Below are 56,441 nucleotides of genomic sequence, written 5' to 3' on the forward strand. Positions count from 1 at the left end.
CTGTATAAATGCAAAATAATAAAGCAACTATCAAAGCATGGGCCATGTTCGACTGGTCCAATTCTGCCTATAACCTGGTCATAACTTCTACTATTTTCCCGGCTTATTATACAATTATTACCACTACACAGGAGCATGGTGATAAGGTTAGCTTTTTCGGAAGGATTTTTACCAATACAGCACTTTCAAATTATGCACTTTCGGTAGCCTATCTGGTCATGGCATTGCTATTGCCTGTGCTTTCTTCGATCGCTGATTTCAGAGGGAATAAAAAGATCTTTATGAAGGTTTTCACCTATTTGGGAAGTATTTCCTGTGCCGGGTTATTCTTTTTTAAGCTGGAAACTCTTGAGTTCGGAATCATTTGTTTTGTACTTGCTGCCATTGGATATATCGGCGGAGTAATGTTTAATAATTCCTATCTTCCTGAAATCGCTACACCCGATCAGCAGGACAGAGTCAGTGCCAAAGGATTTGCATACGGATATATTGGCAGTGTTCTTCTACAGATCATCTGTTTTATTTTTGTGCTTAAGCCTGAATTTTTCGGGATAACTGATGCTTCATTCCCTGCACGGCTTTCTTTTTTACTGGTTGGAATCTGGTGGATTTCATTCGCACAGATCCCGTTCAGTAAATTACCTTCAGGAAGTCCGAATTACAATAAGCTGAACAAAGCCGTGGTCAAAAATGGTTTTCAGGAACTGGTTAAGGTATGGCATCAGCTTAAAGAAATGGCATTGCTGAAACGCTTTCTTCTGGCCTTCTTTTTTTACTCTATGGGTGTTCAAACCATTATGCTTGTGGCAGCCGGATTTGGTGAAAAGGTATTGAAGCTGGGGACATCTAAGTTGATTGCCATTATTTTAATTATTCAGCTTGTAGCCATACTTGGCGCATTAATTATGTCTTTTTTTGCCAAGAAATACGGCAATATCCAGGTGATCATAGCCGTCCTCATGGTATGGATCGGAGTTTGTATAGCGGCTTATTTTATTCAGAATGAGTTTCAATTTTATGCAATTGCAGCCGTAGTAGGGTTGATTATGGGAGGTATACAATCTATTTCAAGATCTACCTATTCTAAATTTTTGCCCGAAAACACCCCTGATACTGCCTCTTTCTTTAGTTTTTATGATGTAACTGAAAAGATCGCAATCGTAATCGGCTTATTTAGTTTCGCTTATATTGAGGAGTTTACAGGCAGTATGCGAAATTCGGCAATCAGTCTGGCCGGGTTTTTTATGATTGGGCTTCTGGTTTTAATTTCTATGCTTATGAATAAGACAGAAAGTTCAGCTTATGTGCGTTCAGAGTAGTTTTTTTTTCTGAATTTAGCAAGCAAATGTAATCCGCACTAAATTGTATGAATGTAGAATTATTTATCCCCTGCTTTATAGATCAGTTATACCCTCAGACAGCTTTCAATACCGTTAAGATTCTTGAAAGGGCAGGTTGCAGCGTGAAGTATAATTCTGAACAGACTTGCTGTGGTCAGCCGGCATACAATGCCGGATTTTGGGAAGAAGCTAAAGTTGTGGGAGGCAAATTTCTAAATGATTTTTCTGAGAGTTCTTATATCGTTTCTCCTTCAGCTTCCTGTACCGGAATGGTAAAAAATTCTTATAATGATCTTTTTACCAATACGGCTGTACATAATAAATGCAGAAACATTCAGAACAATATTTATGAATTGAGTGATTTTCTGATCAATATCTTGAAAAAAGACTATTTCGGCGCTGAACTCGAGGGGAGAGCGGTTTATCATGATTCTTGCTCCGGACTCCGGGAATGCAATATTAAAGAAGAGCCACGACAATTATTAAGTAAAGTACACGGCCTGGATCTGGTGGAAATGAAAGATACCGATGTATGCTGCGGTTTTGGTGGAACCTTTGCCGTTAAATTTGATTCAATTTCCAGTGCCATGGCCGAACAGAAGATCAACAATGCGCTTGAAATGGGAGCAGATTATATTATTTCTACTGATGCATCCTGTCTGATCAATCTTCAGGCATACATTGATCAGCATAAGCTGAACATTAAAACCATGCACATTGCTGATGTACTTGCCAGTAACTGGGGTAACGTATAAATGTTTTAATTCAGGGTTTTATCCAATTAAAAAAGCAATTCCGTTGCTAACCGGATCGCACAGGTCTTTCACTTTTTTTTCTCTGAATAATTGCTCTATCAGATCCCGGGCTACTTTATACTCATCATGAATAGGGCAGGGATGTGCTGCAGAACATTTGCTTAAACCAAGACCACATCCCCTGAAAATTTGATCACCCTCAATTGATTCGATAATATCGCTTACCGGATGATCCATTTGTGACTTTGTAATAAAAAATCCTCCTGATGGACCTTTACTGCTGTTGATCTGACCTTTTCTTACTAAAGATTGAAGGATTTTACCTACAGTATGCTCACTGGCCTGAATATTAGAAGCAATTTCCTTCATACCTGCTTTATCCCGACTTTCGCCTTTAGATGCAAGGTAGATGACAGCCTTTATTGCAGTTTTACAAGTATAACTAAGCATATTTATCTGTTTAAAAATTCCTGTCCTTCTTCTGAAATCCGATCGGATGTCCATGCCGGGTCAAAGACAAGATTCAGGCTTACTTTATAATCTTTAAAAGCATGACTAACTGATTGTAGTACTCCTTCGGTAATACTCTCACCCATCGGACAGAATTGTGTTGTCAGAGTCATGGTTACAATAATAGTTTTATCAGATTCATTAAAATCAATCCGGTAGATCAGACCAAGATCTACCACATTTAGTCCGATTTCAGGATCATAAACATGATAAAGTCCGGCAAGTGCCGCAGTACAATAAAGGTCATTATTACTTAAAACTTCCATTATTTTCCGGTTTTATGTAATACGACTTTGATAACATTCCAAACATAAACAATTGCCGACATAAGCAAAGATACTGCTCCGCTTTTCAGAAGTATATCATTTAATGAAGTGATGCCGGCAATAAAGATAAAAAAGCCTGTCAGGTAAAGAATTGCCATGATGTTAAACAATTTTTCACTGAAAAGGTCCTTTGGTGCAGGCGTTTTTATGTCTGCATTTGTTCTGTATTTCTTGTTCCATATAATAAATGGCAGGGTTTTGAATGTCATCCCAAGAATTATTGCTGTAATCCATCCAAAAAAAATACTGAATCCATAAAGCAAAACAATGTTTGATCCGGATTTTTCAGTGATGAAAACTATAACAATCAGCAAACTGATCAATGGTAAAAATAACATCCCCACTGAAAGGAGTGATATTTTCATTTGCTCATCAACATGTTTTCGAATGCGCTCTTTATAGGCCTGATAGCAATATCCTGCAAATAAAAGCAGGGCTGCAAGAATCAATAAAAAGGGACCATAGTAATATTCTTCACTGGTCTGCAATGTCTTTAAAACTATGAAGCTTAATAAACCTGTATTAACCAGTCCGAATATCCACCACAGTATTCCGGGATTCGAATATTTAGAGATCAGAAACATTGGGATCAGTCTGGTAGAAACTCCCAGTACCATTAATAAAAACCATCCTGCTAATCCGATATGTGCATGAAGCGACAAATATTCAATTGAGTTTTGAGGCAACCATGATCGACTGAAGTTAAATACCAGCATTAGTCCAAAAAATGTGGTAATAAATAACCACAATGATGCTGCTGCCATAAATAGGGCATGAACATTATACTTTTTACTACCCTCTATACTGGCAATGACATTCAGAAAAAAGCATATTACTGAGGCATTGATCAGTATGGCGCCGGCCTGCATTAATAAGCCTGTATTAAATAAGTAAAATGATATAACCAGCAGGGGAATGCCTGTTGCTGCAAAAATGAATGATAAAATTGCTAATGGGTAACTGTCGAGTTTACCTTCTATGAGTACAGGAAGCAGCTGATGACTTGCCCCCAGTATGATCATTGTGCCCCATCCCAAAGCCATCAGATGAGTAATAGCCAGAGTTTTTGGATGAAAATAATGCTCCTGTATGATTCCTGTATTCAGTAAGAGGAGAATACAGGAAATTAAAAATGAAAAAGCAGCGAAAATATAAAACGGAAGTACCGCTTTATACGAAGTGGTCTGTTGTAATTCTGAATCTGTACCGGATAAAAGCATATCAGCTTCTGAAGATGATTAAATTAACCTCAGATTCACTTATTTCTTTAATAAGGTAATGGAATCCACGGTCTTTGAGTTCGTTCAACAGGAAAACAGGTATTCGCTTATGATGTACGTATAAAGCTTTTCCTGCTGGCATTTTGTCCAGGTTTTCAAGTATAGCTACCATCGGACCGGGCATTTCCAGATTCCTTACATCAATATGTTCCAGTTTATTCTCATAGCTCTTAAAAATGTTGTCCCAGTTTGCCATCTCTTTATTCGAAGTTTCAGGTTTAAATTCAGCAGCTTTTCCCTTGTAAAAATAGGTTTCGATCAGATCAGGGCTGATGTGATCAACATAGGTGTTGAACCCCTGGTTCTTAAGTAAAGCAATCAGCGGACTGGGTTCAAAAGTATTAATGATCTTTAATACCTGGCCATGCTTCAGTTCTTTAATATGCTGCTGAATAAGTTTCAATGGATCATTACCTTCAGCAAGCATAGGGCGAACATCCAGGTTTACGATGTGCGCATTTTCAATGTCTGAAACAAACTGTTTAAGTGACTTGTCATTTAATTGAATTTCATCTTCACACTCAGCTAAATCGTCGGCTTCAAAGCCAAGAGGGCTCAGAACATTGAAAAAGTCCTCCGGCTTACATCCTCCAATCTTTGAAGCCATGGCAATACTTGTTCTACCTGCCATTAGCTTTCTCAGAAAAGGATTACGTAATTTCTTAAAATCAGGGCTTAAATTGATTATTGATTCAAGCGCATCCGGATTGTGCTTCAATAAAGCCGCAATTTTAGTTTGTGAATTAATAAGCATGTATTTAAATTTTGATGAAATAGTTTACAATCGAAAGCATAACATTAATCTGATTAATTGTTCTTAAGCCTTTTCCAGTTCAATTGCTTTTGGAAACAGAATATTATTCTCCAGATGAATGTGCAGGTGTAAATCATCTTCAAACTCCTGAAGCATTTTGTAGAGCAATTTATAACTTCCGCATGCATCAGCAGGCAGATAATAATTATTGCTTAATTCCCGTATTTTATCAAAAGCTCTTCCAACAAAGTCGTGCTCGCTTTCGAGGTCTTCAATAAGCTTCTCAAAATCTTTTTCCTGTTTAACTAAAGGCATACTGCTGTTCCGGGCCTCAACAACCTTTTTGATATAGCTGAACAGTACTTTTTCTTCCTGCTCCAGATGCCCGGTTAATTCGCGGCTTATTTCTTTAATCAATTCATCAATCTGATGTAATTCCTGATGTAGATTTCCGTGTACCTGAGCAACCTTTGTCCCATAGTTATTTAATTCTGGCAAATACTTTCTTACATAAGCATGATGTGTGTTTATAATATAATCTGCAAGGAAATCTAAATCCCAGTCTGAATAGGAGAGACCACTTACTTTTTCCTGAGTTTCAACAGATCTGAGTTCTGTCTGTATTTTTGCAGCATCGATATTTTTTTCATTGCAAACCTCAGCTAATGTTTTTTTCCCGCCACAGCAGAAATCTATCCCGTATTTTTTGAATACCTCAACCTTGCGTAAATCCCTTACTGCAATTTCACCTATTGTTTTCTGTTCATCGCCAACCCGTTTGATGATTTTTATATCCCACCATTCCGGACCTTCTTGCAGGTATTCCCAGGTAAAAATATCTCCTCTTTCGCCCAATAACTGATAATATACTGGTTTAGGATCATGATCATTATGAATGATCAGGCTTTCGCCTTCGTTTAATTCATCAAACACCCTGAAAATTGTAGGGTGTTTTAAACGCGGTTCTATTAAAGGAACATTAATGTAATTGCTTTCGATAGTTTCCATAAATTCTTTTGATTTGACAAACAAATATAATCAATAAAAGTATTTAAGTACTTCTATGCTTGTAAAATTACAATTCTGTGTTAATCATGAGAATATGCAGGATAAATCGTTAAAATGTCGTATTATTGCACCTGAATAGAAGATCACTTTGTAGGTGATCGCTTGAATTTATTTTAAATAACTTATAAATCATTTTGTAGATGATCAAGATTACTCTTCCTGATGGAACTGTTCGTGAATATGAACAGGGGATTACAGCCCATCAGATAGCGCTTTCAATTTCAGAAGGCCTGGCACGTAATGTGCTTGCAGCCAGGGTTAACGGAGAGGTATGGGATTCATCCCGTCCGATTAATTCTGATTCAAGTGTTACTTTACTGACATGGAATGATCAGGAAGGAAAATCTACTTTCTGGCATTCATCAGCACACCTGATGGCAGAGGCTCTGGAAGCTCTTTATCCGGGTACAAAATTTGGTATTGGTCCGGCAATTGAGACAGGATTCTATTATGACGTGGATTTTGGTGACCGTGAATTTTCTTCTGATGACTTTAAGCAGATTGAAGACAAAATTCTGGAACTGGCAAAAACCAGGTCGGAATTTTCCAGAAAAGCAGTTTCAAAAACCGATGCCATTGAATATTTTACAGAGAAGGATGATGAATATAAGCTTGATCTGATTAAAGATCTTGCTGATGGTTCAATCACATTCTATACCCAGGGTAATTTCACTGATCTGTGCCGTGGTCCGCACATCCCTAATACCGGATTCATAAAAGCCGTAAAGCTGATGAATGTTGCCGGAGCTTACTGGAGAGGAGATGAAAACAGGAAACAGCTGACCCGTATTTATGGCGTTACTTATCCAAAGCAAAGTGAGCTGGCCGATTATCTTCACATGATTGAAGAAGCCAAGAAGCGTGATCACCGCAAGTTGGGTAAAGAACTCGAATTATTTACTTTCTCTGAGAAGGTTGGAATGGGTTTACCTTTATGGCTGCCTAAAGGTGCGGCTCTCAGAGAAAAACTGGTTAATTTCCTGCAGCGTGCTCAGGTTAAATCAGGATATGAGCAGGTAATTACTCCGCATATCGGGCATAAAAACCTGTATATCACTTCCGGACATTACGAAAAATATGGTGCTGATTCATTTCAGCCTATAAAAACACCTCAGGAAGGAGAGGAGTTCTTCTTAAAACCAATGAACTGCCCGCACCATTGTGAAATTTACAAAACCAAACCACGTTCATATAAAGACCTTCCGGTAAGATATGCAGAATTTGGAACGGTTTACCGCTATGAGCAAAGTGGCGAGCTTCACGGCTTAACCCGTGTTCGTGGTTTTACTCAGGATGATGCCCATTTATTCTGCCGTCCGGATCAGGTGAAGGAAGAGTTTAAAAAAGTAATTGATCTGGTATTATATGTATTTAAGGCATTAGGTTTCAACGATTATACAGCTCAGGTTTCTCTCCGCGATCCGGAGAACAAAGCCAAGTACATCGGCAGCGACGAAAACTGGCAGCTTGCAGAATCAGCAATTATTGAAGCCGCCGAAGAGAAGGGCTTAATCACTGTAGTTGAACTCGGAGAAGCCGCTTTTTATGGTCCGAAGCTCGATTTCATGGTTAAGGATGCGCTGGGAAGGAAATGGCAGCTGGGAACTATTCAGGTAGATTATAACCTTCCTGAAAGATTCGAACTCGAATATACCGGCAGCGATAATCAGAAACACCGTCCGGTAATGATACACCGTGCACCATTTGGATCGCTGGAGCGTTTTGTAGCAGTTTTGATCGAACATTGTGCAGGAGAATTTCCACTTTGGCTAATTCCTGAACAGTTTATAGTTTTGCCGATCTCTGAAAAATATGAGGATTATGCAAAAAAAGTTTTAGAATCGCTTAATAATTCCGATATTCGCGGCCTGATAGACTCCCGTGACGAGAAGATTGGCCGCAAAATACGCGATGCCGAAGTGAAGAAAATACCTTATATGCTCATCATTGGTGAGAAGGAAATGAATGAGGGAATAGTGTCTGTAAGAAGACACGGACAGGGGGATGTTGGTAGTATGAGTATTGAAGAGTTTAGTAATCAGCTAATTAAAGAAATAACCATTTAAGTAAACATAATTTGGCATTAGGAAGACCAGGCTTTAACAGAGGACCACGCCCTCCGTTCAAAAAGAAAGAAGCAGAACACAAGATCAATGATTTGATCAGAGCGCCTGAAGTGCGCTTGACTGGTGATAATGTGGTAACAGGTATTTATCCCTTTAGAGAAGCTTTAGCTTTAGCTGAAGAACAGGGACTTGACCTGGTAGAGATTTCCCCAAATGCAGTTCCGCCCGTTTGTAAGATTGTTGACTACAACAAATTTATTTACGAGCAGAAGAAAAAAATGAAGGAAATTAAGTCCAATGCAAAACAAACGGTTATCAAAGAGATCCGTTTTGGACCTAATACCAACGATCATGATTTTCAGTTTAAATTGAAACATGCGATCGGGTTCCTTGAAAATGGAGAAAAAGTACGTGCCTATGTTCATTTCAAAGGCCGTGCAATTGTATACAAAGAGCAGGGTGAGATTCTTTTATTAAAGTTTGCTCAGGCTCTGGAAGATGTGGGTAAAGTTGAACAGCTTCCAAAACTTGAAGGGAAACGGATGTTTTTAACTGTTGCTCCTAAAGCAGGTAAAAAATAATTCAGTTTGTCTGTTACGATGTGCCGTCATTGACAAATCGAATAATAGACAAATAGACAAATCGAATAATTGACAAATAAATAAATAGAGTTATGCCAAAAATGAAAACGTGTTCCAGTGCTAAAAAGCGCTTCAAGCTTACTGGAACAGGTAAAATCAACAGAAAAAACGCTTTCAAAAGCCACATCTTAACCAAGATGAGCAACAAACGTAAGCGTGCCCTGGGTCAGACTAGTTTAGTATCTGACGCAGATTTAGGCAACGTTAAACGTATGCTTTGCATCGGGAAGTAATTAACAAATTAATTTAACCAGGTATCAGGTCTTAAAGTTTCAGATAAGAAACACCGCTTACCAAAAAACAACACAACATGCCACGTTCGGTTAACGCAGTAGCGTCAAGAAGAAGAAGAAAAAAGGTCTTAGATTTAGCCAAAGGCTATTGGGGATCGAGAAGCAAGGTTTTTACCGTTGCTAAGAATACAGTCGAAAAAGGTTTGCAATATGCATACCGCGACCGTAAAAATAAGAAAAGAGAATTCAGAGCTTTATGGATCCAGCGTATTAATGCTGGTGCCCGTCAGCATGGATTATCTTACTCAGCTTTAATGGGTAAATTAACTGCTAAAGGCAATCAGTTAAACCGTAAGGTTCTTGCTGATCTTGCAATGAATCACCCTGAAGCATTTAAAGCTGTTGTTGATTCAGTAAAATAGATTCACATTAAGTAGTAATATGAAAAGGGGCAATAGCCCCTTTTTTTTGTGCCTGACTTTAGATCTCAAAGCGATGAATTTTAATTAGTTCTCGTCTATTTGGATAGATAGATTCGCGTAAAACAGATTTGCTGAATCCTAAGGGGGACATTTCTTAATGGAGATGCACTGAGCTTTAAGTGAATAAAAATTTGAATAGATTTATTCAAAATCTCATTATAATTTAAAATATGTGTTATGGACTTCGGTCGTTTAGCTGCTCATGAATTTCCATCGGTAGATTTTACTTTACCTCCGGATTCAGCTCTGATTACAAAAGTTTTAAAAGTTGAAGGTAAACCCGCTAAGCCGGATCTGTATGTAGGATGTGCAAAATGGGGCAGAAAGGAGTGGGTTGGGATGATCTATCCTCCTAAAACTAAGGAGGCTGACTTTTTAGCGCATTATGTAAAGCATTTCAACAGCATTGAATTGAATGCTCTTTTCTATGGTATGCCTAAAAAGGAACAATTAAATTCCTGGATGGAAAAGGCGGAAGCGTCGCGTACAGATTTTAAGTTCTTTCCTAAGTTTTCGCAAAGCATAAGTCATATTAAAAGATTGAAAGATGCCGAAGAATTAACCTCACAGTATTTGACAGGTATATCAGCATTGGGAAATACCCTCGGTCCGGCATTCCTGCAATTGAGCGATAATTTCGGTCCAAAAAATTTTGATATTCTTAAAAACTATCTCGAAGAACTTCCTGCAGATTACGATGTTTTTGTAGAGTTGCGACACAAAGACTGGTTCTCTGATACGAATGCAAGAACTGAGCTTTTTGATATGATGCATTCATTAAACAAGGGATCGGTCATAACAGATGCAAGCGGTAGAAGAGATTGCGTTCATATGGAACTAAGCACTCCAGATGCATTTATACGATTTGTTGGAAATGGTTTACATCCTACAGATTTTAGCCGTATAGATGCCTGGGCTGATCGTTTAGCTGATTGGAAAAATCAGGGCCTAAATAAGATATATTTCTTTCTTCATCAGCATGATGAAAAAGATACCCCAATACTGGCAGATTATACAATCAAAAAATTCAATGAAACGCTTGGAACCAATCTTCCGGGTCCGGTCTTTATAAAGCCCGACAAAGGCTTGTTCTAACAAAAAAAACGCCATTGATCTTTGACCAATGACGTTTTTTATCTCTTATTCTGAATTTCTTAGTTCTCTTCAAGAACTTTAGTAACCAGTGAAGCTGCTTCTTTAAGCAGGATTGCTGAGTAAACCTTTAATCCTGATTCATCGATCAGTTTCTTGGCTTCAATGGCATTTGTGCCCTGTAAACGTACAATGATAGGCACCGGAATGTTTCCGATCTCTTTATATGCATCAATAACACCCTGAGCAACACGGTCGCAACGAACAATACCACCAAAGATATTGATCAGAATTGCTTTTACATTAGGATCAGAAAGGATGATGTTGAAACCTGCTTTTACAGTTTCTGCATTAGCTGTTCCACCCACATCAAGGAAGTTTGCCGGCTCGCCGCCTGCAAGTTTGATGATATCCATTGTAGCCATAGCCAGTCCCGCACCATTAACCATACAACCAACGTTTCCGTCGAGTTTTACATAGTTCAGGTTCGACTTGCTTGCTTCAACCTCTGTTGGATCTTCTTCAGTGATATCACGCATCGCAGCATAATCAGGATGACGGAATAAACCATTATCATCCAGATTAACTTTTGCGTCAACTGCAAGGATCTTGTTATCTGAAGTTTTTAATACCGGGTTAATCTCAAACATGGAAGAATCTGTACCTTCATATGCTTTGTACAGGGCTGCAATGAATTTGGTCATATCTTTGAAAGCTTCACCGCTTAATCCCAGATTAAATGCAATCTTTCTGGTTTGGAAGCCCTGAAGGCCAACTTTTGGATCAATCTCTTCTTTAAAGATCAAATGCGGAGTGTGTTCAGCAACCTCTTCAATATCCATACCTCCTTCTGTAGAATACATGATGATGTTACGTCCTTTTGAACGATCGAGAAGAACACTTACATAAAACTCCTTAGTTTCGCTTTCGCCAGGATAGTAAACATCCTGAGCAACAAGAACTTTATTTACTTTTTTACCTTCAGGTCCGGTTTGTGGGGTTACCAATTGCATTCCAATGATTTGGCTTGCTCTTTCTTTAACCTCATCCAGATTTTTTGCCAGTTTTACACCGCCGCCCTTACCGCGTCCGCCTGCATGGATCTGAGCTTTGATAACTACCCAGTCTGAATTGTAATCTGCCTTAAGCTTTTTTGCCGCTTCAATTGCCTGCTCAGGAGTGTCGGCTACGATGCCTTCCTGAACTCTTACGCCGAAGCTTTTTAATATTGCTTTTCCCTGATATTCGTGAATGTTCATTTACTTATTATTTGTGGTAAAACTACCTTTTTTTTGTAAACCTGAAAAGAGGAAATGTCGTTTTTTTTAAATTAGCACCGATTTTATTTAAGCCCGGCGGTACTATGCCAAACAATTTGCACTTTTGCATATTCACAATGTCTAAATAAATGCTTCAGGCCAGGGGAATTCAAAAATCATACGGTAATTTACATATACTTAAAGGTGTTGATCTGGATGTAAGTAAAGGTGAAATCATTACCATTGTAGGTGCATCAGGCGCCGGTAAAAGCACCCTGCTGCATATTATCGGAACACTCGATAGTCCGGATAGCGGTTCGGTGATCCTGAACAATATTGAAGTAAATAAATTAACATCCAAAAGGTTAAGTGCCTTCAGGAATGAGCATATCGGTTTTATTTTTCAATTTCATCATCTGCTGCCTGAGTTTACGGCTCTTGAAAATATTTGTATTCCGGCCTTTATTGCTAAAAAGAGTAAAAAAGAGGCTGAACATAGAGCGTCCGAATTGCTGGAGCTTTTAGGCTTAACTGAAAGAGCAGGACATAAGCCCGGTGAATTGTCGGGCGGAGAACAGCAAAGGGTAGCTGTTGCAAGGGCTATGGTCAATAATCCATCAATCATCATGGCAGATGAACCTTCAGGTAATCTTGACTCTGCTAATGCTGAGAGCCTGCATCGCTTGTTTGTAGAACTTCGGGATACGATGGATCAAACATTTGTAATCGTAACCCATAATGAAAGTCTGGCAAATATGGCAAACCGAACGGTCTTAATGAAAGACGGACAGATTATAAATTACTAAAATGGCTATACTGATTACATCTGCTGCAGAATCAGCAGCATTCAGACTGGAGAGAATACTCTGCAAATCAGATGTTATATTTGCTGATCAGCAGCCTTTACCTCTGCTTCCGGGTAGGCTATTTTTACAAATACCTTCACCCGATTCAGGCACCTTTACACACGAAATACTAAAGATTTGTATGGATTATGGGGTAAATGAGATTTATCCGCTGAAAGATGGAGAAATCAGGGAATTGTCAAATGCCCGTCAATTGTTTGAAGAATACGGAATAAAATTGATGATTCCTCCTTCGGAATAAATGGATTCGGTATTGATATTCTCTTAATTCTGCATTCAACTGCCCTTGTTTTGTAAAATGGAATAGTCTTTGCTGTACTATTTATTTACTGATTGCATAATGCCTGGCAAAGGCGAAAAAAATTTATGATTTTAATCGATCTCCTTAACTCAAAATATAAGTCATTTCATGTCTGAGATTTTTAAATATGCTGATATAGACACAAAAAAGAAAGCTTTTGTTTTCGAACTCGACGATGTTTTATTTCCTGAAAAGGATTATATCCTCCAGGTTTATTATTTGTTTTCCAATTTCATTGAGTTCACAGAGGGATTTCCGCCAGCCGTAGATATGACAGAGTTTATGAAAAATACCTATTCACATCATGGTGATGACGGAATTTTTGATCGGGTGAAGGAAGCATTCGGAATTGATGAAAAGTACCGTGAAAACCTTGAAAGACTTTATTATACTGCCGTTCTTCCTTTAAAACTGTTATTATTTGATGATGTTTTAAAATTTTTGCAGGATATAGTGATAGACCGAAAACTGATTTTTATTCTAACGAATGGTAAACCTGAGGTACAGATCAATAAGATCAGGCAGACTGAATGGAATGGACTGGAGCAATATCTTAAGGTTTATTATGCAGGGGAACTAAACCTGAAACCGGAACCTGATGCTTTATCGTATATTATGAAGGAATATAATCTTCATAGAGACGAAGTGCTGATTGTTGGAGCCAATGAAACGGATAGTGAATTCGCTGTTTCTTGTGGTGTAGATTTTTTACATGTGAGCGAAATTATGTAAATTAAATATGCATTTATTGTAAATAATATTAATTACAAAGTTAATTATATGCTTAATAAGATAAAATTCAGAAATGCTGTTCTGATCTTGTTTACAGTTCTGTCTCTTGCCGTTTCCTGTAAAAAGGATCCTAAAGCAAGCAGCATCGGACCGGTAACAACAACACCTGTTGTTACCGGCAGCAGAGTGGAGTTAACAAAGGATTCTATTTACCTGTATTCCAGGGAAACCTATTACTGGAATGATCAGATGCCTTCTTATGAAACCTTTAAACCAAGGAATTATGCTACTAATCTGGCATTACTTGATGCGATAAGAGCGCTTCCGGGAACCGGTAAGCCGCTGATACCTTCTGCTTCTGATAATGTGCCAAGAGAAAAATATTCTTTTCTTGATGATGGCTCACTTGCAGCAGAGTTGGGTGGTGTAAGTGGTGATTTTGGATTTTCTGTCTTTTACAATAATTCTGATGATTTGCGTATTAAATATGTTTCTCCGGGTTCTCCGGCAGCTTCTGCGGGTTTAAAAAGAGGATATAAAATAATAAAAATAAACAACAGAACAGATTTAAGCAGTACAGTTGATGCTAATATTAGTTTTGTAAGTAATGCTGTATTTGGAAGCGGTTCATCTGTTTCATTAACGGTAGTAAAACCCGATGCCACTGAGCAGTCGCTGAGCATATCAAGAGGAAATTATTCAAATAGTCCGATTTTTTTGTCCAAAATTTTTGAACGGGGAGGTAAGAAGATAGGATATATAGTTTACAATAGTTTCACAACGAATTCAAAAGATGCTTTGACAACGGTTATTACAGATCTGTACAGTAAAGGAGCTACAGAGCTTATCGTTGACTTAAGATATAACGGCGGAGGTTCTGTTTCAACTGCGGATGTATTGATTAATCTGATTTCACCAATCAGTATAGTACCCAATCAGCAGGTAATGTACACCACCTTCTGGACTAAAACGATGCAGGATGGCAATGCAAAAATACTGGCTCATCAGCCTTTATTGGATGCAAATGGCAAGCTTCAGACTTTTACTGGCGGAGTAAACGGGAAATATGCAACCTATGCCGATATCAATTATAAGCCTACTTATGATGCCGGAAATGTTGAGCTTTTTGAAAAGAAGGGTACTGCAGATTTTAAGAAAATATATTTCCTGGTTTTAAAAGGTACAGCATCAGCCAGCGAATTGGTTATTAATAGTTTGAAAGGAGTTATGTCTTCTTCGGATATTAAACTGATTGGTCAGCAGACCTATGGAAAGCCGGTAGGTTTTTTTGGTATAGCGATCGATAATCTTGACCTGTATGTTCCTCAGTTTGAGACAAAAAATCAAAAAAACGAAGGCGGATATTATAATGGTATGGCGGTTGATTACCCAGTTAACGATGATGTGACCAAAGATTTTGGCGATCCTTCTGAAAAGCTTCTGGCTGCAGCACTGAATTACTCTGAAAAAGGGACTTTTGCTGTTTCCAATATTCCCAATACCATCAGCAGTATCAGTGGTATGTCAGTAAGCGAAACTATCCGTTTGAATGAGGTTTTGGATAAAACCGTGTTTAAGGGGATGCTTCTTGATAAGCCGATGAGATTAAAGAAGAAAGAATAGTTTTTATTTTGTCATAAATAAGAACACCGGGAGATCCGGTGTTCTTTATTTCAAAATTATCTACTAATTTAGTAGATAATTAATTTTTCTATTATCTAATTATATATACTATGAGTTTAAGACTGGGCGATTTAGCCCCAAATTTTAAAGCAAAGACATCTCAGGGAGAGATCAGTTTTTATGATTACCTGGGCGACAGCTGGGCTGTATTGTTTTCACATCCGGCTGATTATACACCTGTTTGTACTACAGAACTGGGTAAGACTGCATCACTGAAAAATGAATTTGATAAGAGAAATGTAAAAGTTCTGGCATTAAGTGTTGATTCTGTAGAATCGCATAAAGGCTGGATCAATGATATCAATGAAACACAGAATGTGGAAGTAAATTTTCCGATCATTGCTGATGAGAACCGTGAAATTGCAGAAATGTATGGTATGATGCATCCAAATGCATCTGAGACATTTACAGTGCGTTCATTGTTTATTATAGACCCTGATAAAAAGATTAAATTAATGATCACTTATCCTGCCTCTACCGGACGTAATTTCCAGGAAATATTAAGGGTGATTGATTCCTTGCAGTTAACTGCTAATTATAGTGTAGCAACTCCTGCCGACTGGAAAGAGGGAGAGGATGTTGTGGTAGTTCCTGCAATTAAGACGGAAGATATCCCTGCAAAGTTCCCTAAAGGGCATCGTGTGATTAAACCATATCTGCGAATGACACCCCAGCCAAACAAATAGGATTTTTTTGCAGTGATTGATAAATGAATTCATTTTTTTTATATTTAGTTATTAATCATCGTTGAAATGCTCTTAAACCAGACAGATCAATGAGGGCAAATTTTTAAGAATATTTTTATGAAAACTGGAAAAGTAAAATGGTTTAATACCCAAAAAGGTTACGGATTTATCATTCAGGAAGATGGTAAAGAGATTTTTGTTCATTTTAAAGACATAGATGGAGGAGCAAATGCGATCCGTGAAAATGATGAGGTTGAATTTGAAGTTGAAGAGGGAAGAAAAGGGCTTCAGGCTGTTCGGGTGAAAAAGATATAAATTATAAATTTCATAAATTATTAAAAGATCCGGGTCAATAGCCCGGATCTTTTGTTTTAAATTAAATTATGTTGTTCTGATTTAATATGCGCGTGCACTGAATTACAATTCTGTTATTATCCGGACCGGTACAAAAAAGAATATATTCATCGCCTCCATCATTGATTTTTAATTTTTTCTTCAGTTCTTCGGGATTAGAGGGGAAATTCCGGGTAATAATATTGGCTTTTCGGATTGAATTTTCTTTGATGAACCTGCCATACTCCCAGACATTTTTCAGTTTAAATATCCTGCCCGGAAATGATCTGTTTAATTCGGCAGAGGTATATAAATGGGTATGCTGATGGATTTTAAACAAAGCAAAATCACGTGTAATCAGCTTGAAACATCCGGCTTTAAGCAGGGCTACATCTGGTTCATAGACATATTCCAGAGGCCTGGAATATTGTCTGATCTCATAATTTTTTTCATCACTGATTCTGAATGAATAGGTACTACCTTCATAAGTCGCCGGAAAAGAGCAGGTAATTATCGGGTCAGCTGAGGTTTCACCATTATTAATTAAAAAGAGTAATTCCTTACACTCATTTCTAATGCTGATCACGTGTACACTACTAACAGCCTTTAATTCATGTATGCCAGATTGAATATCCAGCAGGGGAGCGGTTTTGATCATCAATAGACGGCAACGCTCTGATAATAATTGCAGATTACTGATAACATCAGGTTCACAATCTTTAAGTAGAAATACTTTTTTATTTGCGATTCTGCGCGAGGGATCAATATAAATCGTATCGAATTGGTGTTTATTTGTTCTTAGATAAGCTATACCATCTGTATTGAGATAATTAATCTTTACACCAAGTTTTTTAGAATTATGTTTTGATATTTCCGATAATTCGGGGTTTATTTCGCAATGGCTCACATTCCCGGCCTTTAGTGCAAAATAATAAGAATCAACTCCAAACCCTCCGGTCAGATCAATGATATCTTCGCCATTAATTAAATCAGCTTTGTAAGCAGCAGCCAGTTCTGATGAGCATTGTTCAATGGCCAGCTTCGGTGGATAGTAAATTCCTTTGGTTTTAAACCAGGTAGGCAGTTTGTTTTCACAGCGCTTTTTACTATCAATTTGTACTGCCAGCTCTGTTGAACTAACTGATGCAAAAGGACTTTTCCTGAGACTCAGTTTAGGTATATCAGTATCTAAATTATCATTGATAAAGTTCTGTATTTCAGTATTTAGAATAGATTTATTCAAAGTCTTACTGTAGTATGAATTGTGCTTTATTCTTACTGAACTGTTCCATCAATACTGATTTTCCTGAAATGTAAGAGTCAATATCCCGGGGGTTGAAATGCAGAATCGTCAATAAAGACAAGCCCTGAATATCAGAAAATTCGAACATCTCACTTAACTGATCAGTCAATTTTTTCAATTTAATCTCATCCTTATCCAGGCTGAGTGAAACACTTAAAGCAGACAATTGTATCATATTTTGCTTAATATGAGCATCTGCAAGTCCTTTTAATAAAATACTTAACAAAGTTTCATCCATGTAAGAGAAGTCCTTCGTCGATACGGTAAGTAAAGTTTGATTTTTTTTAACAATAATTGCCGGGATATCAGTATTTAATTCTGTAGTTCCATCTATTCTTGTTCCTGATTCATCCGGACTGAGAAAGGGCTTTACATATAATGGAATATCCGAATTCTGTAATGGTTTGACTGTTTTGGGGTGGATGATATTGGCACCATAATATGCCAGCTCGAGTGCCTCTGAATATGGTAATCTCTCATATTTTTGTGCATTTCCGAATAATGCAGGATCTGCATTCATAATGCCCGGAACATCTTTCCAGACGGTTAGTGATTCAGCGCCAAGACATGAAGCAAATACAGCTGCTGAATAATCAGAGCCTTCCCTTCCAAGTGTGGTGGTAAAGTTTTCTGATGTTCCACCAATAAAGCCCTGAGAAATAATGATATTTTGTCCGGGTATATCTTTTAACCTTGAAATCGATGTTTTTGTTTTAGCCCAGTCGATTGCACCTTCCTTGTAAGTGTTATCAGTATGAATGTAGCTTCTTGCATCGATCCATTTATTATCCAGGCCACATTCTTTAAGATAGGCTGAAATAATTTTGCTCGAAAGCAATTCACCAACAGAAACAATCTGATCATAGCTGAAATCATGGTCCGGATGTGGTTCATCATCCAGCATCCATTCAATTTCAATGAAAGTATTGGCAATTTCATCAAAAACAGGATGGTGTTCAGTGCCGAAAAGCTCCTTCATTACACCTTCATGGTAATTTTTTATTCCGCTTAGCAGCTGAAATGTATCATCATGTGCATTGTTGTAAGCATTACTGAGTGCTTCAAGGGCGTCGGTTGTTTTGCCCATAGCTGATACCACGATCAGGATCTGATCATCCTTGCCCTGCTTAATAATCTTAACAAGCTGCTTAATGTTTGCTGCACTGGATACAGAAAAACCACCAAATTTAAATACCTTCATCTATGCGCTGTTCTTTATTATAATGCCTTTAACTGATCTTCAGAAAGGGAAACATTGATCCAACCGGCATCAAAATCTGAACCGTATTTTTTATAAAAATTTATTGCGGGTTCATTCCAGTCAAGTACCTGCCAGGTCATGCCTCTGAAGCCCTTTTCGAGTGATTCCTCTATTAATCTGTCAAAAATTAGCTTTCCGATTCCCTTTCCGCGCATTTCCTCAGTAACCAGAAGATCTTCAAGGTACATCCGGCATCCCTTCCATGTTGAGTAGCGGATATAGTATAATCCAAACCCCTGTACTTTGCCTTCTGCTTCTGCTACGAATGCTTTCCATACAGGTTTATCGCCGAACCCGGCATCTTCAAATTCTTTTAGAGTCACGGTCACTTCGTCCGGAGCTTTTTCATAAACGGCAAGTTCCTGTATTAACTCCAGTAACCTTAGACAATCTGATTTTATTGCCGTTCTTATTGTTATGTCCATTCTATTGTAAAAATATGGGGATTGTTATTTTGATTTAGCAGTCCTGGTACCAAATATGGTGCTACCCAGTCTGATCATTGTGCTTCCTTTATCAATAGCCAGTTTATAATCACCCGACATGCCCATTGAGATCTCCTTAAAGGCAGGATCTTTTCTGAAGAAGGTATCTTTTAATCCCTGGAAAAACATTTTCAGTTCATAAAACTCTTCGGCTGTAACTTTTGGATTATCGGTCAGGGTAGCAATTCCCATGACCCCACAAATACGAATGTTTTTCAGTTCTGCAAATTCTTCCGATCGCAGTAATTCAATAGCCTCAGAAAGGTCCATGCCGAATTTAGTATCTTCATCAGCGATCTCAAGTTGTAAAAGGCAATCAATTACACGATTATGCTTTAAAGCCTGTTTATTGATCTCCTGAAGAAGTTTCAAACTATCAACTGAATGAATCATACTGATAAAGCCGGCAATGTATTTTACTTTATTGGTCTGCAGGTGACCGATAAGATGCCACTCAATATCTTCGGGTAGCTTTTCCTGCTTTTCAACAAGCTCCTGCACCATGTTTTCGCCAAATACCCTTTGTCCGGCATCATATGCTTCCTGAATACTTTCAAGAGGTTTGGTTTTGGAAACTGCGATCAGCTTAACACCGCCATTACCAATCTCTTTCTTTATCGCTGATATATTAGCTGCAATGCTCATTTATCTGTATTTTTGAATCAAAATTTGAAAGTTTAAACCTACGGGATACTCCAGTAATATGCAACAGAATAATCATAATCAGCATGGGATCTTTTCTTTCATTAAAACCAGGGCAATTAAACTTACGATGGTCTTTTTACTGGTGATTACGGCTTGTTCTGAAAATAACAAACCTGCCAATATTCTTGAAGAACAAAAAATGGTCAGTATTATGACAGATCTTCACATCATGGACGGATATATGTCGTCGCTGATGTATAACGACTCTGTCAGGATAAAGGGTAAGAATTTTTATGCGACTATTTATGATAAGCATAAAGTTACTCCGGCTGAATATGAGAAAAGTCTGAAATATTATAGTATGAATCCGGTGCTTCTGGATAGTATGTATTCAAAGGTTGAACTGATATTGGCGGCTAAAGAGCACAAATTAAATAAGGAATTGATCAGCAAACCCAATAAGCCTTTAAAGGAATAATGATATACCCTGACAATGCAGCTGAAAAGCTGGGTTTTCTTGAAATTAAGGAACTGATAAAATCTTACTGTCTGAGTAGTATGGGACAGCAGATGGTTGATAAGATTCAGGTAATGAGCAATTATGATCATATCAATAAGTTTCTGCGTCAGACCAAGGAATTCAAAAGTATTCTTCAGAACGATTCACCTTTAGCTATTCAGAACTTTTTTGATATAAAGGGAATGGTTGAAAAGGCCCGTGTAGAGGGAACTTATCTGACTGAAGATGAATTTTTCAAAGTTTCCTTATCATTAAGCACTGTTTTCTCTGTTATTCAATATTTTACAGAAAGGGAAGGGTTATATCCGAATCTGGAGGCCTTATTTGAGCATCTTCCTATTGAAAAGTCCATTATACGGAAGATCGAAAATATTATTGATCCAAAGGGAAAGATAAAGCATAATGCCTCTCATGAGCTGATGAACATTACTTCCGGTATTGCAAAAGCTGAGCAGGAGGCCAGGAAAAAGATCGATCAGATTTTTAAAAGTGCGCAAGGTAATGGCTGGACTGCCGATGGGAGTTTGACAATACGCGACGGACGACTCTGTATCCCTGTTCTGGCTGAGAACAAAAGAAAGATTAAGGGTTTTGTCCATGATGAATCAGCTTCAGGGCAAACTGTATATCTTGAGCCTGACGAAGTTTTTCATTTGAACAACACTATTCGCGACCTTGAATTTGAGAAGAGGCGAGAGATCATCAAACTGCTTGTTGCCCTGACAACCGAATTAAGACCATATGTGCCTTTATTGCTTTCCTATCACAGTTTATTGACCAAGCTTGATTTTGTTAGGGCTAAGGCACTGTTTGCGATCAGTATTGAAGCTGAAATGCCCGTTTTAATCAGGGAATCAGAGATTGAACTGATTAATGCACGGCATCCGATCTTATTTTTAAATTTCAAAAAGGAACAGCAAACTGTAGTGCCTCTGAATATTAAAATTGATGATGAGCAGCGGATAATTGTGGTTTCCGGGCCCAATGCCGGGGGAAAATCGGTTTGTATGAAGACCGTCGGACTTCTGCAGATTATGGTCCAGTCAGGTTTACTCATACCTGCTGATGAGCATTCCAGTGTAGGGATATTTAAACAGCTTTTTGCAGATATCGGAGATGACCAGTCTATTGAGAGTGATTTGAGTACATATAGTGCCCATTTATCTAAGATGAAGCACTTTATTGAATTTTCTAATGCCAAAACCCTGATTCTTATTGATGAGTTTGGTACAGGTACAGATCCGCAGTTTGGCGGGCCTATTGCTGAAGCCGTACTTGAAACTTTAAACAGAAAAATGGTGAGAGGTGTAATTACCACGCATTATTCAAATCTGAAAACATTTGCAAATTCTACACCGGGTCTTGAAAATGCATCTATGCTGTTCAATAATGAAAAAATGCAGCCTTTGTATATTCTTTCATTAGGTAAGCCTGGTAGCTCTTATGCTTTTGAAATAGCACAAAAAATAGGGTTAAGCAGGGAAGTACTGGAGTCTGCCAAAAAGAAGGTAGGTAATTACCAGAAGAAAGTAGACACACTGCTGGTTGATCTTGAACGTGATAAAAAAGAACTGATTGATGCACGTATTTCTGTCGATAAAAAGGAGCAGCGGGTAAAATCCTTACTTGCTGAAAATGAGAAATTGAAGGCATATCTTGAAGAAAATAAAAAGTCTATTCTGAAAGATGCCAAGCTTGAAGCTCAGAATATTATTAAAAATGCCAATAAATTAATTGAGAATACGATCTCAGGGATCAGGGAAAGCAAGGCAGATAAGGTTAAAACGCAAAATCTCAGGTCTAATTTGCAGCAGGAACTGAAAAAGCATGAAATTCAGGAAAAGAAAGCTCCCAAACTCAGCGATAGTGCTGAATTGAAGGTAGGCGACTGGGTTAAATTTATAGACTCGGAAACGGTAGCTCAGGTAATGGAAATTGCCAGAGATAATGTTATACTGGCAATGGGCGATTTACGTTCTGTTGCTAAGTTGAATCGTCTTGAAAAGGTTTCCAATAAATCGGTACCAAAAGAGATCCGTAAATCACATACAACAGACCTGACCGAAAGCTTTTCAAGCTTCAGTACCGAGCTTGACCTGCGTGGGAAAAGAGGAGATGAAGCTTTGTATGAAATTGAGAGATATCTTGACAGAGCAGTAATGCTTGGCTTGACCACCCTCAAAATTATTCATGGAAGAGGGGATGGAATTCTTCGTAAACTAATCAGGGAGTATTTACGTAAATATCCCCAGGTAAGTAAGATGGAGGATGAACATGCCGACAGGGGAGGTGATGGGATAACTTATGTTTATCTGAAATAAACCTTGTTTCAAAATAACTCCTGGTTATGAAAAAGAAACATCTGATAATTTTCCTGACTTTGATATTTATTGTTTTTGGCTGTAAGAAGTCAGCCAGAAAGACACCTGAAGCAGCTGTGCCGGCAGTTAATATTGATATTCAGATTTTAACGCAAAACTTAAGTTTTCCATGGGAGCTGATTTGGGGATCTGACAATATGATCTGGATGACTGAACGCGGAGGGAAAATAAGCAGGATTAATCCGGTTAGTGGAGTACCCACTTTGTTATATACGATCCCTGATGTAAAATCCTTAGGAGAGGGTGGCCTGCTTGGTATGGTTCTGCATCCATCTTTTAGTACAGATCCCTATGTATTTGTTGCTTATAATTACGATAAGGCAGGCTCTTATACAGAAAAAATTGTTAGATATACCTATAATGGTGCCTCATTGGCAAATCCAATAGTTATTCTCGACAATATTCCTGCATCAAGTATCCATAATGGGTGTCGTCTTCTGATCAGCCCAGACTTAAAGCTATTTATCAGTACCGGAGATGCTGCTAATCAATTGTCAGCACAAAATATTAATTTATTAAGCGGTAAGATCTTAAGATTGAACCTGGACGGCACAATTCCTTCAGATAATCCCATCAGCAATAGTCCGGTATGGTCATTTGGTCACAGGAATCCTCAGGGTCTGGTTTTTATTAATTCAATTCTTTTTAGTTCTGAGCATGGTCCTAATGTGGACGACGAAATTAATATCATTCAAAAAAACAGAAATTTTGGATGGCCAAATGTCAATGGATTCTGTAATGAAAGTGCTGAACAAACATTCTGTGCCAACAATAATGTTGTTGAACCTATAAAAAGCTGGACACCTACCATTGCTGTTTCAGGAATTGATTATTATAATCATAATGCCATCCCGCAGTGGAAAAATTCCATATTGCTGACAACTTTAAAGGATCAGACATTGTACCACTTAAAGTTAAATACTTCAGCAGATAAGATCGATGAAGTTAAAGAAATATTCAGAGGAAGTTATGGTCGCCTGAGGGACGTATGTGTTGCACCTGATGGGAAAGTCTATGTAGCCACAAGTAACGGATCTAATGATAAAATACTTGTTATCAGGCAGAATTAATTTGAAGTAATTTTACTTAATTGGCAATCTCAATTTGAAAAATCACACATGATCAATAAAGTTGTTTCTGGTGCCGATGAGGCCATTAAGGATATTGAAAGCGGAATGACCCTGATGTTAGGAGGTTTTGGTTTATGCGGTATTCCGGAAAATTGTATAGCCGCCCTGGTCAGGAAAGGTGTAGATAGACTTACCTGTATTTCAAACAATGCCGGAGTTGATGATTTCGGAATCGGTTTGATGTTGAAACAAAGGCAGGTAAAGAAGATGATTTCTTCATACGTTGGAGAAAATGCTGAATTTGAAAGGCAATTATTGAGTAATGAACTTGAAGTTGAACTTATACCTCAGGGTACGCTTGCAACGCGTTGTATGGCAGCTGGTTACGGTATGCCTGCAATATTTACACCTGCAGGGGTAGGTACAGAAGTGGCTGAAGGTAAAGAAGTCAGGAATTTTAACGGTAAAGACTATCTGATGGAGATGGCTTTTAAAGCTGATTTTGCGATTGTAAAAGCATGGAAAGGTGATACTGCCGGTAATCTGATATACCGTTCAACTGCAAGAAATTTCAATCCTGTGATGGCAATGGCCGGAAAGATTACAATTGCTGAAGTAGAGCATCTTGTAGAACCCGGAGAACTTGATCCGGATCAGATTCATACTCCGGGTATTTATGTCCACAGGATATTTGAGGGCTCTGATTATGAAAAAAGGATTGAGCAGAGAACGGTAAGGACAAAATAATTTGAAGATTGGAGGATTTGAAAATTTGATGATGTAATGAGAGATGATAAAGAAAATTTAATTGTCAAACTGACATTTGATTTTGCACTTCAAATTTTAAAATGCACAAGGGAATTACAAAGGTCACATGATTACTCATTAGCAGATCAATTGTTGAGATCGGGTATTTCAATAGGAGCAAATGTTAGAGAGGCTCAAAATGCTGAGAGTAAAGCTGACTTTATTCATAAAATGAAGATTGCTGCCAAGGAAGCAGATGAAGTTGAATATTATCTTCAGCTAATACACCAATCTGATGATCTGCCAATAATAGAATTACCACTTGAACAAATTCAATCTATCATCAATCTATCATCAAAAATCATATCATCCTCACAATCTGTATAATGCTCATCCCATTTTCAAATCACCAAATTATCAAATTTTCAAATCAAACAACATGCTTGATAAAACCGGAATTGCAAAACGCATAGCAAAAGAGATTAAAGATGGTTACTATGTTAATCTGGGTATAGGGATTCCGACTCTGGTGGCTAACTATATTCCGGAGGGTATAAATGTAGTACTGCAGTCTGAAAACGGCCTGCTGGGAATGGGCCCCTTTCCTTTTGATGGTGAAGAGGATCCTGATTTAATCAATGCAGGTAAACAGACAATTACGACTCTTCCGGGATCTGCAATTTTTGATTCTGCAATGAGTTTTGGAATGATTCGCTCACAAAAGGTAGACCTGACTATTCTTGGAGCTATGGAAGTATCCGAAAATGGGGATATAGCGAACTGGAAGATTCCCGGTAAAATGGTGAAAGGGATGGGTGGGGCAATGGATCTGGTGGCATCAGCTAAGAATATTATTGTTGCCATGCAGCATGTGAATAAAGCGGGTGAAAGTAAATTACTCACTCAATGCTCACTACCACTAACAGGAGTGAGGTGTGTGAAGAAAATCGTTACAGAGCTGGCTGTATTAGAGATTGCCGAAAACGGTGGATTCAGGTTGCTGGAACGTGCACCGGGAGTAAGTGTTGAGGAAATAAAGAATGCCACCTCCGGAAAACTGATCATAGAGGGTGAAATACCTGAAATGACTATCTGAAATTAGGCTTTCAGAGCTGTTTCTTTGAGTTTTTTAGAAATTTGTTTTGTCACCTCAATGATATCTTCGGCAACATGACTGTTATTTGTAATGATTATATCGCATTCATCTTTATAAGGCAGCAGAAAGTCTTTATAGGCCGGAACAACATGATTGTGCCATTTGTAAAGAACATCTTGTTCAGGATAACCTCTTTCAAGAAGGTCTCTTTTTAATCTTCTCTGTAATGCAATTTCCTCTTCAGTATCAATAAATATCTTCAGATCAAGCAGATTAGCAATTTCCTTAAAATGAAGAATAAATAAACCCTCAACCATTATAATTTGTGCCGGCTTTATTTGGAGAAGTCTGGGTTCAGTATTGTTATTATTGAATGTATATTCTTTGTGATATATAGTTTCTCCATCGATCAGTTTTTTAATATCGTGGATAAACAAGTCGATGTCAATTGTACTGGGAAGATCAAAATTGTAAAGTTTGTTTTCTTCAGCTGTCATGGTATGACCAACCCTGAAGTAATAGTCATCCTGTGAAACCAGACAAACCTCTTCAGGTTTGAAGTGATTTAAGAAACATTTTAAAAAGAAGGTTTTTCCTGATCCACTGCCACCGGCAACGCCAATCACAAAAGGCCTTTTATTCATTTGGAACACCGTAGACTAAATTTACCTGAAATCTTTTATCTAATGCTCCGATTAAATCTGCAGCTGCTTTTGTAACTACAATTATTGCATCCTTATTTGATTCATTTGGTGTGAATTTACCAACAACCTTGGCGAAAGTACTTTTACCGGTCATTGGATTGGTTATTTTCACAACCGTGCCTATAGGTGCAGTTTGATGAAGAGCCAGCATTTTAGTTGCGTCAATATTATCATCTGCAATGTAAACAGCCACACCCCGTTCATTAACCTCTCTTAAACCGTACCTTGCAGGAGGAAGTTTTAAACGCTCACTGGCATTTTTACTACTGTCAATTTGTAAAGTTGATACTCTTTTCTCAGCAATAGGTGTATCAATTGGTGCAGCCGGAGGGGGAGCCATTTGTTGTTCGGGTGCAGATGTTCCATAAGGTACCTTAATGATCTGTCCGACAGCCAGATTGTTGCTTTTAAGGTTATTCAGGGTTTTAATATCCTCGACAGTAGTATTGAATTTTCTGGCAATAGCAAGAAGGTATTCTCTCGGCCCAACTTTATAGTCAACAACTGCGACTTTTGCAGTTTGGTTTAAGGCCGGTTTTACATTTTGCGGCTCATTAAAGGGGCGATCGGTGGGTACTCTGATGATGGTCCCAATTTGTAATGCTTTGTTATTATTAAACTGTATAACCGATTGGGGGCTTACATAATATTTTCTGGCAATTGAATAATAAGTCTCTTTTGGCTCAACCTTATGAACGATATTTTTATTCCCGTTAAGGTTCTCAACACTGATTGAATCTATCGCAGCACTGGTTGTTAATGTTAACAGAGAAAAACAAATTGTGTATAAAAATTGTTTCAGCATTAATCCGTGTTTAAAAAATTGTGCAATTATACTAAATATGAAATGATTTCGCTCTTATTTCTGATGTAGAACAAGTGCTTATTACAGATAAAGAACGATTCAGGTTGCAGTTTTTGTATACCGGATATCAATATATCATCAATAAAAACCTTATCTCCCTGATAGACAAGCAATCTTTGTTCTAAGCTTCCTGATGCTTTTTGATGAAAACTGACCATTTCCAGGTCATGGTACTTAAGTGCAGATATATTGCCATTGATCATTTGTTCATCGATCCAATCAGGAAGTTTATATGAACTTAAAATTTCAGGAAAAATTAATCGGTTCTCAGTATCCCTGATCTCGTTGGCTTCTGTTAAGATTTCCCCTGTTCCGGGATCGATTCTGTAATATTTTCTTGGTTGAATCTTTGAATCAAACACCATAAGACCCTGATCATCTGCATAATTTAGTGATAAATTGTATCGCTGCCAGTTTACAGAGCCATCATTTATATGAAGCGAAATAATTCCTTTGCTTTCCGGAATTAAGGATTGATCAAATGCAGTGATGATTAAATTACTGGTGGCTGCAAATGCCAGACTCAGATTCCAATCTTCCTCCATTTTTATTTCCCTGAATAAAAAATCACCTGATTCAAGACTCAGGGCAGAAAAGGTAACCAGTTTAGTTTCAGAATTACGGGATTCTATTGCGATATAAGTAAGATCTGAATTAATCAGGACTTTCCAGATGAAGCCATTGATTTTTTGAGAAAAGAGATGTGAGGGGACTGATTCAGTCATAATCTTGATCAACAAAAATAAAGCAATTGATTTAATCAGGAATAAAATATTCATTATTCCTGATTAAATCATGAAATTAATGTCAGAAAGAATCTAGAATCTCTTGCCGACAGTTAAAAAGATATTATTTCTGTTGTTTTTGATTAAAGCTGCAGGAGTAACACCCGGATTTAAAGTATAAGGTTTAATATCTGAATTATAAACCATGTTCTGATAGGCCATATCAACATAATAACTATTGAATCTGTAACCTAAACCTCCGCTGTAAACGGTTGTTTTAAACCTTTCTTTGTCAAGATTCTTGTAAGGACTGCCCTGAATTCCATATCCGGCTCTCAGCATAAATTTTTCAATTTTATACTCAGTCCCAATCCGATAATTAATGGCACTCTTATAATTGTTTAATACAGCTCTGTTATTATCAAGGATAACATCACCAGGGTTATTGTCTGCCGAAGAAAAGCTAATGCCTGAATAATCCAGATAATCAATATCTGCAGAGATAAATCCCTGTTTGTTGAAAAATATACCCATACCTCCACTGAACTTTAGTGGGGTACGTAATTTATAACTGAAATCATAATATTCTTCCTGATTCAGAAATTGGGAATCCACCCGGTTCTTTCCGTATTTCGTATCCAATACTTCTGAATAGGTGTCATCAATGGTATACCAGGTCGGACTTTCAATGGCGGCACCAATGCGTATTGCCGGAATTGGTCTGTAAATAACACCCAATTTTGCGTTAACTCCCGAACCTTTTGTAATTTGAGACTGACGATATGAAAGGTCATAATCATTATTTTCAGTCACATTAAAACCTCTTTCTTTATAGTTTGCAGCAGAGGTGTAATTAATATTAGAGATCCCGATAGAAGCCCCGATATAGAATTGATTGCTATAGTTTGCGCCAAATGCAAAATTGAACTCAGACTGCGATCCTGATCTGATATCATTTTTAGTTTGAACGTTATTTACATCCGTTTCAGGAAAATAATCGCCATTAGCACTATCATAAGCTATCAGATAGTTATCATAAGCCATTCTTTCGAGAGTTCCGGCAGGTAAAGTGCTTGGAGCTCCATAGTTCACTGTGGCAAGTTGAGAGTAATAATCTGCAATAGAATTAGTAGGATTAGTTCCGGTAAACAGAATATTGTCTGTATATGCTTTTGTTCTGTTATAGCCAAGACCAAAATTAAAGCTGATCCAGCCTTCATCCAATTTGGCTCCTTTAGGCTTTGAAACTTTTGAGTGCCATACCACTGCGGCATGTCCCAGGCTCATTTGGTCTTTCTTCCCTGACGTTAGCTGACCAAGATACTCTGCCTCTGAATTATAACTGTTGAATTCTGGTGTAAAACTAAATTCTGAACGGGTAAACAAGCCTAAACCTGCGGGATTTGCACCAATTGAGCTTAAATCTCCTCCAATGCCCGTCTGAGCTCCAATAGCTTTAAATCTTGCATTTGCACCTGATTGCGATTGTGAAAACCGTAATGCATCACCCGAATACTGGGCATGTAACTCTCCTGTAGCAGCCACTATGGCCACCATAGATAATAATACTCTGAATCTCATAAGGATCTGTCTTTCTAATTGCCTCTTGAAGGTCTGCCTCCACCACCGCTGTTACTTCCTCCATTATTAGATGGAGCCGATGAACCACGGGAACCTGAACCGGTATCCTGCCTTGGTGCACTGTAAATCCGTTCAGGTTGTACAACCCTTTGCGGTGGCGCCTGATTTACTCTTTCCGGTCTTGCAACAGGTTGTGGCCTGGAGGTTGATGTTTTGTTTCCTGTTGGGTTATTACGAATTTCATCTCCATAACGATCAGCACGCCCTCTGGACTGAATGATATTGCCATTGTTATCTTTTATAATCACTCCACCAGGATTACCAATTACAGAACCCCTGTCGATTGAAAGATTATCAATAGTTCTGTCGGGTCTTGCTCTGTAATTTGGACTTGTAAATGCGGGGCTACTGTATATTCCTGAATAATAACCACGATTATAGTATCCGCTACCCATTCCATAAGGATTCCATGAATTATAGTAGGAATATGGCCCCCAGAATGAGGATCCATAATTATATCCATAAGATCTCCACGGGTTATAATAATATCCAGATCCGAATGTAAGGCCCATGCTTATGGCAGGACTGCCATAATAGCTGTATGGATAATAAGAATTATTGAAAAAAGGATCATAATAGTTATAACCATAAAGGTTGTTGTAATAGCTTGAATAAGGCGAATAGTTTCTGAAACGATAAAAACGGGAAGTATAATCAGTCATATACCCCGAATTATTGTATCTGTCGCCATATAATTCATCTTCAGTAACATAATCCTGATCTTTCACATCAGTTTCCCTTGCATAAACAGGGGTGACCTCTTCTTTTGCCCGGGCAACTGAATAATAAACATCATCGTCATCTCCAGTAATCTGAGCTGTTTTGGTACTCATACATGAAGAAAGACTTATTCCTATAAATACTATAGTGTACAGTGCCGAAAAATAAATGATTCTCTTAATCATGGCCGTATTATTTTAATGATAACGCTTAATATACAGACGAGATTATATCAGGAATGGTTGCATCTCAAAATATTATAATACATCGTCTAGTTTTATAACTTTGTCAAAAGTTTAAATTATATAAATATACGTAATTTTTTGACACATAAGTACAATGAGCAAGGGTTTAACCAGTAGAGAAGAGGATTATTCACAGTGGTATAATGAGTTAGTTGCGAAAGCAGATATGGCCGAGCATTCTGCGGTTCGGGGTTGTATGGTCATAAAACCCTATGGCTATGCGATTTGGGAAAATATGCAGGCAGCTCTGGATAAAATGTTTAAAGAAACCGGTCATAGTAATGCTTATTTCCCATTATTCATCCCTAAGTCATTTTTTTCAAAGGAGGCCTCGCACGTAGAGGGTTTTGCAACGGAATGTGCTGTTGTAACGCATTACCGTCTTAAAAATGACGGAAGCGGAAATATTATTGTAGATGAAGATGCGAAGCTTGAGGAAGAATTGATCGTAAGGCCAACTTCTGAAACGATTATATGGAATACCTACAGAGGCTGGATACAATCTTACCGTGATCTTCCTATCCTGGTTAATCAATGGGCTAATGTTGTAAGGTGGGAGATGAGAACCCGCTTGTTCCTAAGAACTGCCGAATTCCTTTGGCAGGAAGGACATACAGCACATGCAACAGCTCAGGAAGCTATTGAGGAAACAGAAAGAATGCTGGAGGTATATGCTGATTTTGCAGAAAACTGGATGGCTGTACCTGTAGTCAGAGGCAAAAAGACTGCAAATGAACGTTTTGCCGGTGCATTAGATACTTATTGTATTGAGGCATTAATGCAGGATGGCAAGGCTCTTCAGGCTGGAACTTCACATTTTCTGGGACAAAACTTTGCGAAAGCTTTTGATGTTAAATTTACCAGTAAAGAAGGTAAGCTTGATTATGTTTGGGCAACATCCTGGGGGGTATCTACCCGTTTGATAGGAGCCCTGATTATGGCACATTCTGACGACTCCGGTTTAGTGCTTCCGCCAAAACTCGCTCCGATACAGGTTGTTATTGTTCCTATTTACAGATCGGACGAAGAACTTGAGAAAATCTCTGAAATAGCTAAAACGCTTTCCAGAGAACTCAAAGAGAAAAATATCTCAGTAAAATTTGATGATCGTGATACACTTCGTCCGGGATTCAAATTCGCCGAATATGAAATGAAAGGTGTTCCTGTTCGTTTAGCAATAGGTGGACGTGATCTGGAGAACGGGACCGCCGAAATTGCAAGACGTGATACTAAAGAAAAACAAACAGTTTCCAGAGAAGGTTTAGTTTCCTACATAGAAAATCTTCTTCAGGATATTCAGCAAAATATATACAATAAGGCTTTAAGTTTCAGAGAGGAAAATACCCGGGAAGCAAATTCTTATGAAGAATTTAAAGAACTTCTGGATACTAAAGCCGGATTTATTTCAGCCCATTGGGACGGTACTCCTGAAACTGAAAAGCTTATAAAAGACGAAACTAAAGCAACCATACGTTGTATTCCTTTGAATAATAAATTGGAAAATGGAATCTGTATGGTAACAGGTAAACCCTCCGCACAGCGGGTATTATTTGCCAGAGCATATTAAAAATTAAAAAATGAAGGAAGAAGTTGAATCATACGAGCATATTCTGAAGCTTTTGGCGAATAAAGCTTCTGTGAAGCAACAGATTTTTCAGACCACATCATCTGTTTTTTACCAGTTTAAATCGGTTCTGCAGCAAATAGGTGCGGATATGCATTCTGATTTTGCAGATAAGGACCAGAATGTTGAAATAAGCTATTCTGAAAGAGGTGATTTTGAAGCCCAGCTTAAGTTTTCAGGAGATGTATTGGTCTTATCCATGCATAGCAATGTTTTTAGTTTTCCGCCTGAACATGAAATTAATAAGTTAAAATATGTGATCGAAGATCCATCAAGAAAATATTGCGGGATCATTCATATTCATAACTTTCTGGCAGATTCATTGAAATATAACAGAGGGACAGATATAGGCGATCTGATCGGAAGGATATTTATTAACAGGGAAGAGCATTTCTTTGTGGATGGACAAAGTCAGCTGGGATTTCTGTTTCCCTCATTCTGGAAAGGTAAATTAAAAAAAGATCAGATCAGGAAGATTCTGGAACTTGCAATAATCTATTGCATGGATTTCGACCTGTTAACTCCTCCTTTTGAAACTGTGAAACAGATCACCCTGGAAGAGAAACAATTTATGGGCTCAAATTCAGGATATCCAACAGGAAAACGTATGGGATATAAATTTAAAACTGAGCTTGATGATAAATTCAGACCGATCAGCCAGAAAAAATGATCAGGGAGTTAAACACATTCTATCTGTAGTGTTGCTTCGGGTTTTTCAATAACTAATTTAAATTATAAGATCATGAAATTCGGAACTAAAGCAATACATGCAGGTCAGGAACCCGATCCAGCTACCGGGGCAATAATGACCCCGATTTATCAGACTTCTACTTACTGGCAAAAATCTCCGGGTGATAATAAGGGATTTGAATACTCAAGAGGTACTAATCCAACCCGTAAGGCATTGGAGTCATGTTTGGCAGCGCTTGAAAATGCAAAACATGGTCTGGCTTTTTCCAGCGGAATGGGAGCAACGGATGCAGTAATGAAATTATTGAGTCCGGGTGATGAGGTGATTACCGGCGATGATCTGTATGGGGGTTCTTACCGCATATTTACCAAAATATTTTCCAATTATGGCATTAAGTTTCATTTTATAGACCTGAACGATGCTCAGAATGTCAAAAAATATGTAAATGAGAACACTAAACTGATCTGGATCGAAACGCCTACCAATCCAACTATGCAGATTGTTGATATTGAGTCTGTTGCTGCTATTGCAAAAGCCAATAACATCCTGCTGGCGGTTGACAATACTTTTGCATCACCTTACCTTCAAAATCCGATTGATCTGGGGGCTGATATCGTGATGCATTCTGTAACCAAATACCTTGGCGGACATTCTGATGTGGTTATGGGGGCTCTTATGCTCAATGATGACGAACTTTACAAACGACTTTGGTTCATTTACAATGCCTGTGGTGCAACGCCTGGCCCGATGGATAGTTTCCTTGTGCTAAGGGGTTTGAAAACTCTTCATCTCAGAATGAAAGCACATTGTGAAAACGGAAGGCAAATTGCCCAGTTTTTAAAAACGCATCCAAGAGTTGAAAAGATTTACTGGCCCGGATTTACTGATCATCCAAATCATGATATTGCAAAAAAGCAAATGCGTGATTTTGGAGGAATGATCTCTATCGCTTTAAAGGGTGCTGATCTTAATGAAACATTCCGTATCGCTTCCTCATTTAAAGTTTTTTCTCTGGCCGAGTCTTTGGGTGGTGTTGAATCTCTGATCAATCATCCTGTTTCTATGACTCATGGTTCAATCCCTAAGGCAGAACGTGATAAAGTTGGTGTTACAGATAATCTTCTGCGGCTTAGTGTTGGAGTGGAGGATGTGGAAGATCTTCTGGAAGACCTGAAGCAGGCTCTGGCTTAATAATTATTCAGTTTTCTGATGCCGATGTTCGATTATCCTGTTTCAATTACAAACTTTCAGTCGCTGAAAGATTTTCTTGATTCAAGAGTAGAACGGTATAACAGACCTGAATTTATAGCGAATGATCCGGTTTGTATACCACATCAGTTCAGTTTGAAGCAGGATATTGAAATCATGGGATTCTGGGCTTCGATTCTTGCCTGGGGACAAAGAAAAACGATAATTAATAAATGCCGTGAACTCATTCAATTGATGGATGGGGCTCCGTATGACTTTATAGTAAATCATGAGGAATCTGATTTGAAGCGTTTTCTGGCGTTTAAGCATCGAACCTTTAATGATACCGATACCCTTTATTTTATTGAATTCTTCAAACAACATTATCAGCATTCTGATACACTTGAATCTGCATTCATTAAACCTGTTCAAAGTATATTCAGAGGGGATTTTATAACAGATGATCTTTCATTGGACGAAAACATTGAAATGTCTTCGGCGCCCTGCTATCTTTCAGAAATGAATGCAAATTCAACTGAATCACCTGTTGAAGCTGCATTGAATCATTTCAGAAACTATTTCTTTTCACTACCTGATCATCCCTTAAGAACAAAGAAGCATGTGAGTTCTCCGGGACAAAAATCAACCTGTAAACGACTGAATATGTTTCTCAGGTGGATGGTACGCAATGATCAACATGGCGTAGACTTTGGGATATGGCATCAACTAAAACCTGCAGATCTAATCTGTCCGACAGATCTGCATGTTGAACGCGTGGCCAGAAAGTTAAATCTAATCAGTAGAAAGCAGGTAGACTGGCTTACTGCAATTGAATTAACTGAAAATTTAAAAAAGTTTGATCCGGCCGATCCGGTTAAATATGATTTTGCCTTGTTTGGCCTGGGAATAGAAGAGCAATTTCAGAATAAATCCTTATCACTTTGAGAAAAGGCGGATTTAGTATTTTCTGTTTGATCGTGTAATTTCTTTTTCCCAATCCTGAATTTTGCAAAGCTAAAGGGACTTTTAACCGGGTTGTCGTCGCCAAGTAATATTCCCCAGGGCTTAAACATTTCTGAGCGGTCAAAAATCACCTTTAATATTGCAATGATAGGTAAGGCAAGAAACATTCCGGTTAATCCTGCCAGACTCCCTGAGACAAATACGCCTATAATAGCTACAAATGCATTAATCTTAACTTTTGATCCTACGATTCTGGGCATCAGAATATTATTGTCAAGAAACTGAACGAAAGCAATTACTCCAAGAACAATAAATATCGGCAATATTTCCTGAGAGGAGGTAAGCGTTAATAATGCACCAAGTATATTTCCTATTAATGCACCAACATAGGGTATCAGGTTTAAAAGAGCAAAGATAACACCTATTAACAGTGCATGAGGAATATCAAATAATAACAGTATTCCCCCCAGAAGTATAATGATATAGGTTATTTGTATCGCCAGTCCGATGAGGTAACCTTTAATAATTCCTTCAGTCTCTTTCATTACTTCCCTTACGTTTTTGTGTTCACTTTCTTCAAACCAGACAAAAACGAAACGAAGAAGCAAATTTTTATAAGTCAGGAATAAATAAATATAAATAGGAACCAGGCCAATATAAATGAGAGCAGAAGTAAGTGAGTTAGCAGCTCCACCGGCAAGATCACCTGCATAATTTAATAGTTTATTGCTTTGATCGCTGATGAATTGTAATTGTTCCTGAGTACTGATATCTGTCTTTTTACTGATCCATTTGCTCAGAGTATTCAGGTGTGATGAAATATTTTTCTGGATCTGAGGCGAATCTGCAGCAAGATTATTTATCTGAATGGAAAAAAACCAGATTACTGCCGAAATGAATACTGCTCCAAGCAGGATTGGCAATATTATTGAAACGATTTCCGGAAATTTTTTCGCCCGGAGAAATCTGTAAACGGGGAGGAGAACTATACTTAAAAAAAATGCCAGAAGTACCGGCATAATAATATTTTGCCCAATAGCAAGTATTGCGCCCAGTAAACAGATTCCTAATAATTCAATCGATCTCTTAACTGTTAATGGCAATTCTTTCATGATATGGTTTTATTCCCGGATATAAAAAGGAGTCAAAAAAAGCAATTTATGTTTTTTAAACTTTCTGTATTTGTTTAAAGATAATTAATAAGAGGAAAACATAGACAAGTATTAAGAAAAGGATTTGAATAATTAGACTGATATATTACATTTGCAAAGCATTTGGTTTCCGGTTTCATGATCGGAATTAAAAGGGAACCGGGTTAGAATCCCGGACAGTCCCGCTGCTGTGTTCTCTATAACGTTTATCCGGATTTATGTCACTGTGCTGATCTCCATCAGCATGGGAAGGCAGGATGAACGGGAGTAAGTCAGAAGACCTGCCATTGCATAAACAATTCATAGCTTTCGGGGATTGAAGCTTGGAGAAAGATTATCTGTGCAGATAGTCTTATTTCTGATTTTCCTTCATTATCTGTTTGCTGTGGGACAAAAACTCACAACAAAATGAAAACAAAAAAAATTTATGTTGGTGTAGGTCTGGGACTTGCACAACTGGTATTGCTGAATAGCGGTATCTCAGCTCAGGAAAAACCTGGCGGAATGCTTGACGAGGTAGTGGTAACTGCAAGCCGGTCGCCTAAGCGAATTTCTGAGATCGGGAAAGTGGTAAGGGTTATCAATGCAGAAACAATTGCAAGAAGTCAGGGCAGAACTTTACCGGAACTATTAAACAACGTTGCAGGATTAACTATCGGAGGTAACGGTGGTAACCCCGCTGATGTGAAAGCGGTTTACATGCGTGGGGCAAGCGCTGCAAATACACTGATTCTGATTGATGGAATTCCGGCAAATGATGCATCTGGAATCTCAGGTGAGTATAATATTTCAGCTATTTCTATTGATCAGATCGAAAAGATCGAGATTCTAAAGGGTGGAAACTCTACCTTATACGGATCTGATGCCGTTGCCGGCGTAATCAATATCATTACTAAAAAGGGTAATGGCAACCTGTCTGCTAATCTGTTAGGAACTGCCGGTTCTTATGATAGCTATAAGCAGGCTTTGGGCTTAAACGGTCAAATTAAAGCTACATCTGTTTCAATTAATGCTACTAATTTTGATTCGAAAAACTTTTCTTCTGCCGCTCCTTCAAATGGGCAAACGGGATTTGACAGAGATGGATTTCACCAAAAATCATTCTTAATGAACCTTGGTCAAAAGGTCAGCAATAAACTGTCGCTGAGAGGAAATTTTCAGGCCAGCAATAATACAGCCGATTTAGATAACGGAGCATTTGCGGATGCTAAAAACTATACTTACTCAAAATCTGCATTAGTTGCCGGATTAGGCGCAAAGCTTGAACTGAATAAAGGATCTCTTAATTTTAGCCTGAATCAGAATAGTGTTCAGAATCAGTATAATAATCAGGGATCAAGAACCAATAACGGCGGGGATATCACGCATCTTGAAACCAATTTCAACTATGCGTTTAATGATTTTATTGATCTTGCAAGCGGTGTTTCATACAGAAATCTGAAAACTGATCAATATAATCCTTATAGTGCACCATTATTTGCAGGAAATAATATTAAAAGTTTGTTTAGTTCATTCTTTTTAAGATCAGGTAAAGGCTTTCAGGCTGAGATCGGTGGAAGATTCAACAGTCATAGTGAATATGGCTCAAACGTAACCTATACAATCAATCCTTCATATTTGATTGCAGACAGATACAAGATTTTTGTTAATGTATCATCGGCTTACCGCGTTCCGTCTCTTTATCAGCTGTTTTCAGCTTATGGAAATATGGCTCTTGAACCTGAAACATCAGCAAGTTATGAAGCCGGTTTTGATTTGAATTTTTCGCATAATATTAACTTTTCCTTAGCCTACTTTAAAAGAGATATTGATAATGTGATCGACTTCGGACAGATTTCAGCAGGCAAGTTTGGTTATATCAATCAGAACTTTCAAAAGGATAAAGGCTTTGAGGCAGAATTGGGGTTAAAGCCAATCTCTGCTCTGAATTTGAATGCTTATTATGCTTATGTGGATGGTGAAGTAACTACCCCTGCAAAAACATTCAACAACTTATTCAGAAGGCCGAAGCATTCTTACGGACTAAATGCAGGTATTGATATTAGTCCCAAAATCAGCATGAATCTGATCTACAAACATACAGGAGAGCGTGTAGACAGATATTTTGATGGTTCCAGCTTTAAGACTGTAGAAGCAAATCTGGATTCATTTAATTTACTGGATGTATACATTCAATATAAACCGCTTAACAAATTAACCCTGTTCAGTGATGTGAAAAATGTGCTTGATGAAAACTATATTGAATATTCTGGTTATACAACCAGGGGAATAAACTTCAATGCCGGATTCAGACTCGACATCAAATAATTTATTGAATTATATAAATCAGGAAATAGCGATGGATAAGAATTCATCGCTATTTTTGTTTTAAGCAGATTGAACTATGACAAAAGCAGTGCTTTTCTGGAGTGCAGGTAAAGATTCGGCTATGGCTTTAAACAGGTTGCAGCAGGATCCTGAAATGGAAATTATGGCTCTGGTCACGACGCTTAATGAGCGATACAAACGAATTTCCATGCATGGGATCTCTGAAAGTATGCTGGACAGGCAATCCGGACAATTGGGAATCCCTCTCATTAAAATGTGGGTTCCGGATGATCCGGATAATAGCTCTTATGAGAAAGCATTTCTGAAATTATGCCGAGAATTAAAGAATGAAGGAATAGATACACTTGTATTCGGGGATATTTTCCTGGATGATCTTCGGATGTACCGTGAAAATTTGGCTCATAAGGCAGGTTTGAAGGTGCATTTTCCTTTATGGAAAATTCCTGCCGATCAGCTTGTGGCAGAGTTTACAAATACCGGATTCCGGGCAATTACTTGTTGTGTTCAATCGAATGGATTAGGGATGGATTGGATCGGAAGACAGTTAGGCCCTGATTTTTTCAGCAAATTACCTGCAGGAGCTGATCCATGCGGTGAAAATGGGGAATACCATACCTTTTGTTATGATGGTCCGGTATTCAATAGGCAAATAGCCTTTAAAACAGGAGAGATAGTGTTTAAACCGGTAAACATCAGGCAAAGCGATAAAACCGAAGAAAGCGGTTTTTTATATCTGGATATTCTTTAGAAAATACATGAAAAAGCTTGTTGTATTAACAGGAGCAGGGATTTCTGCAGATAGCGGATTAAAAACATTCCGGGATTCGGATGGTTTATGGGAGGGTTATAATGTATATGATGTGGCTACTCCGGAAGCCTGGCGAAGAAACCCTGTTTTGGTACAGGATTTTTATAACGAACGCAGAAAGTCTGTGCTTGAAGCTAAGCCCAATGCAGCTCATTATGCTCTTGTAAAACTTGAGGAAATGTATGATGTTACAATCATTACGCAGAATATAGATGATCTTCATGAAAGAGCAGGTTCTTCCGGAATTATACATCTCCATGGTTTAATAACTAAATCTCAATCAGATTTGAATCCGGATCTGACTTATGACATTAATGGTTCAGAAATAAAAATGGGGGATCATTGTGAATTGGGTTCACAACTCAGGCCACATGTGGTATGGTTTGGTGAAGCTGTACCAATGATTGAACCTGCTGTCCGACTATGTCAGGATGCTGATATATTTATAGTTATTGGAACCTCGCTGCAGGTTTATCCGGCCGCCGGTCTTTTGGATTTAATACCTTCGAAGGCCGAAAAATACCTCGTTGACCCAAATGTGTCTGTGAATTCAGTCAGAAATTTTGATGTGATCAGAGCAAGGGCAAATTCAGGTGTACCCGAACTGGTGGATCGTCTGCTAAAAGTAGAGTAATAAAAAAGCCCGGTCGGTATTTCCGATCGGGCTTACTGTTAAAGTCTTAAATGTCTTATGCTTTTACCAAAGCAGGAAAACGCTTCGAAAGAAGATAAAAACTTCCGAAAAGAACAGCTGAAAATAAAATATTACTTACCAGCATATTTCTGAAAAAAGGAAGTCCCGCAGCATACGAAGTTAATATTCCGGAAATATTTCTTGGGTATAAGGTGCTTGGATAAAAGAATGCGAAATTGGTAATCAGAAAGAAAACCCCTGCACTTACAAATGAAGCAAGCAGGATATTCACTGAACTGACCTTGTTTCTGATCAGAAATCCGCAGGCTACCATTGCAGCAAATCCGCTATATACCAGAATGCTGAATCCATTTCCGATGAATACGTCTGAGATTGCCATTGCCGCGATTGGCATAATGAAAGCAAAACGCTTATCACTGAATTGAGCTCCGGCAAAAATTGCTAAAGCGCCAACTGCCGAAAAGTTCCACATATGAGGAAGCAGGTAAGGTAGAGCCCGTGTTGATGCTGCAGCAATTACTAATAGACTCAATACAATAAAACGAGGTGATCTGATGTGTTCCATATGTCAAAAATAGGAAAAATTATTTTGCTTTTAAACAGATTTAAATTATTGAGTAAAATGCCTTACTTAGCATAAATTTGGCATTTTTAATGAAAAAATATTATTTTGTTTGAGTATATAAATAATTAAATATCAATATTTTATGTAGTTTATATAAATGTATTTATTTATATAGCTTAATAAACAAGGTCCGAAAATGGTTCATTTTGCCAAATTAAATTTTGTTCGAAATGTATTATAATTGACAATCAGATAGTTATGTATTTTCAGATCTCATATCTTTTATAAGCTTCATTAAAATCGCTTCTCATTTGGCTAAAGCGTTCAGATGCATTTTTCAGGAATTGATCATCCAGAATCCTGAATACTCCATTCACTCCATCGGGAATATCCAGCTCTGATATTTTATAGACTTGTTCAAATACCCCCTTCTCAAGTTTGATAATATACTTCTGATTCATTGAAAAGATGGTGATCTTACATTCGGGGTGCGGCAGTTCTGCAATTATTCTCATTCTATAGCTTTAGTTTATTTTACTCATTCTGCTGTTATGTCAATTGAATACAGAGGATTATTCCCATGGAGACTTCCTGAAGTGGATATGATCTTAAACCGGGCAAACAACTCTTCACTATACCAGTCTTCAAGCCTTGTTTTTTTGATCACTTCTGCATGTTCTTTTGATTGGTAGGCAAATGATTTCATGTTTTCCATGCTATCCCATACAGAAAGTGTTGCTTGTCTGAAGAAGGGTGCTTCTCCAATTCCAACTGAAGTAATGTAGCCCTTTGCCTGTCCCATGATTTTAGCAACAGGATCAACGTGCGACCAAAAGCGCTTCAATTTACTGAAGCGGATACTGGCTCTGGTTAAAACGGCAACAGGGCCAGAGTAGTTTTTATCGTATGTATTTATTTTAAACGGATCATTACCATCCCATTGACCATGACTGGCTAAAGGAACACATAATATAGTCAGTTTTTCAGAACAGAACAGTTTCCACCATGCAGAGATGAAAGATCTTTCATTGAAACGGTCTGATTCCTCAATGGAGTTCCAAACGGTAAGACTTGCCCATTGCTGCCAGTCGGGCTGCAGATCAAAGGTGCCATTCTTGCCACTTCCCATTAGTTTCCAGAATTTACACTTATGGTTTAATAACAGAGGGATCCGATGTATTGCCATTGCTAATAAAGCAAATGGAACCATTAGCGGCTTATATCTGACGATGCTTATTGAAACGATCATATTTGATCTTAAGGGTATTGTTTTACAGCATCCAAAGGTAATTTATCAAAATCTATTCTTCAGGTCATTTTTTAAACATTGAATATGACATTGATCAGGAATATTTTAATTAAATGACAATGAATACTAATATCAATGATAATTTTGCGGTATGGCTGAAGATCTTAAAATATCAAAAGGGGATAAATCTGATAAATACCGGTCCCTGATCCCGCAAATGTCTGCTTTACTTGATGGTGAGAACGATTTGATTGCCAATCTGGCAAATGTTTGCGCTGCCCTGAAAGAGCAGTTCGGATTTTTTTGGGTGGGTTTTTATATGGTCAAAGACAATGAGCTTGTACTCGGCCCATTTCAGGGACCGGTAGCATGTACCCGGATTCAAAAGGGAAAAGGAGTATGTGGCGCTTCCTGGAATGAATCAAAAATATTTATAGTTCCCGATGTGGAAGCTTTTCCGGGGCATATCGCCTGTAGTTCAGCCTCAAAATCAGAAATTGTAATTCCCATTATCCGAAATGGAACAGTAATCGGAGTGATGGATGTGGATAGCGATGAGCTTAACAGCTTTGATGAAACTGATGCAACTTACCTTTCTGAAATACTGCAACTTATTTCATTCTGAGCTTGGCAAAAAAAATACCAATAGATTTCTATCGCTGTGACGATGTGGTGCAGATTGCCTCCGATCTGATTGGGAAGGATCTGTATACCTGTATTGGTGGAAAAATATGCGCCGGAACAATTGTTGAAACTGAAGCTTATCGCGGACCGGAAGACAGAGCTTCACATGCATTCAATAATCGCAGAACCCCTTTAAATGAAATGATGTACAGTGCAGGAGGTAAAGTTTATATGTACATCTGCTATGGTATTCATGATATGCTTAATATCGTTACAGGTACAGAAGGAAGTTCACATGCAATTCTGATCAGAGCTATTGAACCTCATACCGGAATTGAATATATGCGCGAAAGGAGAAATCTTTTTAACAATGACAGGCGTTTATGCCAGGGACCGGGTTCACTTGCAAAGGCTATGGGTTTAAATAAATCGCATAATGGCGCAGATATCCTGTCGGATATGATATGGATAGAGGATTCGGGCAAGAGCTATTCTGCAGATGAAATAAATTCATCTGCCAGAATAGGATTAAACTTTGAAGGGCCTTATAAATTAATACCCTGGCGTTTTTATCTGAAGGGAAATATTTATGTGAGCCGTTCGTATCTTTAATCAAAAACCTGTCATAAAAATTCAAACTGATTTAAACCTGTAAACACCTGATTTTTGCTTTATATCGCTTACGACCCGATTTATATTCATCCGCTTCCTGAAGGGCACAGATTCCCGATGCTTAAATATGAACTTATTCCGGAGCAGCTGCTTTATGAAGGTTTGATCAGTCAGGATAATTTACATTCTCCCGGCATCCCTGATGAATCTGTCATCTTATTAAGCCACAGGAAGGAATACTGGGAACGTTTACGGGATCAAAAACTATCAGCTGCAGAAATCAGACGCTCAGGGTTTCCAATGTCAGAAACATTGGTTGAACGCGAATTGAGAATTGCTCAGGGTACAATTAATGGCAGTAAACATGCATTAAAGTATGGAGTTGCTTTTAATATTGCAGGCGGAACACATCATGCCGGTTCAGATTGGGCAGAGGGATTTTGTCTCTTAAATGATCAGGCTATTGCTGCAAACTATTTATTGTCCGAAACCCTTGTCCGCAGGATTTTGATCGTTGACCTTGATGTTCATCAGGGTAACGGTACTGCTGAAATATTCAGGAATGAAGACCGGGTATATACTTTTTCCATGCATGCAGAAAAGAATTTCCCATTCAGAAAGGAAATATCTGACCTTGATATAGGCCTTGAAGATGGAACCGGCGATGATGAATATCTCGATTTGCTGAATTCAAATCTCGGAAGCATCATTTCACAGCATCAGCCTGATTTTATTTTTTACCTCGCAGGTGTTGATATTTTATCTACTGACAGGCTTGGTAAATTAAATATTTCAAGTGCCGGCTGCAAAAGGCGGGATGAAATTGTACTCAGAACCTGTAAAAACCTTAACATTCCTGTTCAGATAAGTATGGGTGGGGGCTATTCGCCCAAATTATCAGATATCGTTGATGCTCACTGCAATACCTATCGCATTGCACACGATTTGTATTGTTAATCATCATGATTTGAGATCTAAAATGCTGATTTTCAATAAATTTAGACTATCTTTGCTAAATGGAAAAACAACACTTTACCCGGTACAGGTTTATTGATACACGTACCGGAGATCTGATCAGGTATATGAGTATTAATGATCGTCTGGATGATCATACAGACAGATTGAAAAAAATGCAGTCTCAAATCTTTAATGAGATTAAAATACCGGTTGCAGCTATAGTTTATGAACTTGCCGAACCAGCTTCTTAGAAAAGAAGTGGAATCTGGTAAAGAGTAATCCAGCTGAAACAAGCAGGCCAAGGGTTAATCCATACCAGATTCCATTTGCTCCCATATCAAGGGTAATTCCAAGATAATATGCTACCGGCATGCCAATAACCCAATAGGCAATAAAGGTGATAAAAGTAGGAATATTCACATCACCGATTCCTCGCAGAATACCAAGTCCAACTACCTGAGTACCGTCAAATAGCTGAAAAATACCTGCAATTATAAGTAGTTGTGCTGCAACATTTATTACAGCTTTATCTGAAGTATAAATCCAGGGCAGGATTTCATTTAAACCTGAGAACAATAATGCAGTGAAGGTCATAAAGATCAGCACGATATGATAGCTGGAAATTGCAGATAGTCTAAGATTTAAGAAATCTTCCTTGCCGAAGTTATTTCCTGTTTTAATTGTTGCAGCAGCAGATATTCCGCTTGCCATCATATAGGTCATTGAAGCCATATTAATAGCAACCTGATGTGCTGCCTGTTCAACTGCCCCAATGGTTCCAATCAGGACAGCGGCCCCACTAAATGCGCTAACTTCAAAAGTATACTGCATCGCTACCGGGGCACCGATTTTTAAGATACTAAAAGATCTTACCTTATTAATTGCCCTTAGTCCGAATGATTTAATGTAATCTCTGAAATGGACTGATTTCAGCACATATATTGCCATTACCAGGGCCATAATAGTACGGTCAATCAGCGTACTCCAGCCAACTCCGCTAACGCCCATAGGTTCAATACTAAATAAGCCCTTCACGAAAATTACTCCCAGACATATATTGATGGCATTTCCCCATAATGAGATCATCATTGCCTGTTTGGTAAATCCCAGACCTTCTGCAAATTGTTTGAAAGTCATAAAGATCATTAAAGGCACAATAGAGAAACCAAGTAAGCCAAGATATGGTTTTGATTGCCGCACTACTTCAGGCGATTGTCCCATTTTATCGATAAGCAGCAGTGATCCGAAATAGATCAGCACAAAAAGAAATATACCAATGATACTGTTTATCAGAAGACTGTTTGCAAGTAATTTCCCGCACTCTTTAAAATTTTTCCTTCCGCTTTCCTGAGCGATGAGTGGTGTGAGTCCGTAGGATATTCCCATTCCGATAACCAGAATTACAATAAAAATACTGTTTACCAGCGAGACTGCCGCGAGCGGAATTGTACCGGCAAAATGTCCCACTATGATACTATCTGCTGTATGAACAAGAGTATGCCCAAGCTGCGATATTACCACAGGTAAAGCTAATGTCAGGTTACTCTGATAATGGGGTTTATATTTGTAATAAATACGTTTCACCTGTTGGGATTAAGTTAAAATCCTAAAATATAGGATGACAAAGAATTTAATGAAGATCAGGAAGCAGTATAATATTCTTCCTTTTCTGTGGTGTGAAGTCTTATAACACCTGACAATACCAGATTTACAAGTATTCTTTGAGTTCTTCGCCGGGAAAGGTTAAGCATGTGGCTGTACTCTCTGGATGTGATACGTTCATTTTCATGGAGATATTCGAGCAGTGCTTTTTCTTTTGAAGAATATTCTAGCAAAACTCCCTGATCGCTGTTCTCGTGCTTCAGTACATCAATTACAATTTTACTGGCCAGCACACTTTTATCGTTTACCCTGATATAAACCCACCATTTTTTATCTTCTCCAAGTGCATAATGAGGCTTCATTTCACTTTTTCTGATCTCTGCTACCAGAACAGTTTTATCATCAATGTAAATCTCTTCAAATATTGGTTCAAGTGCAGGTTTACAAAAGAAGTGGGCAGCCCGTGTGATCATATATTTCTCTTCATCTTCAGACTTTACACCACTTATTGTACCATTATCAGAAACACCAATCAATAATCTTCCGCCTTTATTATTGGCAAAAGAAACCATTGTTTTGGCGATCTTTTCGCAGCTGGTGATTTTCTTCTTGAAATCAAGACTTACACCCTCACCTTCCAGAATTAACCTCCTGATATTCATAGCAGTATTTCTTAATAAGCGATGGTATGTTCCTCTCCTTTAAACAAGTTACGTATGTATACTTCATTGTTCACAGTTGCACAAAGTACACCATCTTTATTATATATTTCAACCGGGTAGGCTTTCACAAACTTTCCAACAGTCTTTAATGTGGTTTCCGCTTCATTAATCTCATCTTCTGTAAGACTGATTTTAAAATAAAGATTGGTTTTGCCGGGTTTTAAATACTTAATATCTGCACTTTTAAGCCATACCCTGCATTTTATACCTTTTCGTTTTAATATCTGATCAAACAATAAAGCATAAAAAGGATCGGAAGCGCTGAAAATAGTCCCTCCAAAAATTGAACGGTTATAATTAATATTGATAAAACTCCTGAAAATTTTCACATGAACACCGGTGAAGTCCTTATCAAATTTCTGAACCCATATTCTTTGAAAAAATAAGGGTGGATAAAATCTCATTGCCCACTTTAACGTATTCTCAGAAATTAACATGAAGCTAATATCAAAAAAATGCCCTGATTAATAAAATCAGACTGCAGCAATTACAATCTGATTACATATCCATTCAACTGTTTCGGTTTTTCAATTTTGTTTGTAGATTGGGAATCTCAAATATTTATGATGGATACGAATAAAACCGATGCCAAAAATGTAAGGATGATAGTATTAGTAGCTGCCCTTGGTTACTTTGTAGATATCTATGATCTGATCCTTTTTTCAGTAATACGTGTTAAAAGTCTTAAGGGACTTGGCGTGCCTGATGCTGATCTGCTTGATGTAGGAACCATGCTCATTAACAGCCAGATGTTTGGAATGTTACTTGGAGGTATTCTTTGGGGTGTATTAGGCGATAAGAAAGGCAGGATAAGTGTATTATTCGGATCTATACTTTTATATTCCCTTGCTAATCTTGCCAATGGTTTTGTCACCAGTGTCCCTGCATATGCAGCAATTCGCTTTATTGCCGGAATAGGTCTGGCAGGTGAACTGGGTGCCGGGATTACTTTGGTAACTGAAACTATGAGTAAAGAGAACCGTGGTTATGGTACAATGATTGTTGCCGGTGTGGGGCTGATGGGAGCAGTAGCTGCCGCAATTATTGGCGAACATTATACATGGGAGACATCTTATATCATCGGAGGTGTAATGGGACTAATGCTTCTGGCAATGCGTGTTAGTCTTGCAGAATCAGGAATGTTTAAAAATCTGCAGCAGGATAATGTAAGTAAAGGCAATATATTTATGCTGTTTTCTGATGGGAAACGCTTCAGGAAATATTTAAGCTGTATATTAATTGGTATACCCCTTTGGTTTGTTGTGGGTGTGCTGGTTACATTTTCTCCAGAATTCGGCAAAGAGCTGAATGCAACTGAACCTCTTTCAGCCGGAACCGGGATTATGTATTGCTATATCGGTATTGCTATCGGCGATGTTGTTGCAGGCTTTCTTAGTCAGATGTGGAGATCAAGAAAGAAAGTTATGCTTATTTTCCTGCTTCTGACAGCAGTAAGCATTGTTGTATATCTGAATGCGGAAGGAATGAATTCACAACAGTTTATATGGCTAACGCTTTTCCTTGGGTTCTCTTCAGGATACTGGGCAACATTTGTTACGATTGCTTCAGAACAGTTTGGGACTAATCTCAGGGCTACGGTAACTACAACAGTTCCTAATTTTGTTCGTGGTTCTCTTGTACTTGCAACGTTATCTTTTACAGCTTTAAAGGGTAGTATTGGTATAATAAACAGTGCTTTGGTAGTCGGTTTTATATCCCTGATCATTGCATTGATTGCTCTGTATCAGCTGAAGGAAACTTTTGGCAAGGATCTCGACTATCTTGAAATAAGTTAATCCCTGAATTTTAGAATTCCTTTCGTCTTATTAATAAAAACCTCATTTTTGATTCATGATTACGAAGGAGCAGATTGCTGAAGCTTATCAGGAGATTCAGGATGAAATATGTGCCGGGCTTGAACGGGCTGATGGTAAAGGAAAATTTCGGGAAGAGTTATGGGAAAGAGATGGAGGAGGAGGTGGACGTACCCGGATTATTCAAAACGGTAGTTTTCTTGAAAAAGGTGGAGTAAACTTTTCTGCAGTTCATGGTAAATTGCCGGATGCTATAAAAAAGGCCTTTGGCGTTAGTACAGATGACTTTTTTGCAACCGGTGTCTCCATAGTAATACATCCTGACCATCCCTGGATTCCGATCATTCATATGAACATCCGGTATTTTGAGATGACCGGAGAAGCAGGCAGGGAATTACGCTGGTTTGGAGGTGGTATTGATCTTACACCGCACTATGTTATAAAGGAGGATGCTCAATTCTTTCATTCAGCCCTGAAAGATACCTGCGACCGTTTTAAACTCGACTTCTATACAAAATTCAAAAAATGGGCCGATGACTATTTCTTCATTAAGCACCGGAATGAAACAAGGGGTATTGGTGGCATTTTTTATGATCGTTTAAATCCGGAATCTACCGGACTGGACTGGGAATCTATTTTTGAATTCTCAAAAGCAGTTGGCAGAACTTTTGTTCCTGTTTATTCAGAATTGATCAGCAGAAATAAGGATAAGACCTATAACGATATACATAAAGACTGGCAATATCAGCGCAGAAGCCGCTATGTTGAATTTAATCTGGTTTATGATGCAGGTACTAAATTCGGACTTGAAACGAATGGCCGGATCGAATCTATACTGATGAGTTTACCACCTCAGGCTAACTGGACTTACGATTTTAAACCTGATACCGGATCTGAGGAAGAAAATACCCTGAATCTTTTAAAAAAAGGCATCAATTGGGTTTAATTATGAAATGTTGAAATGAAAAAGCATCTGAAATTTATACTGCCGTCCATTTGTCTGATAATTATCAGCTCCTGCAGTTCCGGACCATTAAACGGTACCTGGCAATATGACGGTGGAATATACAATGGCAGGTCTCAGAAAGCATCAACTGAATTTCTTTTGCAAAGAACTTATGCAAAAGATACGTATGAAGCCTTTATGCTTGAAGGGAGTAATGAGCCTGAATTGTATAACTCAGGCATATATGAAATCAGAGCTGACAGTATTTACATCACCAGCAAATTCAGCAGCAGACCTTCTCAAAACACAGATGTCAGAATAGCATACAAATTCTCAATTAATGATGCTAAATTAACCATCAACGGTATTCTTCCCAATGGAATGATTGTAGAAGAATACTGGAAAAAAATTAAATAAGTATCAATTCAGCATATTTTCGGAATCTTTTATTAACATCAGATTGTCATAATATTTGAAAATAGTTTTGTTTAAATTTTTTACTATAAATTTAAACAATGAATTTATTCTCAATCTCTCAGTTATCGCAATTCTCCGGAATTAAAGCCCATACCATCAGGATATGGGAGCAGAGATACAATGCATTAAGTCCGCAGCGTTCAGAAGGAAATACCAGATATTATAACGACAAGCAATTATCCCGTCTTCTTAATATCGTTAGTATGATGGAAAGCGGTCATAAGGTTTCTGCATTAGGGATATTAAGCGATGATGAACTTTTTAAACTTGTCAGAAAATTATTGATTGAGCCAGACAAGAGTGCAAATGAATATTACATCTCTCAGCTTCTCTCGGCAGGAATGAGGTATGACGATATTTATTTTAATCAGGTATTTGCAAAAGCTCTTGAAACTTTAGGGTTAAGGGGCACATATATTAATGTCATTCTCCCTCTTATGAATCGTTTAGGATTAATGTGGGCAGCAGACATATTACCAACTGTGCATGAACATTTTATTAGTAATATAATCAGGCAAAAGCTTTCAGTTATAATTGAATCAACCAGGGTACCCGATGCAGATTCAGAAAGCTGGTTACTCTTTCTCCCCGAAAATGAGTTTCATGAAATTGCTTTGCTTTTTGCTCATTTTATTATCCGGGACAATGGTGGGAAGGTAATATATCTGGGCTGTGATGTTCCGTTGGAATCCGTCATTTCAGCTATTAATGATGTAAACCCGGATAACCTGCTCATGTTTTTAGTTCATTTTGATCATGCTGAAATGATTCAGGAGCAGATAGCTGAATTAAATCATTATTTTAAGGGTAATAAGTTTTATATAGCGGGAAATCCTAAATTGATTTCAGGTCTCAAATTAACTGATAGAACAGAGTGTTTGCACTCCATTAATAGTCTTGAAAATACTTTAAAATCAGGTTCAGAAGTTCATTCAAATTAATAATGTCAAGGATAATCGTCATTGGGTCTGGTTTTTCCGGTTTAAGTACAGCGTCTTATTTGTCTGCTGCCGGACATGAAGTTCTTGTGCTTGAAAAGAACGGTACTCCGGGAGGAAGGGCAAGACAATTAAAAGATAAGGGCTATGTTTTTGATATGGGGCCAAGTTGGTATTGGATGCCTGATGTATTTGAAATTTTTTTTAATGATTTTGGATATAAAGTATCTGATTTCTACAAACTAAAATTACTTAGTCCCTCGTTTGATATTGTTTTCCCTCAGGGCGAAGTATTAAGTGTTCCTGAAACATATTCAGCACTTGAATTATTGTTTGAGTCAATAGAAAAGGGAAGTGCAACAAGGTTGAAGCAATTTATGAATGAAGCTCAGTATAAATATGAGACCGGAATGGGTAGCCTTGTTTACAAACCAGGATTATCCTGGACAGAATTTGCAGACTTGGATCTGATGAAGGGAACTTTACGGCTTCAGGTATTTAGTTCTTTCAGAAAGCATGTCAGAAAGTTCTTTTCAAATCCGAAGCTTGTAGCTCTGATGGAATTTCCTGTACTTTTTCTTGGCGCAATGCCTCAGGATACTCCGGCACTCTACAGTTTAATGAATTATGCGGGACTGAAACTTGGCACATGGTATCCGGAAGGTGGCTTTGGGAAGGTAATAGAGGCTATGATGGAAATCGGTACAAAGAATGGTGTAAAATATAATTTCAATTCACCTGTTGATCAGATTGTTCTGGAAAACGATAAAGTTACAGGGGTGATAGTCAATGGCGAAAAGATAGATTGCGATGCCCTGATTGCTTCATCAGATTATCATCATACTGAGAACAAATTACTTCCGGCTGAGTATCGTAATTATCGGCCTGAATACTGGGATAAGAAAACATTTGCGCCCTCTTGTCTGATATTTTACGTAGGCTTAAATAAAAAAATCAAATCAATAAATCATCATACCTTATTTTTTGACGAGGATCTGGAGAAACACGCAATTGAAATTTACAAGAGTCCAAAATGGCCTGATAAGCCACTGTTTTATGTGTGCTGTCCTTCCAGGTCTGATGATTCAGTAGCGCCTGAAGGTCATGAAAATTTATTCTTTTTAATGCCTTTGGCACCGGGATTAAATGATCTGGAAGAGCTAAGAGAAAAGTATTTTGAGATTATGCTGGATCGCCTGCAAAAGTATATTGGCGAAAATATTTCAGGGTCCATTGATTATAAAAAGTCTTATTGTGTGAACGATTTCATAAGCGATTATAATTCATTTAAAGGCAATGCATATGGTTTGGCTAATACATTAATGCAAACAGCGATCCTGAAACCATCCCTGAAAAATAAAAAAGTAAATAACCTGTTTTATACTGGTCAGCTGACTGTACCCGGTCCCGGCGTCCCGCCTGCAATAATTTCGGGAAAAGTGGCTGCAGGACAATTGCATAAATATTTAAACAAATAGTCCGATGAAACTATTGTATGATAACCTTTCAGTTGAAGTAAGTAAAATGACAACGCGTGCTTACAGTACAAGTTTTTCATTAGGTATTTACTTTCTGAATAACAGATTCAGGAATTCAATTTATTCAATTTATGGTTTTGTCCGGCTTGCTGATGAAATCGTAGACAGCTTTGAGGGCTATGACAAGAAATTTTTGCTTGAAAAATTTAAAAAGGAAACCCATGAAGCTATTGAAAGCAGAATTTCGTTAAATCCAATCCTGAATTCTTTTCAGCAGGCCGTGCATCAGTATAATATCTGTACAGATCTGATTGATATATTTCTTCAAAGCATGGAAATGGATCTGGACAAGATTGAATATAATACTGAAAGGTACGAGCAATATATACTTGGATCTGCAGAAGTTGTTGGTCTGATGTGCCTTCATGTATTTACTGAAGGCAATTTAAAGCAGTTTAATGAGCTTAAGCCGTATGCGATGAAACTTGGTGCAGCCTTTCAGAAAGTAAACTTCCTCAGGGATCTGAAGGATGATTATCAGCTTTTGGGAAGGAGTTATTTTCCAAATGTTAATATATCAGAGTTTAATACTCTGGCTAAGGAGCAAATTGAGCTTGAGATTGAAGCAGATTTTAAAATTGCTTTACAGGGTATCAGGATGCTGCCTGCAAGTTCTAAAGGAGGAGTTTATCTGGCATATATATATTATAAATCATTATTTGAAAAAATAAAAAAAATTCCTGCTGCCCGGGTGATGACAGAACGCGTAAGAATTAACAATGGCAGAAAATTAAGTCTTATGATCAACTGTATGGTTCAAAATAAATTAAACCTTGTGTGAAACAGCTTGTATTTATATTTCTTTTAATTCAGTCATCTTCTTTATTTGCCAATAATTTGCCAATCAAAGAAGTCAGGAAGATGTTCCACCGATCTGTTAATTCAGAACAGGAATGTAAAAAGCTGATCCAAATATTGGAGCCATTTAACGTAAAAATTAATCCCTTATATTCCGGTTATCATGCAGGAGCAATTATGCTGATGGCAAAACACGTTATTAACCCGTTCAGTAAATTATCCTATTTTAAAAAGGGCAGAATTATGTTAGAAAAGGCTATTAATACTGATAAGAATAATGTAGAACTAAGATTCCTCAGATATACAATTCAGAACAGTGTTCCTGCGTTCTTAAATTATAGCCAGAATAAAAAGCAGGATAAAGAGTTTCTCATTTCCTCATTGGCTTCACTGGAAGATCATGAACTAAAGCAAGCAATTAACAATTATTTGAAAAAAACATGAGTTTAACTAAAGCTACTGCTACAGATAATGAACCGATGATTTTAGTTAATGAAAAAGATGAAGAAATCGGTATTCAGGATAAATTATCAGTACATCAATCAGGTTTGTTACACCGGGCATTTTCTGTGTTTATTTTTAATACTGAAGGCAAACTTATCCTTCAACAGCGCGCCGACACAAAGTATCATTCCCCCGGATTGTGGACCAATACCTGCTGCAGTCACCCAAGGCCCGAGGAACTAACTCTTGATGCATGCAAGCGTCGGTTGAAAGAAGAAATGGGCATGGTAGTTGAACCTGAGTTCAGTTTCAGCTTTATCTATAAATATCAATTTACAAATGGCCTGACAGAGCATGAATTTGATCATGTTTTTATAGGCATTAGTAATGATCAGCCTGTTCTGAATAAAGATGAAGTTAAAAGCTGGAGATATATTGGCTTAAATGAGCTTGAATCTGAAATTTTAATTCATCCTGAAAATTATACCCCATGGCTAAAGATCTGCCTGCCGAAACTAAAAAAGCAGATTACTAAATCAAGGTTTAAATATGATATTTCAGTTTAATTCAGAACATTTATTACCTGTTACAATGGAGGTAGCCTGGGAATTCTTCTCTTCGCCTGGAAATCTTGCCAGGATTACCCCTCCTGAAATGGACTTTAAAGTTTTAACAGATCCTGGGGAGCTTGAAATTTATGATGGTATGCTTATTGACTATACAGTTAAACCATTGTTCGGGCTTCCGCTGTATTGGCAAACAGAAATATTTATGGTTGATAAACCTAACTGTTTTGCTGATCGTCAATTGAAAGGGCCATATAAATTGTGGGAACATAAGCATACCTTTATTCAGCAGGAAAATGGAGTTTTGATGAAAGATGAAGTAAGATATCAGCTGCCTTTAGGTATAATTGGTCAAATGGCACATTCTATACTTGTTAGGAAAAAGGTTGAAAATATTTTTATATTCCGGGCAAAAGTTTTGGATCAGATTTTCAGAAAACCTGAACAAAAATGACCAGTTTTGATACAGATATATAACCAGATAATTCAGGCTATTTAATAATCAATGAATAATTCAGCAAATACCTCTACAAAAAGTATTCTTATTACAGGTGCAAGTGGACTGATTGGCTCTAAACTGATCAGATTCCTTCAGGAAAAGGGACATACAGTTGCAGTACTTTCCAGAAGTCCGGAAAATATCAAAGGAGCAAAAGCCTTTCACTGGGATGTTGAGAATAAGCAGATAGACAAAAATGCATTCGCAGGAATAGATACGATTATTAATCTTGCAGGTGCAGGGGTTGCTGAAAGACGCTGGACCAATAGCCGGAAACAGTTAATAATTGATAGCAGAGTGGAATCTGTTAAATTACTTTACAAGGCTATTTCAGAAACAAAATCACCTGTTAAAACGTTTATATCTGCTTCTGCAATTGGCTTTTACGGCGACAGGGCAGACGAGATTCTGACTGAAGACAGTTCAGGCGGCTCTGATTTCCTGGCCGAATGTTGCAAAAAGTGGGAGGGAGCTATTGATGAGGGTGCTCAACTCAATATGCGTATCGTGAAACTCAGAATCGGTCTGGTCCTTGCACGTCAGGGGGGGGCATTGGTTGAAATGGCAAGAACTGTTAATTTCTTCCTGGGTGCAGCATTAGGTTCAGGGAAACAATGGATGCCATGGATTCATCTTACCGATCTGCTTGCAATTTTCGAGAGTGCAGTAGCTAATCCTGAATATAAAGGTACCTATAATGCATGCAGCAGCTTGCCGGTAACCAATTCAGAATTTACCAGGATTTTAGCAAGGGTACTTTTCAGACCAGTTTGGCCGGTTAATGTTCCTGAATTTGTGCTTAAAGCATTGTTAGGCGAGATGAGCACAGTCATACTTAACAGCAATAGAACATCTTCCCGAAAATTACTTAATATGGGCTTTCACTTCCGCTATCCGGGCCTTAAAGATGCATTAAAGGAGATCTATTCACACTAATCCTGTTTCTGAATGAAAAAGGAAATTAGTATCTGCTGGTTCAGGAGAGATCTTAGAATAAATGATCAGTCAGCCTTATTTCATGCATTAAAAGGAGATTTTCCGGTCTTGCCTGTTTTTATTTTTGATACTGAAATACTGGATAAGCTTCAGGACAAAAAAGATAGGAGGGTAGCTTTTATCCATTCAAGCTTAAGTCAGCTTCAAGCTGAATTTATTAATAGGGGATCAGGTATTTATGTCATCTATGGTTCTGTTGAAGATGCATTTGATAAATTAACTACAGAGTTCGCTGTAAAAGCAGTTTATACTAATCATGATTATGAGCCTTATGCCATAAAAAGAGATTCGTCAGTAGAAAAAATGCTGAGTCAAAAAAATATCCCATTCAGAACTTTTAAGGATCAGGTTGTATTTGAAAAATCAGAGATAATTAAATCAGATGGAACACCCTATACAGTTTTTACTCCTTATTCCAGAAAATGGAAGGGAAGTCTGAAAGAAGAGGATATTCAATTGCTCCCTTCAGAAAATCATCTGTTTAATTTGTTTAAAACTAAGTCTTTTACTATTCCCTCTCTGAATGATTTAGGCTTTGAAGATGCAGATTTTCATTTCCCGGAGATTAATATATCCGAAAAAAGAATCAGTGAATATCATGAGTATCGCAATTTACCTTCAGTTGAAGGAACAAGTATGGCCAGTGTTTACCTGCGGTTTGGCACAGTAAGCATTAGGCAACTTGTTAAGTCAGCCCTGAAATGGAATGAACAATGGTTAAATGAATTAATCTGGAGAGAATTCTTTATGATGATACTTTATCATTTCCCATACGTGGTAAATGGTAGTTTCAAGAAGAAATACGACCAGATTAAATGGAGAAATAATGAAGACGAATTCCGGAAATGGTGCAGGGGAGAAACTGGTTATC

General features: G+C 37.9%; 63 protein-coding genes and 1 riboswitch (1 of these 64 cut by a window edge). Of the genes, 41 read left to right on the top strand and 22 right to left on the bottom strand.

Annotation, left to right across the window (positions count from 1 at the left end):
* Nucleotides 1-8: 8 nt before the first annotated feature.
* Entirely contained in the window at nucleotides 9-1,319 is a 1,311-nt protein-coding gene (locus P2W72_RS10445; protein ID WP_276361905.1) for an MFS transporter, read from the top strand.
* A gap of 47 nt (nucleotides 1,320-1,366) precedes the next feature.
* Nucleotides 1,367-2,095 (top strand): (Fe-S)-binding protein, encoded by a 729-nt coding sequence (locus P2W72_RS10450; protein WP_276361908.1) that lies wholly within the window; start codon nucleotides 1,367-1,369, stop codon nucleotides 2,093-2,095.
* Between the two features lie 18 nt (nucleotides 2,096-2,113).
* Here the strand turns inward: P2W72_RS10450 and P2W72_RS10455 are convergent, their stop codons facing one another.
* The 5 genes from P2W72_RS10455 to ric form a co-directional block, all read right to left on the bottom strand.
* Complete coding sequence (locus P2W72_RS10455; protein WP_276361911.1) at nucleotides 2,114-2,545, bottom strand: Rrf2 family transcriptional regulator; 432 nt, start codon at nucleotides 2,543-2,545, stop codon at nucleotides 2,114-2,116.
* Nucleotides 2,546-2,547: 2 nt separating this feature from the next.
* Nucleotides 2,548-2,871, bottom strand: a complete 324-nt coding sequence (locus tag P2W72_RS10460) for a metal-sulfur cluster assembly factor (RefSeq protein WP_276361914.1) — start codon at nucleotides 2,869-2,871, stop codon at nucleotides 2,548-2,550.
* The gene (locus tag P2W72_RS10465) at nucleotides 2,871-4,151 is read right to left on the bottom strand and encodes a cytochrome C oxidase subunit I (protein WP_276361917.1); all 1,281 of its coding nucleotides are present in this window, start codon (nucleotides 4,149-4,151) and stop codon (nucleotides 2,871-2,873) included. Before P2W72_RS10465 ends, P2W72_RS10460 begins: the two co-directional genes overlap by 1 nt.
* A 1-nt stretch (nucleotide 4,152) precedes the next feature.
* Complete coding sequence (locus P2W72_RS10470; protein ID WP_276361920.1) at nucleotides 4,153-4,965, bottom strand: DUF2249 domain-containing protein; 813 nt, start codon at nucleotides 4,963-4,965, stop codon at nucleotides 4,153-4,155.
* A 63-nt stretch (nucleotides 4,966-5,028) separates the two neighbouring features.
* Nucleotides 5,029-5,973 (bottom strand): iron-sulfur cluster repair di-iron protein, encoded by a 945-nt coding sequence (gene ric / locus P2W72_RS10475; protein ID WP_276361922.1) that lies wholly within the window; start codon nucleotides 5,971-5,973, stop codon nucleotides 5,029-5,031.
* 200 nt (nucleotides 5,974-6,173) lie between these two features.
* On the opposite strand from ric, the gene thrS reads away from it, so the two are divergent.
* From thrS to P2W72_RS10500, 5 genes are all read left to right on the top strand, one after another.
* On the top strand, nucleotides 6,174-8,099 hold the full coding sequence (gene thrS, locus P2W72_RS10480) for a threonine--tRNA ligase (RefSeq protein ID WP_276361925.1): 1,926 nt from the start codon (nucleotides 6,174-6,176) through the stop codon (nucleotides 8,097-8,099).
* An 11-nt stretch (nucleotides 8,100-8,110) separates the two neighbouring features.
* Entirely contained in the window at nucleotides 8,111-8,680 is a 570-nt protein-coding gene (infC, locus tag P2W72_RS10485; RefSeq protein WP_276361927.1) for a translation initiation factor IF-3, read from the top strand.
* Between the two features lie 92 nt (nucleotides 8,681-8,772).
* Nucleotides 8,773-8,973, top strand: a complete 201-nt coding sequence (gene rpmI / locus P2W72_RS10490; protein ID WP_276361930.1) for a 50S ribosomal protein L35 — start codon at nucleotides 8,773-8,775, stop codon at nucleotides 8,971-8,973.
* Between the two features lie 77 nt (nucleotides 8,974-9,050).
* Entirely contained in the window at nucleotides 9,051-9,395 is a 345-nt protein-coding gene (gene rplT, locus P2W72_RS10495; RefSeq protein WP_276361933.1) for a 50S ribosomal protein L20, read from the top strand.
* A gap of 237 nt (nucleotides 9,396-9,632) precedes the next feature.
* On the top strand, nucleotides 9,633-10,550 hold the full coding sequence (locus P2W72_RS10500) for a DUF72 domain-containing protein (protein WP_276361935.1): 918 nt from the start codon (nucleotides 9,633-9,635) through the stop codon (nucleotides 10,548-10,550).
* A gap of 59 nt (nucleotides 10,551-10,609) precedes the next feature.
* On the opposite strand, the gene sucC is transcribed toward P2W72_RS10500, so the two are convergent.
* Nucleotides 10,610-11,806 (bottom strand): ADP-forming succinate--CoA ligase subunit beta, encoded by a 1,197-nt coding sequence (sucC, locus tag P2W72_RS10505; RefSeq protein WP_276361936.1) that lies wholly within the window; start codon nucleotides 11,804-11,806, stop codon nucleotides 10,610-10,612.
* Nucleotides 11,807-11,955: 149 nt separating this feature from the next.
* Between sucC and P2W72_RS10510 the strand changes: the two genes are divergently transcribed.
* The 6 genes from P2W72_RS10510 to P2W72_RS10535 all read left to right on the top strand — a co-directional run bounded on the left by P2W72_RS10510 (nucleotide 11,956) and on the right by P2W72_RS10535 (nucleotide 16,389).
* On the top strand, nucleotides 11,956-12,612 hold the full coding sequence (locus P2W72_RS10510; protein WP_276361937.1) for an ABC transporter ATP-binding protein: 657 nt from the start codon (nucleotides 11,956-11,958) through the stop codon (nucleotides 12,610-12,612).
* Between the two features lies 1 nt (nucleotide 12,613).
* The gene (locus tag P2W72_RS10515) at nucleotides 12,614-12,913 is read left to right on the top strand and encodes a hypothetical protein (protein ID WP_276361938.1); all 300 of its coding nucleotides are present in this window, start codon (nucleotides 12,614-12,616) and stop codon (nucleotides 12,911-12,913) included.
* A 168-nt stretch (nucleotides 12,914-13,081) separates the two neighbouring features.
* Entirely contained in the window at nucleotides 13,082-13,705 is a 624-nt protein-coding gene (locus tag P2W72_RS10520; protein WP_276361939.1) for an HAD hydrolase-like protein, read from the top strand.
* Between the two features lie 48 nt (nucleotides 13,706-13,753).
* Nucleotides 13,754-15,328, top strand: a complete 1,575-nt coding sequence (locus P2W72_RS10525; RefSeq protein WP_276361940.1) for a S41 family peptidase — start codon at nucleotides 13,754-13,756, stop codon at nucleotides 15,326-15,328.
* 110 nt (nucleotides 15,329-15,438) lie between these two features.
* A complete protein-coding gene (locus P2W72_RS10530; protein WP_276361941.1) occupies nucleotides 15,439-16,074 on the top strand; it encodes a peroxiredoxin in 636 nt (211 codons plus the stop codon).
* 117 nt (nucleotides 16,075-16,191) lie between these two features.
* Nucleotides 16,192-16,389 (top strand): cold-shock protein, encoded by a 198-nt coding sequence (locus P2W72_RS10535; protein ID WP_276361942.1) that lies wholly within the window; start codon nucleotides 16,192-16,194, stop codon nucleotides 16,387-16,389.
* A 61-nt stretch (nucleotides 16,390-16,450) separates the two neighbouring features.
* Here P2W72_RS10535 and P2W72_RS10540 read toward each other — a convergent pair whose 3' ends face one another.
* Genes P2W72_RS10540 through P2W72_RS10555 form a run of 4 tightly spaced genes read right to left on the bottom strand, consistent with a single transcriptional unit; the run spans nucleotide 16,451 to nucleotide 20,101 of the window.
* Nucleotides 16,451-17,650 carry a hypothetical protein gene (locus P2W72_RS10540; RefSeq protein ID WP_276361943.1) on the bottom strand — a complete coding sequence of 400 codons (1,200 nt, stop codon included), beginning with the start codon at nucleotides 17,648-17,650 and terminating at the stop codon, nucleotides 16,451-16,453.
* Nucleotides 17,651-17,654: 4 nt separating this feature from the next.
* Entirely contained in the window at nucleotides 17,655-18,911 is a 1,257-nt protein-coding gene (locus tag P2W72_RS10545) for an aspartate kinase (protein ID WP_276361944.1), read from the bottom strand.
* 17 nt (nucleotides 18,912-18,928) lie between these two features.
* The gene (locus P2W72_RS10550; RefSeq protein WP_276361945.1) at nucleotides 18,929-19,396 is read right to left on the bottom strand and encodes a GNAT family N-acetyltransferase; all 468 of its coding nucleotides are present in this window, start codon (nucleotides 19,394-19,396) and stop codon (nucleotides 18,929-18,931) included.
* A 24-nt stretch (nucleotides 19,397-19,420) separates the two neighbouring features.
* On the bottom strand, nucleotides 19,421-20,101 hold the full coding sequence (locus P2W72_RS10555) for a YggS family pyridoxal phosphate-dependent enzyme (RefSeq protein ID WP_276361946.1): 681 nt from the start codon (nucleotides 20,099-20,101) through the stop codon (nucleotides 19,421-19,423).
* A 58-nt stretch (nucleotides 20,102-20,159) separates the two neighbouring features.
* On the opposite strand from P2W72_RS10555, the gene P2W72_RS10560 reads away from it, so the two are divergent.
* Genes P2W72_RS10560 through P2W72_RS10585 form a run of 6 tightly spaced genes read left to right on the top strand, consistent with a single transcriptional unit; the run spans nucleotide 20,160 to nucleotide 25,915 of the window.
* Nucleotides 20,160-20,579, top strand: a complete 420-nt coding sequence (locus tag P2W72_RS10560) for a DUF4296 domain-containing protein (RefSeq protein WP_276361947.1) — start codon at nucleotides 20,160-20,162, stop codon at nucleotides 20,577-20,579.
* Nucleotides 20,579-22,942 (top strand): endonuclease MutS2, encoded by a 2,364-nt coding sequence (locus P2W72_RS10565; protein WP_276361950.1) that lies wholly within the window; start codon nucleotides 20,579-20,581, stop codon nucleotides 22,940-22,942. Before P2W72_RS10560 ends, P2W72_RS10565 begins: the two co-directional genes overlap by 1 nt.
* Before the next feature lie 26 nt (nucleotides 22,943-22,968).
* Nucleotides 22,969-24,072 carry a PQQ-dependent sugar dehydrogenase gene (locus tag P2W72_RS10570; protein WP_276361953.1) on the top strand — a complete coding sequence of 368 codons (1,104 nt, stop codon included), beginning with the start codon at nucleotides 22,969-22,971 and terminating at the stop codon, nucleotides 24,070-24,072.
* A 48-nt stretch (nucleotides 24,073-24,120) separates the two neighbouring features.
* Nucleotides 24,121-24,819 (top strand): CoA transferase subunit A, encoded by a 699-nt coding sequence (locus P2W72_RS10575; protein ID WP_276361956.1) that lies wholly within the window; start codon nucleotides 24,121-24,123, stop codon nucleotides 24,817-24,819.
* A 36-nt stretch (nucleotides 24,820-24,855) separates the two neighbouring features.
* Nucleotides 24,856-25,206 (top strand): four helix bundle protein, encoded by a 351-nt coding sequence (locus tag P2W72_RS10580; protein ID WP_276361958.1) that lies wholly within the window; start codon nucleotides 24,856-24,858, stop codon nucleotides 25,204-25,206.
* A 52-nt stretch (nucleotides 25,207-25,258) separates the two neighbouring features.
* Nucleotides 25,259-25,915, top strand: a complete 657-nt coding sequence (locus P2W72_RS10585; RefSeq protein WP_276361961.1) for a CoA transferase subunit B — start codon at nucleotides 25,259-25,261, stop codon at nucleotides 25,913-25,915.
* Between the two features lie 2 nt (nucleotides 25,916-25,917).
* Here P2W72_RS10585 and P2W72_RS10590 read toward each other — a convergent pair whose 3' ends face one another.
* From P2W72_RS10590 to P2W72_RS10610, 5 genes are read right to left on the bottom strand one after another with little or no spacing between them, the layout of a single operon-like run.
* Nucleotides 25,918-26,559: a uridine kinase gene (locus tag P2W72_RS10590; RefSeq protein WP_276361965.1), complete on the bottom strand. Its 642-nt coding sequence runs from the start codon at nucleotides 26,557-26,559 to the stop codon at nucleotides 25,918-25,920.
* Nucleotides 26,552-27,424 (bottom strand): LysM peptidoglycan-binding domain-containing protein, encoded by an 873-nt coding sequence (locus P2W72_RS10595; RefSeq protein WP_276361968.1) that lies wholly within the window; start codon nucleotides 27,422-27,424, stop codon nucleotides 26,552-26,554. The genes P2W72_RS10590 and P2W72_RS10595 overlap by 8 nt, the downstream gene beginning before the upstream one ends.
* Before the next feature lie 26 nt (nucleotides 27,425-27,450).
* Nucleotides 27,451-28,263: a DUF4905 domain-containing protein gene (locus tag P2W72_RS10600; protein ID WP_276361971.1), complete on the bottom strand. Its 813-nt coding sequence runs from the start codon at nucleotides 28,261-28,263 to the stop codon at nucleotides 27,451-27,453.
* A gap of 39 nt (nucleotides 28,264-28,302) precedes the next feature.
* Nucleotides 28,303-29,790, bottom strand: a complete 1,488-nt coding sequence (locus P2W72_RS10605; RefSeq protein WP_276361974.1) for a hypothetical protein — start codon at nucleotides 29,788-29,790, stop codon at nucleotides 28,303-28,305.
* Between the two features lie 14 nt (nucleotides 29,791-29,804).
* Nucleotides 29,805-30,755, bottom strand: coding sequence for a hypothetical protein (locus tag P2W72_RS10610; RefSeq protein ID WP_276361978.1), 951 nt, complete (start codon nucleotides 30,753-30,755; stop codon nucleotides 29,805-29,807).
* A 154-nt stretch (nucleotides 30,756-30,909) separates the two neighbouring features.
* On the opposite strand from P2W72_RS10610, the gene proS reads away from it, so the two are divergent.
* From proS to P2W72_RS10630, 4 genes are all read left to right on the top strand, one after another.
* Nucleotides 30,910-32,382, top strand: a complete 1,473-nt coding sequence (gene proS, locus P2W72_RS10615; RefSeq protein ID WP_276361982.1) for a proline--tRNA ligase — start codon at nucleotides 30,910-30,912, stop codon at nucleotides 32,380-32,382.
* Nucleotides 32,383-32,392: 10 nt separating this feature from the next.
* A complete protein-coding gene (locus P2W72_RS10620; RefSeq protein ID WP_276361985.1) occupies nucleotides 32,393-33,109 on the top strand; it encodes a hypothetical protein in 717 nt (238 codons plus the stop codon).
* Nucleotides 33,110-33,181: 72 nt separating this feature from the next.
* Nucleotides 33,182-34,321, top strand: a complete 1,140-nt coding sequence (locus P2W72_RS10625; protein ID WP_276361988.1) for a cystathionine gamma-synthase — start codon at nucleotides 33,182-33,184, stop codon at nucleotides 34,319-34,321.
* A gap of 18 nt (nucleotides 34,322-34,339) precedes the next feature.
* Nucleotides 34,340-35,263, top strand: a complete 924-nt coding sequence (locus P2W72_RS10630; protein ID WP_276361991.1) for a TIGR02757 family protein — start codon at nucleotides 34,340-34,342, stop codon at nucleotides 35,261-35,263.
* Here the strand turns inward: P2W72_RS10630 and P2W72_RS10635 are convergent.
* Nucleotides 35,239-36,393, bottom strand: a complete 1,155-nt coding sequence (locus P2W72_RS10635) for an AI-2E family transporter (RefSeq protein WP_276361995.1) — start codon at nucleotides 36,391-36,393, stop codon at nucleotides 35,239-35,241. The two genes, P2W72_RS10630 and P2W72_RS10635, sit on opposite strands and share 25 nt — an antisense overlap.
* A 146-nt stretch (nucleotides 36,394-36,539) precedes the next feature.
* Nucleotides 36,540-36,736: riboswitch (cobalamin riboswitch) on the top strand.
* A 104-nt stretch (nucleotides 36,737-36,840) separates the two neighbouring features.
* Between P2W72_RS10635 and P2W72_RS10640 the strand changes: the two genes are divergently transcribed.
* The 3 genes from P2W72_RS10640 to P2W72_RS10650 all read left to right on the top strand — a co-directional run bounded on the left by P2W72_RS10640 (nucleotide 36,841) and on the right by P2W72_RS10650 (nucleotide 40,202).
* Nucleotides 36,841-38,739, top strand: a complete 1,899-nt coding sequence (locus P2W72_RS10640; RefSeq protein ID WP_276361998.1) for a TonB-dependent receptor — start codon at nucleotides 36,841-36,843, stop codon at nucleotides 38,737-38,739.
* A gap of 76 nt (nucleotides 38,740-38,815) precedes the next feature.
* On the top strand, nucleotides 38,816-39,508 hold the full coding sequence (locus P2W72_RS10645) for an adenine nucleotide alpha hydrolase (RefSeq protein WP_276362002.1): 693 nt from the start codon (nucleotides 38,816-38,818) through the stop codon (nucleotides 39,506-39,508).
* Nucleotides 39,509-39,515: 7 nt separating this feature from the next.
* On the top strand, nucleotides 39,516-40,202 hold the full coding sequence (locus P2W72_RS10650; protein WP_276362006.1) for an NAD-dependent deacylase: 687 nt from the start codon (nucleotides 39,516-39,518) through the stop codon (nucleotides 40,200-40,202).
* Nucleotides 40,203-40,257: 55 nt separating this feature from the next.
* On the opposite strand, the gene P2W72_RS10655 is transcribed toward P2W72_RS10650, so the two are convergent.
* The 3 genes from P2W72_RS10655 to P2W72_RS10665 all read right to left on the bottom strand — a co-directional run bounded on the left by P2W72_RS10655 (nucleotide 40,258) and on the right by P2W72_RS10665 (nucleotide 42,037).
* Nucleotides 40,258-40,788, bottom strand: a complete 531-nt coding sequence (locus P2W72_RS10655; RefSeq protein ID WP_276362010.1) for a DUF6580 family putative transport protein — start codon at nucleotides 40,786-40,788, stop codon at nucleotides 40,258-40,260.
* Nucleotides 40,789-41,054: 266 nt separating this feature from the next.
* On the bottom strand, nucleotides 41,055-41,303 hold the full coding sequence (locus tag P2W72_RS10660; RefSeq protein ID WP_276362013.1) for a hypothetical protein: 249 nt from the start codon (nucleotides 41,301-41,303) through the stop codon (nucleotides 41,055-41,057).
* Nucleotides 41,304-41,326: 23 nt separating this feature from the next.
* On the bottom strand, nucleotides 41,327-42,037 hold the full coding sequence (locus P2W72_RS10665; RefSeq protein ID WP_276362016.1) for a DUF3291 domain-containing protein: 711 nt from the start codon (nucleotides 42,035-42,037) through the stop codon (nucleotides 41,327-41,329).
* A gap of 151 nt (nucleotides 42,038-42,188) precedes the next feature.
* Here P2W72_RS10665 and P2W72_RS10670 point away from each other — a divergent pair, with 151 nt between their 5' ends.
* From P2W72_RS10670 to P2W72_RS10685, 4 genes are read left to right on the top strand one after another with little or no spacing between them, the layout of a single operon-like run.
* Complete coding sequence (locus P2W72_RS10670) at nucleotides 42,189-42,662, top strand: GAF domain-containing protein (RefSeq protein ID WP_276362019.1); 474 nt, start codon at nucleotides 42,189-42,191, stop codon at nucleotides 42,660-42,662.
* A gap of 2 nt (nucleotides 42,663-42,664) precedes the next feature.
* The gene (locus tag P2W72_RS10675) at nucleotides 42,665-43,273 is read left to right on the top strand and encodes a DNA-3-methyladenine glycosylase (RefSeq protein ID WP_276362023.1); all 609 of its coding nucleotides are present in this window, start codon (nucleotides 42,665-42,667) and stop codon (nucleotides 43,271-43,273) included.
* Nucleotides 43,274-43,327: 54 nt separating this feature from the next.
* Nucleotides 43,328-44,230, top strand: a complete 903-nt coding sequence (locus tag P2W72_RS10680) for a histone deacetylase (RefSeq protein WP_276362026.1) — start codon at nucleotides 43,328-43,330, stop codon at nucleotides 44,228-44,230.
* A gap of 59 nt (nucleotides 44,231-44,289) precedes the next feature.
* Complete coding sequence (locus tag P2W72_RS10685) at nucleotides 44,290-44,481, top strand: hypothetical protein (protein WP_276362028.1); 192 nt, start codon at nucleotides 44,290-44,292, stop codon at nucleotides 44,479-44,481.
* On the opposite strand, the gene P2W72_RS10690 is transcribed toward P2W72_RS10685, so the two are convergent.
* From P2W72_RS10690 to P2W72_RS10700, 3 genes are read right to left on the bottom strand one after another with little or no spacing between them, the layout of a single operon-like run.
* Nucleotides 44,447-45,814 carry an MATE family efflux transporter gene (locus tag P2W72_RS10690; protein ID WP_276362031.1) on the bottom strand — a complete coding sequence of 456 codons (1,368 nt, stop codon included), beginning with the start codon at nucleotides 45,812-45,814 and terminating at the stop codon, nucleotides 44,447-44,449. The two genes, P2W72_RS10685 and P2W72_RS10690, sit on opposite strands and share 35 nt — an antisense overlap.
* Before the next feature lie 56 nt (nucleotides 45,815-45,870).
* The gene (locus tag P2W72_RS10695) at nucleotides 45,871-46,494 is read right to left on the bottom strand and encodes an RNA-binding domain-containing protein (RefSeq protein ID WP_276362034.1); all 624 of its coding nucleotides are present in this window, start codon (nucleotides 46,492-46,494) and stop codon (nucleotides 45,871-45,873) included.
* Between the two features lie 11 nt (nucleotides 46,495-46,505).
* Entirely contained in the window at nucleotides 46,506-46,991 is a 486-nt protein-coding gene (locus P2W72_RS10700; protein WP_276362037.1) for a YiiD C-terminal domain-containing protein, read from the bottom strand.
* Nucleotides 46,992-47,156: 165 nt separating this feature from the next.
* On the opposite strand from P2W72_RS10700, the gene P2W72_RS10705 reads away from it, so the two are divergent.
* The 11 genes from P2W72_RS10705 to P2W72_RS10755 form a co-directional block, all read left to right on the top strand.
* Nucleotides 47,157-48,350 (top strand): MFS transporter, encoded by a 1,194-nt coding sequence (locus P2W72_RS10705; RefSeq protein WP_276362039.1) that lies wholly within the window; start codon nucleotides 47,157-47,159, stop codon nucleotides 48,348-48,350.
* A 55-nt stretch (nucleotides 48,351-48,405) separates the two neighbouring features.
* A complete protein-coding gene (gene hemF, locus P2W72_RS10710; protein ID WP_276362041.1) occupies nucleotides 48,406-49,314 on the top strand; it encodes an oxygen-dependent coproporphyrinogen oxidase in 909 nt (302 codons plus the stop codon).
* Nucleotides 49,315-49,329: 15 nt separating this feature from the next.
* A complete protein-coding gene (locus tag P2W72_RS10715) occupies nucleotides 49,330-49,731 on the top strand; it encodes a hypothetical protein (protein ID WP_276362044.1) in 402 nt (133 codons plus the stop codon).
* Nucleotides 49,732-49,829: 98 nt separating this feature from the next.
* The gene (locus P2W72_RS10720) at nucleotides 49,830-50,732 is read left to right on the top strand and encodes a MerR family transcriptional regulator (protein ID WP_276362046.1); all 903 of its coding nucleotides are present in this window, start codon (nucleotides 49,830-49,832) and stop codon (nucleotides 50,730-50,732) included.
* A gap of 2 nt (nucleotides 50,733-50,734) precedes the next feature.
* Entirely contained in the window at nucleotides 50,735-52,207 is a 1,473-nt protein-coding gene (gene crtI, locus P2W72_RS10725; protein ID WP_276362048.1) for a phytoene desaturase family protein, read from the top strand.
* Between the two features lie 4 nt (nucleotides 52,208-52,211).
* Complete coding sequence (locus P2W72_RS10730; protein WP_276362050.1) at nucleotides 52,212-53,048, top strand: squalene/phytoene synthase family protein; 837 nt, start codon at nucleotides 52,212-52,214, stop codon at nucleotides 53,046-53,048.
* Nucleotides 53,045-53,509: a hypothetical protein gene (locus P2W72_RS10735; RefSeq protein WP_276362052.1), complete on the top strand. Its 465-nt coding sequence runs from the start codon at nucleotides 53,045-53,047 to the stop codon at nucleotides 53,507-53,509. Before P2W72_RS10730 ends, P2W72_RS10735 begins: the two co-directional genes overlap by 4 nt.
* Nucleotides 53,506-54,075, top strand: a complete 570-nt coding sequence (gene idi / locus P2W72_RS10740) for an isopentenyl-diphosphate Delta-isomerase (RefSeq protein WP_276362054.1) — start codon at nucleotides 53,506-53,508, stop codon at nucleotides 54,073-54,075. The genes P2W72_RS10735 and idi overlap by 4 nt, the downstream gene beginning before the upstream one ends.
* 25 nt (nucleotides 54,076-54,100) lie before the next feature.
* A complete protein-coding gene (locus P2W72_RS10745; protein WP_276362056.1) occupies nucleotides 54,101-54,529 on the top strand; it encodes an SRPBCC family protein in 429 nt (142 codons plus the stop codon).
* Nucleotides 54,530-54,580: 51 nt separating this feature from the next.
* Complete coding sequence (locus P2W72_RS10750; protein WP_276362059.1) at nucleotides 54,581-55,510, top strand: TIGR01777 family oxidoreductase; 930 nt, start codon at nucleotides 54,581-54,583, stop codon at nucleotides 55,508-55,510.
* Between the two features lie 12 nt (nucleotides 55,511-55,522).
* Nucleotides 55,523-56,441, top strand: partial view of a deoxyribodipyrimidine photo-lyase gene (locus P2W72_RS10755; RefSeq protein WP_276362062.1) — the 5' portion only. 383 nt of this gene lie beyond the right edge of the window; the window shows 919 of its 1,302 coding nt (coding positions 1-919); the start codon lies at nucleotides 55,523-55,525; its stop codon lies beyond the right edge, outside the window.

Origin of the sequence: Daejeonella sp. H1SJ63, from assembly GCF_029360775.1 — a bacterium.
GTDB lineage: Bacteria > Bacteroidota > Bacteroidia > Sphingobacteriales > Sphingobacteriaceae > Daejeonella.

What these genes read in the sequence shown, in the direction of transcription:
- P2W72_RS10450 (WP_276361908.1), top strand. Translation starts at nt 1,367, where the DNA reads ATGAATGTAGAATTATTTATCCCCTGCTTTATAGATCAGTTATACCCT.
- P2W72_RS10595 (WP_276361968.1), bottom strand. Translation starts at nt 27,424, where the DNA reads ATGCTGAAACAATTTTTATACACAATTTGTTTTTCTCTGTTAACATTA.
- P2W72_RS10570 (WP_276361953.1), top strand. Translation starts at nt 22,969, where the DNA reads ATGAAAAAGAAACATCTGATAATTTTCCTGACTTTGATATTTATTGTT.
- P2W72_RS10620 (WP_276361985.1), top strand. Translation starts at nt 32,393, where the DNA reads ATGAAGGAAGAAGTTGAATCATACGAGCATATTCTGAAGCTTTTGGCG.
- P2W72_RS10650 (WP_276362006.1), top strand. Translation starts at nt 39,516, where the DNA reads ATGAAAAAGCTTGTTGTATTAACAGGAGCAGGGATTTCTGCAGATAGC.
- P2W72_RS10555 (WP_276361946.1), bottom strand. Translation starts at nt 20,101, where the DNA reads ATGAGCATTGCAGCTAATATATCAGCGATAAAGAAAGAGATTGGTAAT.
- P2W72_RS10520 (WP_276361939.1), top strand. Translation starts at nt 13,082, where the DNA reads ATGTCTGAGATTTTTAAATATGCTGATATAGACACAAAAAAGAAAGCT.
- P2W72_RS10445 (WP_276361905.1), top strand. Translation starts at nt 9, where the DNA reads ATGCAAAATAATAAAGCAACTATCAAAGCATGGGCCATGTTCGACTGG.
- sucC (WP_276361936.1), bottom strand. Translation starts at nt 11,806, where the DNA reads ATGAACATTCACGAATATCAGGGAAAAGCAATATTAAAAAGCTTCGGC.
- P2W72_RS10720 (WP_276362046.1), top strand. Translation starts at nt 49,830, where the DNA reads ATGAATTTATTCTCAATCTCTCAGTTATCGCAATTCTCCGGAATTAAA.
- P2W72_RS10655 (WP_276362010.1), bottom strand. Translation starts at nt 40,788, where the DNA reads ATGGAACACATCAGATCACCTCGTTTTATTGTATTGAGTCTATTAGTA.
- P2W72_RS10525 (WP_276361940.1), top strand. Translation starts at nt 13,754, where the DNA reads ATGCTTAATAAGATAAAATTCAGAAATGCTGTTCTGATCTTGTTTACA.
- P2W72_RS10645 (WP_276362002.1), top strand. Translation starts at nt 38,816, where the DNA reads ATGACAAAAGCAGTGCTTTTCTGGAGTGCAGGTAAAGATTCGGCTATG.
- P2W72_RS10470 (WP_276361920.1), bottom strand. Translation starts at nt 4,965, where the DNA reads ATGCTTATTAATTCACAAACTAAAATTGCGGCTTTATTGAAGCACAAT.
- P2W72_RS10670 (WP_276362019.1), top strand. Translation starts at nt 42,189, where the DNA reads ATGGCTGAAGATCTTAAAATATCAAAAGGGGATAAATCTGATAAATAC.
- P2W72_RS10630 (WP_276361991.1), top strand. Translation starts at nt 34,340, where the DNA reads ATGCCGATGTTCGATTATCCTGTTTCAATTACAAACTTTCAGTCGCTG.
- P2W72_RS10500 (WP_276361935.1), top strand. Translation starts at nt 9,633, where the DNA reads ATGGACTTCGGTCGTTTAGCTGCTCATGAATTTCCATCGGTAGATTTT.
- P2W72_RS10550 (WP_276361945.1), bottom strand. Translation starts at nt 19,396, where the DNA reads ATGGACATAACAATAAGAACGGCAATAAAATCAGATTGTCTAAGGTTA.
- idi (WP_276362054.1), top strand. Translation starts at nt 53,506, where the DNA reads ATGAGTTTAACTAAAGCTACTGCTACAGATAATGAACCGATGATTTTA.
- P2W72_RS10700 (WP_276362037.1), bottom strand. Translation starts at nt 46,991, where the DNA reads ATGTTAATTTCTGAGAATACGTTAAAGTGGGCAATGAGATTTTATCCA.
- P2W72_RS10745 (WP_276362056.1), top strand. Translation starts at nt 54,101, where the DNA reads ATGGAGGTAGCCTGGGAATTCTTCTCTTCGCCTGGAAATCTTGCCAGG.
- proS (WP_276361982.1), top strand. Translation starts at nt 30,910, where the DNA reads ATGAGCAAGGGTTTAACCAGTAGAGAAGAGGATTATTCACAGTGGTAT.
- P2W72_RS10545 (WP_276361944.1), bottom strand. Translation starts at nt 18,911, where the DNA reads ATGAAGGTATTTAAATTTGGTGGTTTTTCTGTATCCAGTGCAGCAAAC.
- P2W72_RS10750 (WP_276362059.1), top strand. Translation starts at nt 54,581, where the DNA reads ATGAATAATTCAGCAAATACCTCTACAAAAAGTATTCTTATTACAGGT.
- rplT (WP_276361933.1), top strand. Translation starts at nt 9,051, where the DNA reads ATGCCACGTTCGGTTAACGCAGTAGCGTCAAGAAGAAGAAGAAAAAAG.
- hemF (WP_276362041.1), top strand. Translation starts at nt 48,406, where the DNA reads ATGATTACGAAGGAGCAGATTGCTGAAGCTTATCAGGAGATTCAGGAT.
- P2W72_RS10560 (WP_276361947.1), top strand. Translation starts at nt 20,160, where the DNA reads ATGCAACAGAATAATCATAATCAGCATGGGATCTTTTCTTTCATTAAA.
- P2W72_RS10600 (WP_276361971.1), bottom strand. Translation starts at nt 28,263, where the DNA reads ATGAATATTTTATTCCTGATTAAATCAATTGCTTTATTTTTGTTGATC.
- P2W72_RS10580 (WP_276361958.1), top strand. Translation starts at nt 24,856, where the DNA reads ATGAGAGATGATAAAGAAAATTTAATTGTCAAACTGACATTTGATTTT.
- P2W72_RS10465 (WP_276361917.1), bottom strand. Translation starts at nt 4,151, where the DNA reads ATGCTTTTATCCGGTACAGATTCAGAATTACAACAGACCACTTCGTAT.
- ric (WP_276361922.1), bottom strand. Translation starts at nt 5,973, where the DNA reads ATGGAAACTATCGAAAGCAATTACATTAATGTTCCTTTAATAGAACCG.
- P2W72_RS10635 (WP_276361995.1), bottom strand. Translation starts at nt 36,393, where the DNA reads ATGAAAGAATTGCCATTAACAGTTAAGAGATCGATTGAATTATTAGGA.
- thrS (WP_276361925.1), top strand. Translation starts at nt 6,174, where the DNA reads ATGATCAAGATTACTCTTCCTGATGGAACTGTTCGTGAATATGAACAG.
- P2W72_RS10455 (WP_276361911.1), bottom strand. Translation starts at nt 2,545, where the DNA reads ATGCTTAGTTATACTTGTAAAACTGCAATAAAGGCTGTCATCTACCTT.
- P2W72_RS10610 (WP_276361978.1), bottom strand. Translation starts at nt 30,755, where the DNA reads ATGATTAAGAGAATCATTTATTTTTCGGCACTGTACACTATAGTATTT.
- P2W72_RS10460 (WP_276361914.1), bottom strand. Translation starts at nt 2,871, where the DNA reads ATGGAAGTTTTAAGTAATAATGACCTTTATTGTACTGCGGCACTTGCC.
- P2W72_RS10535 (WP_276361942.1), top strand. Translation starts at nt 16,192, where the DNA reads ATGAAAACTGGAAAAGTAAAATGGTTTAATACCCAAAAAGGTTACGGA.
- P2W72_RS10530 (WP_276361941.1), top strand. Translation starts at nt 15,439, where the DNA reads ATGAGTTTAAGACTGGGCGATTTAGCCCCAAATTTTAAAGCAAAGACA.
- crtI (WP_276362048.1), top strand. Translation starts at nt 50,735, where the DNA reads ATGTCAAGGATAATCGTCATTGGGTCTGGTTTTTCCGGTTTAAGTACA.
- P2W72_RS10510 (WP_276361937.1), top strand. Translation starts at nt 11,956, where the DNA reads ATGCTTCAGGCCAGGGGAATTCAAAAATCATACGGTAATTTACATATA.
- rpmI (WP_276361930.1), top strand. Translation starts at nt 8,773, where the DNA reads ATGCCAAAAATGAAAACGTGTTCCAGTGCTAAAAAGCGCTTCAAGCTT.
- P2W72_RS10575 (WP_276361956.1), top strand. Translation starts at nt 24,121, where the DNA reads ATGATCAATAAAGTTGTTTCTGGTGCCGATGAGGCCATTAAGGATATT.
- P2W72_RS10625 (WP_276361988.1), top strand. Translation starts at nt 33,182, where the DNA reads ATGAAATTCGGAACTAAAGCAATACATGCAGGTCAGGAACCCGATCCA.
- P2W72_RS10565 (WP_276361950.1), top strand. Translation starts at nt 20,579, where the DNA reads ATGATATACCCTGACAATGCAGCTGAAAAGCTGGGTTTTCTTGAAATT.
- P2W72_RS10695 (WP_276362034.1), bottom strand. Translation starts at nt 46,494, where the DNA reads ATGAATATCAGGAGGTTAATTCTGGAAGGTGAGGGTGTAAGTCTTGAT.
- P2W72_RS10585 (WP_276361961.1), top strand. Translation starts at nt 25,259, where the DNA reads ATGCTTGATAAAACCGGAATTGCAAAACGCATAGCAAAAGAGATTAAA.
- P2W72_RS10660 (WP_276362013.1), bottom strand. Translation starts at nt 41,303, where the DNA reads ATGAGAATAATTGCAGAACTGCCGCACCCCGAATGTAAGATCACCATC.
- P2W72_RS10705 (WP_276362039.1), top strand. Translation starts at nt 47,157, where the DNA reads ATGATAGTATTAGTAGCTGCCCTTGGTTACTTTGTAGATATCTATGAT.
- P2W72_RS10640 (WP_276361998.1), top strand. Translation starts at nt 36,841, where the DNA reads ATGAAAACAAAAAAAATTTATGTTGGTGTAGGTCTGGGACTTGCACAA.
- P2W72_RS10515 (WP_276361938.1), top strand. Translation starts at nt 12,614, where the DNA reads ATGGCTATACTGATTACATCTGCTGCAGAATCAGCAGCATTCAGACTG.
- P2W72_RS10730 (WP_276362050.1), top strand. Translation starts at nt 52,212, where the DNA reads ATGAAACTATTGTATGATAACCTTTCAGTTGAAGTAAGTAAAATGACA.
- P2W72_RS10685 (WP_276362028.1), top strand. Translation starts at nt 44,290, where the DNA reads ATGGAAAAACAACACTTTACCCGGTACAGGTTTATTGATACACGTACC.
- P2W72_RS10605 (WP_276361974.1), bottom strand. Translation starts at nt 29,790, where the DNA reads ATGAGATTCAGAGTATTATTATCTATGGTGGCCATAGTGGCTGCTACA.
- P2W72_RS10590 (WP_276361965.1), bottom strand. Translation starts at nt 26,559, where the DNA reads ATGAATAAAAGGCCTTTTGTGATTGGCGTTGCCGGTGGCAGTGGATCA.
- P2W72_RS10715 (WP_276362044.1), top strand. Translation starts at nt 49,330, where the DNA reads ATGAAAAAGCATCTGAAATTTATACTGCCGTCCATTTGTCTGATAATT.
- P2W72_RS10665 (WP_276362016.1), bottom strand. Translation starts at nt 42,037, where the DNA reads ATGATCGTTTCAATAAGCATCGTCAGATATAAGCCGCTAATGGTTCCA.